Here is a 56,646-nt window from a genome sequence, read left to right as displayed (position 1 = left end):
CCCAGACCATCATCAGCGCCGCCGAAGACGAGCAGCAGTTGCGTAACGCCCTGCACACGCTGGCGCCTACCGACCGGTCGGCAATCGTGCTGCGCGACGCGGAAGGCTGGAGTATCCAGGACATCGCCGCGATCTTCGCGATCTCCACCGAGGCCGCGCACAAACGCATCCAGCGGGCCCGGCTGCGGCTTGCCGACGCCCTGCGTGAGGCCACCGGGCAGCCGGCGAGCCTCGCTCCCGAGTCCTGCACGCGGGCACGCGAACTGTGCTTGGGCTATCTCGATGGCGACCTTGGCGAAGGGCAGAAGGCCGAGGTCGAAGAGCATTTGAACAGGTGCGAGTACTGCCCGCCGCTGGTTCAAGCGCTGATGGGCCTCAGGCAGGCACTTTGGGCGAGACACGACGCCCGCCTCTCCCGTCTGCGGGACAGTCTCGCCGTCGTGCTCGCCTTCGAGTTCGTCCGCCGGACCGCCCGCCGCTACCGACGACGATAACCGCGGCGCCGAATTTTTCGGGCACCGGATCCGAGAGCAAAGTGCCACCCGGTGAGTACGGCAGTTGCACGGTGAGGTCTTGCGTCAGGTCGTGATCATAGTCGCCGTGTGACGGCGAATCCTCGACCGGATCGCCGCGCGTACCGAAAGCCCGTGAGCAGCGCCTGGCGGCCTCTGACAGTTCCGGACGGCCCCGGGGGCGCACCAAGAAAGCGCGACTGGTGTCCACATCCGCCGCCGGGCGGGTCTATCTGGATGTCCAGCAGCAGCGCCGATTGTGTCTATCCAACGAGAAGCGCAAGAGCACGTCGGCGAGGCGTGGTGTTCCCAGGAGGTAGCGCCCGCCGCCGGCGTCGACCCGGCCAAGAGTGAAGAGGTACATCCATGTCGATCCGAACACGACTCTTATCAGCAGCCGCTGCCACCGGCGTGATCTTCGCCGGGATCTCCGCGGCGGGCGTGGCAAGCGCGTACGCGGACGGTTTGCCTGGGGTTCCCTCGGCAGGGCTGCCGACGCCCAGCGCTGGCAGCCCGCTGCCCAACACGGGCGGTATCTACGTGCAGGCGCCAGGGTACTCGCAACTGAGTCCCCAGGCGGGGCAGGCACTGGATCAGAACGGGCCACGGCCTCCCGACGTGCGGGTTCCCGAACTTCCCGGCGACGGGATGTTCTGGCACACCTCGTACTGGATGAATATCGACCACCGGACGCACGACAGCATCGAGCACGCCGGAATGTTCTTCGTGCCGACCGATCGTTCGTCGGACTGGGACATGGTCATGACCGAACTCGACGCCGGTTCCACCGGCAGTCCGGTCATGCGGCTGTACATGTTCTGCAACATGGCAAAGTCGAATTCCACGTCGGAGAAGCTCGTTCCCTACACCGACAAGGATGGGACGCTCGCGTTCGATCAGAGCCTCACCGGTGGCGGTCAGTTCGCAACCGACTACATCAAATGGTTCCACCATTTCGCCTGGAACGCGCTCTGAGGCGAACGGTCACGACGCAATGCCGTTGGGCGAGCCGGGCGCCCACTCGCTCAACGGTTTTCTGTAAGAACCTGACGGATCGGTACGGGTACGCAGAAGGTGAGGAGGACGTATGCCCAGAATCTTGGGGCTTCGGCGCCGGTGGGCCGCCATTGTCGGGGCACTGGCACTCGCGGGTGCCGCAGCACTCGTCGGAAATTGGCAGTCATTCGGCGCGGACACGATTTCTGAGAGCATATCTTCGGTGAAAGCGAGCGACGGCTCCGTCTTCAGTGTCACCAACCACCTGGTGAACACGGACCTGTCGAGCCTCGGCATGCGTTCCTCTTCGGGATCGCTCGACACGTCGGGGAAACCGCATAAATGGATGGTTGTCTGGGCGGGCGATATGAATGCCGCCGACAACACGTCGCTGACCGACATCACGAACCCTCTGCACGTCGTCAAGACCGACGGCAGCATGACCCCCGGACCGGACTTCCTGGCCGTGGTCGACGCGGAACCGTCCTCCCCGACCTATGGGAAGATAGTCAACACCGCGACGATCGCGCCGCTGGTGGAGAACGAACCGCACCATATGCAGTACATCTGGCACGCGGGCAACACGATCTACGCCGGTGGCCTCTACTCCGCCGCGACTTATATGTTCGACGTGTCCAAGCTCCCCGCGCTGACCATGTCCGGTGTGTCGATCCCCGCCGACACGCCGTGCGGTTCGGTGCCCGACGCCTTCGCCGTGCTTCCGGACGGCACTGCTTATGGCACCTACATGGGCGGTCCCGTGCTACCAGGGCCGTGCCGTTACACCGACGGCCAGGTGCGTGTGGGTAACGGGTTCGGGGGCACCCCTGGCGAGGTCGTGCACTTCGCCCCGAACGGCAAGGTGCTGTCCGAGTCGCCGGCGACCCCGCCAACCGCGGAGGACCCGAGCCGATGCGCCAACATCCCCGCACTGCCGAACGCGACCTGCGCCAACGTGCACGGTATCCAGGTGCGCCAGGACCTTCACCGGATGGTCACCTCCGACTTCGCGGAGCCGCGTGACATCATCCTGGATCCGGTCAAGGCGCCGGACCCGAACCTCTACCGTCCTACGGTGCGATTCTGGGATACCTCCAACGAGAACGACCCGAAGATGATCGCATCGACCGTTCTCCCGAACGGCCCGCGGGGCAAGACCCCGGGCACGGACCCGCTCGCCCAGGAGAACAGGGCTGGTATGGAGCCCGCGCTGACGAACCTGCCGCAGAACAAGGGGGCATTCGCGGAAACCTTCTGCGGTGGTGCCCTCTTCTACACCCCGGATATCACGGCTGCGAACCCGGCGTGGCGGGAGGTGTTCGACGACGCCACGGCCGCCAGGAAGATCAACCCGAAGGCGGATCCGAACGTGGGCTGCGACGGCGGTAGCTGGGTCGCCGTCAGCCCCGACGACCACACCCTGTACCACGCCGTTATCGGACGTAACGCCAGCGGCACCGATCCTGGGATGACCAAGATGGTCTATTCCCTGGACATCAGCAAGCTGATCGCCAGCGGTGCCAACCCACAGTGCAACATCACCACGGTGCCGGAGTCCTACAACGGCGGGAGCCAGGCCGACTGCCCGACGGTCGCAAGCGTTCTCCCCGTCAACGATCCGACCACCGGCGGTCCGCACTTCGGCTCGTTCGACAACTGGGTGAAGGGGCCGGATGGCCGCTACCAGGAAACCACGAACTATCCCCACATGGCGTTCACGAACTACTTCGTGGCCCGCTACGGCATGGACGGAGACCATATGGTCTGCCAAACCAATGTCAATGACGGGAAACTGTCACTTGACACCACATTCCGCGACGAGAACACAGGACAACCGTGCGTCAGTTTCAACAGGACGAACTGGCCGCATGGTGCCTACGGGCCCGCCAAACCACACCTGGCCCTCTACGTAATTAACAACGGCTGAGGAAAAGGATGAGGATTCCGCCGCAGAGCGGCGGGTGGAGGGCCATCCCGACGGGGTGGCCCTCCACCCGTGCCGCCGTTCAACGCGCCTTTTTCGGCACCGTGCTCGCCGTAGGTGTCCTGACGCTCGGTGCGGCCCCGGCGTGGGCGCACGGGGACGACATGTCAGCAGCAGCAGCACCGGACTGGGTCGCGGTCGTGGTGCGCGACGTGGTCCTGGCCACCGCCGCGGTGATCGGCGGCGTCGCGCTGCTTCGGCCGTTGGTGGCCCGCTCCGGCTCCGTCCCGGCGGCGACGCGAGCGATCCGCGTACTCACCCGGACCGCCGCGTTCGTCGGCGGCACGACCTTGGTGCTTTTCGCGGTCACCGGTCACGCCGTGCTGTGGCTCGCCGTGCCGCAAGCGCTCTTCATGATCGGCGTGACATTCACGCTCGGCCGCCCGGCGCTCGCCGTGGCCAGCGGCCTGGTGCTGACTCTGCTCACCGCCTTCGACGCCGTGGTCGTTGCCGGGCACACCGGGTGGGACATCGCGGCAGGCACCGTACACACCGTGGCCGCCGCGGTGTGGCTGGGTGCCACCGCCACGGTGGCCACCGCGCGCCGCGGCACGCGCTACCCGACGCTACGACGGCTCGCCCCAGCAGCCGTCACCGGCGGCATCCTGATTGTGCTTACCGGTATCGCGCAAGCGTGGATGGACGGGCTTCGACCGGACGCTACGGCGTTTGGCAGCACGTTCGGGAAGGTCCTGCTGCTCAAGACGGCGCTGCTGGGCATCGCCGCGGTGATCGGAGTGCTGGCCCACCGCCGACGGTGGGCGCGGAGTGCCAGCAAGGTATCCGCCGTTGCGCTGGCAGGGGCGCTCGCCGCAGGTAGCACGTTGATCGCTATCTCGCCCCCGCCCGCGGCACCGGTGCCTGGCGTGCCCCTGCTGCGCTCGGTACCGGTGAGCGCGAGCCAGCAACTCCCCGTCCTCGTTGTGCCGCAGCGCCCCGGGTGGAACCTCGTCCACGTCGACTCCACCGATGTAGCGGTCGGCACGGACCGCGGCCATCTCACGCCGGTCGCCGCGCGGCCGGGCACCACCGGTGGGTGGGCCTTGGTCGAGCTACCCCCCGGGTCGAGCAAGATCTGGATACAGCACGGCGAGACGCCGACATCGCTGCACGTCGACACCGGGCACGGCCCCCCGGCCACCCCTGACATCGCCGGCCCTGACGGGCCCGAATGCGCCAGCGCGGCTCTCGGGGCTCTCGCCGCGGGAGCGGACACGCCCCTGGCCTCTTGCCCTGGCGACCGGCTCGCCAACCAGGACGCCCGCTCATTGGCGGCCGTCGTCGCCTTCATCGCTGACCGGGGTGGCCACACGATCACCCTCGTCGGTGACTCCTCACCGCGATCACTGGCTGCGACCGAGGTGGTGCGCGACGCGGCGGCTGCGCACCACCTGGCGATCGCACCGAGACCCCAGGCCGATAGCGCTCTGCTCGTCGTCTCCGGGTGGACCGAAGCGAACACCACATTGCTTGGCGTTCTCCACAGCCAGGTCCCCAGCCTTGGGGCCTACCTCGCGCCGTGGCTCGCCAACTCGCGCATGCTGGCCTACGGGTCTGGAGCTGTCGTGGCGCTCCGTTTCGATCCCCGCAGCCCACAGCCCCTGCAGTACGCCACGACGCTACGTCGCATCGCTGGCAACGACGAGAGCGCCAGCGCAGCCGGTTACCGGGGATGGCTCGTCGCGAAGGGAGCATCAGACACGGGACCTACCAGCCTGTACGCCGGTTCGCTGATCTCATGGCTGCCGGCGAATCTCGCGATGCCCATATCAGGAGGATGGATCGAAAACGGCATCATCGCCAAGATCACGCAGCCGCTGGACTGACTTGACTTTCGCGGTCGAACATCGCGTGCCACCGGGCAGGGTTCATGCTGCGGCCCGCGGCACCTGTCTTCCCCAGCTTCACCAAGATCACGAAGTCCGGCTGGAGTACTAGGAAGCGACCACATCTCACGGGTCGTGCACGTCCTCGGACAGGGCAGACAGCACGGCGTCCTGGTCACCGGCCCCGCTCGCCGACGAAATCGTAGGCGAGCTCGGCTTCGATCCACTCTGGATAGGCGTCGAAGCCGCGACTGGTGATAACCGAGGACCGGTCGAAGATCGGCCATTGCGGCGTGGGGCTCTTCGTGCGGTCGCAGGCGGACGGCGCTCGCTAGGTCGAGGGCGACGTCCTTCATCGTGTGCTGCAGCCCAACCGGAGCAAGCCACGGCGCCGGGGCAGCAATGTGAAGACTCGACCTTCTGTTTAGTCGCGCCTGCGGACCGGGTAGCACCGCCCTGAACCAAGACCGACGCCGGGACAGGAACGACCGCTCGAATCCAGCGGCACCAGCTAAACCATAACCGTCCGCAATGGCCTCGAACGGATGGAAACCGCCTGGTCAGAGGCTGCGATCAAGAGCGCGCCCGAAGGGATTCGAACCCCCAACCTTCTGATCCGTAGTTGCGACGACAGGGTGCTGATCGTTGGTTTCCTGGGGAAACGCTGGTATGACAGGCGGCTGACTGGCATATCCGGTTACCGCTGTGCGTCGTTTCGTGGATGAGAACGTGGATGAAGATCAACAGTCCGTCCGGATGTCGACGAGGTAACCTGCCCCGAATCACGTGTCCGCAGTGATGCGGCATGTTTGCAACTCGTCGCCTCTCACGTGCATGCCCCTGGGCGACGACGACCAGGATCCCCCGTCCAAGTTGGCCCGAATAGCGCGCGCCGTCGTCGACCTGCGACGCTGAGTGCTCCATGTGGGTGATCCAACCGGCGGGAAAGTCACGGATCGACGCCTTATGCGATCCTGTCGTTGTGAGTGTGACGGTCCTAGACCAGGAGATGTATACCGAGGCCGAGGCGGCCCGGCTGCTCGCGGTACCCCCAACCACGCTCAACTACTGGCTGGAAGGTGGCGAGCGCCGCGGCAAGCTGTACGAGCCCATCGTGCGCGAAGCCCGCAAGGGCGGCCACCCTCCGGTGACCTGGGCGGAGTTCGTCGAGTGCGCCTGGCTCCGTCAGTACCGCCGCAAACACCAAGTGCCGATGAAGGAGCTGCGTGCCTTCATCACGCAGCTGCGCGACAAGCTTGGGGTGCCGTACCCGCTCGCACATGCTCGGGCCTTCGCTTACGCGGGCAAGTTGCTTATTGTCGAAGCGCAAGAGGTTGCTGGTCTCGATCCCGAGTATTACCTGGTCGCGCCGGTCGGGGGGCAGATGCTGCTGACCCCGCCTGCTGAGGAGTATCACGAGCGGCTGCAGTACGAAGACGACATCGTCGCTGCTTGGCGACCGCACGACGACCCGAACTCCAGCGTTTTGATACGGCCGAATGTCCGTTTCGGACGGCCGTCCGTCGCGGGAATCAGCACCGACGTGCTGTGGGAGCAAGTCGACGCCGGTGCCTCGATCGACGAGGTCGCGATGGATTTCGGAATCACCCCCCGCGACGTTCGTTGGGCGGTCAGCTACGAGAGCGCCCGCGCCGCGTGAGTCCAGCAGCGAAGTCGGCAACGGTTCGCTTCTACATCGATGCTGACTTGCTCGGCTTGGCGCGGGTTCTGGTTCAACTTCGGAGCGACGTCACGTTCCCGGGGGATCCGGGAGGCGTCATATTCAAGAAGAAGAGGCCGCCATGCCCCATCCAGCCCGGTGCCCTTGATGTCGACTGGCTCCCCGAAACTGCGCGTCAGCGCTGGCTTGTCATCACGCGTGATCGCAATATTCAGCAGCACACGCGCGAAATCGCGGCTGTTCGTGAGCACGGCGCGCGCATGATCGCCTTGGCCGGTGCCGACGCGGTAACCAAGTTCGATCAACTTGAAGTCGTCATGTGCCGCTGGCGCGACATCCAGCGGCGCCTCGACGAGCCTGGCCCCTTCATCTACCAAGCAAGCCGCACACGCCTGACCCTGGTCAGCCTCGACGGGCCGTAGAGCGTCGCGTCCGTGTCATGTAGAGCGCCTGAGTTCCACGGCAGCAATGCCGGCTCGCCGCTGGGCGGCCGGGGGGCTGGGCGAGGGTGATCCCGGCGTTGCTGACCAGGGACAGGTCGAGCGTCCAATCTCGTGCCGAACGCCGCTCCCACACGTGGAAGGCTTTGCCGATGTGGGCCTGGGCTTGGTCCGCCGTCATGCCGGTGACCGCCCGCAAATGCGCGAAGGCTGCGTCGGCATTGCCCTTGACCTGGGCGTATCCGAAGTGCGTGGTGCGGTGACAGTCGCTGCAGAGGCAGATCAGCCGACGCAGCACCTGCATGCTGGTCGGCTCGTCGTAGCGCCACCGTTCGTGGGCTTCCAGCCAGCGTTGGGCGTCGCGGCCTTCCCCGCGGTTGCAGACCTCGCAGTGCTGCCCGGCACGCCGGACGAGCATGCGGCGCAGCCGCTCCCAGTCTCGTTGCGCGATGCAGTACCGGACGTTGGTGAACCAGCACGAACTCGGGACCAGGTCGACGAACAGACCGGAACCGAACGTGCGGTCTTCGCCGGGGAGAACGTCCGGGAGGTCCGGCCGGGCCGTCCACGGCTGCAGCGCCTGAATGTCCGGGCGCGGGGCGTACCACCGTTTCGCATCGGGGTCCCACCGCGCCCCGGCGGCTTTCGCCTGGTCTTTCTCGCTGTACGGAACGTCCAGCCAGATTCGTTGTGGCATCGTCCTCGGCTCCCCTCCGCCGACACATCATGTGGACTGGACCAAGCATCCCGGGCGCCACCGACAAAACCCGGCGCATCGACCTGCGGTTCACCTGAATGAACCAGACCTGACCACGGGCGCCTCGTGAACAGTCCGCCGATTCGCCCGAACACGTGTTCGCTGGTGGCCGAGCAGCACTGTAGGTAGCTTGGCGACTACGGTCGACGTTCGCGGAGGGGTCCCATGAACGACACGCTGTGGCAGTTGGAGCCGGCGACGGCCGCGAAACATCGGCTGTATAAGCGATATCTCGACGGCTACTGGGCCAAGATGTTGCAGCCGAACGGTGCTGGCAACAGCTGGCCAAAGGTCACTTATGTCGACGCATTCGCCGGCCCCGGCCGCTACCTCGGCGGCGAGGAAGGCTCGCCCGTCTTCGTCCTCCGCCGGCTCCTCGACCACACGGCGCGGGGCCGGATGGGGCTGCGGCCGAACCGGGTCCAGCTGGTCTTCATTGAGAAGCGCCGCGACCGCTACAAGCATCTGGTGAAGGAACTCGGAGCGAAGTTCGGCGACCTGTCGGCGCTGCCGGTACGCGTCGAGGTTGTTCACGGCGAGGCCGCGGCGGAGACCGCACGGGCTCTGGATCACCTCCAGGCATGGGGAAACCCGGTGCTGGCGATCTTCGACAGCTGGGGCAACGTCAACGTGCCCCTGACTCTGCTGGAACGGATCGCGGCCAACCGCGGCAGCGAAGCGATCGTGACGTTCGGACCGAACTGGTTCAACCGGCGCGAGGACCAAAACGCCGAGCAGCTCGACGACGTGTTCGGTGGACGCGAGTACTGGCAGCGAGCCGATCGGGAGAGCAGCACCGACGAACGTTGGCGCGCGTGGTTGTCGACATACCGCGATGCGCTCGGACGCGCCGGATTCGAGTTTCAACTGCAGTTCGAGGTGGTGCCGCACACCGGGCAACCGCTGTATCTCGTGCACGGCACCAAGCACGTCGCGGGTGTCGAGGTGATGAAGGATGCCATGTGGACGGTCGATCCCGAAGCCGGGACGCTTTTCCGTGACCCGCGCACACGCGGTGCCGAGAGTGTCGGACAGCTGGACCTTTTCGGCAGTGGAGGCGGCGTTCACCCCGAACTGCGCGAGCTGATCGTGCAACGGCTCGACGACGGGGCAATCACCGTCGAGCAGCTACGAGACTGGCTGGTGCGGGAGACTGCGCGCTGGTTGGGCAAGCATGCGAACGCGGCAGTAAAGACAATGTGCGACGAAGGTGCCGTGCACGTCGAGCCGACCGGGCAGATCAGCAAGCGATCGGTGATCAGGCTGCGTTGAGCGCCGCTGGGGTGGGCATCTCGTCCCATGTGCGGCCGTCCAGCTCTCGACCGCCGGCCTTCGGGGTACGTCCACCCCACTGCTTGAAGAAGAACGGCACATGAGCCTGCTGGCAGTTGTCGCGGATCTCCCGCGCCCAACGCGGATCCATCGGACGGCACCCCGGACCGGATTCGCCGCCGACGATGACCCAACCAATGCCGTCGAGACTCAGGTCAGTGAGCGGGCCGAGCAGAGGCTCGCAAGACAAGAATCGCACGGCAGCCGGAACCATCCGTAGATCGTCGACGCGGTAGCTCACCTGCTCGTTCTCGACCGACACGCCGAGCCATAGGTTGGCAGGCCAGTTCAACGACGGAGCAAGGCGCCGCACGCGACGTGACCGCTTGGTCAGCACCTGGTAGGTGTGCTGCGGTGTCGCCTCCATCACAGCGAAGACGCGCCGGATGAACTCGACGGGGACCTTCGCGTGGAACAAATCGCTCATTGAGTTGACGAACACGAGCCGCGGCTGCCGCCAACGGAACGGCTCGCCGAGCGCCCCCGCGTGCGTCGCGACCCCAAAGCCCGGCCCACTCGTGCGCAGATCACCATCCCGCTGGTACTTCGCCGAGCCCATCGCCTTGAGGCGCTTGGCCAGCGTCAACGCATAACAGTGATCGCATCCGGCCGAAACCCGATCGCACCCGGTCGTCGGGTTCCAGGTAGCTTCCGTCCATTCGATGGCTGATCCATCACTCATCGCTTGCCCCTCCTCCGGTTCGTCGCGGATCGGTTTCCGCTCCAGGTGGTGGGATTGCTGTACGCGGACGGCCAATACCCCGTGCACTCTAGCCGGGCCGGGGAAAGCGCCGGTCCTGCCATACCCACGCGTCGCAATCCGATGTCACTCGTTCGTCCGATTGGTCTACGCTTCCAGGAGGCGGGCCGGTCACGACCCGGCCCGCCCCTCGACCGCGCAATTCAGTTGCCGCAGGTGACACACACCCACTGCCCGTTGCGCTTGACCTTGTAGCAGCCCCAGGGGCAGGGCGCGCCCAGCAGGACAGCCAGGCGGATCAACATTGTCTTCATGGTGCTCACCTCCTTTCCGCCTGCACGGTGTCGCGTGGGATATCCAGGGACAGCTGGTCGCCGACGTCGTCGAGATAGGTCCATTCGATGCGGGTGACGATGTCGCTGGGCTGGATGTCCTGCGCGTCGATGAAGAACCGGCGCATGAATTCCTCGGTACTCATGCCCGGGAAGCCTTCGCGCGCGACCTCGGCGACGGTAATCGCGTCGAGGGGCTCCCGGCGGACGTCGAGCACTTCGACCTCGGCGACACGCACGAGCGGCTCACCCGGGCGTCGACCCATGACCTTGCGGCACAACGTGATCCGCTCGCCAGTCCGGAGGTAGGCCCACCCTTTGCGGCGGGTCACGGTCTTGATCCGCGAGCGCACCTCGCGCTCGGTGAACGCGACCGACATCAGACGTGGCATCACAACCCCAGCGCCGGGACGGCCGGGTCGAGCAGCTCACCGCTGATCGCCTCGACTAGGGCGGAGAGGAGGACTTCGGCGGCCGGTGGGGTGACGGCGTTGCCGTAGCCGCGCACCTGGTCGCGTTTGGAGCCCTTGACCTTGTAGCCCTCGGCGAAGCCCATCCCGGCGGCGATCTCGTGGGTAGCCAGCATCCGGAAGGTGCACTGCTCGACCACCGTCCGCCCGGTGGCCCATCCGACGAGGGATTGGTGGCCGGCGGTGGTGAGGGTGCGGACGGGTTCGGTGATCGGTGTGCACATCTGGCCGGGGTTGCCGCGCGCGGTGTTGTGCCGCACCAGCATGTGCTCCGCCCCGGCCGGTGGGCCTATGAGGGCGTAACGGTCGCGGGTGGTGAGCGTGCCGACAGGTTCGTCGACTGGACGCGCCGGGCCGTTGGAGTAGTACGCGAGCAGCATCGCCGCGGCCTCCGTGGTCGGGCCGACGAGCCCGTGGTGGTTGCCCTGCGCCGACACCGTCGGCAACGGCCCTCCCAGCGGGTAGGCGGCGGTCTTCGAGCCGCCCCCGCGTAGGAGCGAAATGAACGGCGGGACGACGAGCGCGGTCTCGCGGCGGCAGGTCTGGGTCCGTAACGGCTGCTCCACCGTCGTCGCGGTGTCGATCCTGGCGCGTTTGGCGACCGGTACGACCAGTGGCGGCGCCACCAGCCCGTCGGTCTCCCGCGTGGTGCGGGTCGGCAGCGGCGCATCCACCGGAATCGCCTCGCGTCGCCAGGTCCCGCCGGCCGGCGCCAGCAACGCCCGTCCGTGCCGCTCGAGCCCGGCCTCGATCCGCGCGAGGGTGGCCTCGGCGAGCGGATCGGGGCGGCCCTTGGCGTCGACCCGTTCCCCGATCTTCGCTCCGGGTGGCAGGCTCCAGTCCACCACGGTGGAGGCGGGCAACACCTCGGGCTCGACGAGCTGGTGGCGGCAGGCCCGGTTCGGGCAGCGGTAGACGTACTGCCCCGTCTTCGGCCCGTACTTGCCCATATCGACACCGGGTTTCTTGAACACCTGCAGCGCGTCCACCACCTCATCGCAGCTGTTGCACTGGGCCTTGGGGCGCAGCCACTTGTCCCAGTCCGGGTCGCGGCCCAGCTCCGCGAGCCAGAACGGCATGTAGAACCGGTCCCGCGACTGCGTCACCCTCCCGGTCACCGGTCCCGTGACGTGCATGGAGTTCAGGGCGACCAGGCGGGTGCGGTAGCCGTGCGATTCGATCTCCCGGCGCCACCGACCGAATTCGTCCCACTTGCGCACCTGCACCACGTTCTCCACCACACCGGCCAGCACCGGCTTTCCCTTGCGGCGCATCGCCTGCAGGTAGCGGGGGATCTCCTCCATCAGCGCCCGCGCCCGCGCGACGTTCGGGTCCGTCGCCACCGCACCGACCGCGGGGTTGAACAGCACGCCCTGCGTGGAGCGGTCGAAGTCGCGGCGCACGCCGCGCGCGTCGGTCCACGGTGGACACGACGGGGACGCCCAGAACAGATCCGCGCGCGGAAAGCTCGCGATGTCGGCCTTGGCGATGTCCCCGCAGTAGTGATCGGCGTCCGGGAAGTTCATCCCGTGCACCTCCACCGCCAGCGGGTTGTGGTTCGCCGCCAGCATCAGCTCCACCCCGGGCACCGCGGCCGCGCCCTGGGAACTGCCGCCGAACCCGGCGAACTCGTCATACAGGCTGTACATCACAGGCCACCCCGGTCCGCGTACCGGGCCGCCGCCAGCAGCGCGGCCGCCAGCGAGCGGCCCACGCGCGGGGACAGAAACGTCGACGCTTCCGTGAGGGGGGCACGGTCCTCCCGGACGTAGATCACGACATCCCCGCCGTCGGGCTGCGCGGCCACCGCGACCACGTCCCCGAAGGAGGTGAACTGCCACTCGGCGATCCCGTCGACCTCCAGGTGGGGGTGGGGCAGCCGCAACCGCGCGGTGTCACGACGCCGCGCGCTCACCGGTCCTCACTCCCCGGCATCCCGGCGACCGCGACGGTCAGGTAGATGCGGCCGAGCTGGGAGGCGCCGCGGTTGGGGTAGAAGCGGGACGATTCCTGTACGTCCAGCACCGCGCCGATCCGGTCCACGGCTGCGGCGACCTCGGTCTCGGTCCCTTCAACACGAATCCTCATTGGACAGATCTCCTCGTCCTTGTCTGTGTGGCTCGGGTCAGGAATCGATGTGGTTGGACAGCAGCGCGGGCAGGCATCCGCATTCGTCGTTGGTGTCGTGGTGGAATCCGATGCAGCGGTCGTCGGGGCAGCCGCAGGCGTCCCCGTACCACTTGCCGTCCGGGAAGTAGTTCAGTCGCGCCCATTGGGCCTGGCTGATCCCGGCCGCTCGCAGCTGCTCACGGGCCTCGCTGTTCAGTCGCATATCAGCTCCTTAAGTCAGGTGGTTGGTCAGTTCTCGATGCGGGAGGCGAGGAACGCGGCCGGGTCGTTGGCATTGAGCGCGAACGCGCGGTCGCCGGGGTCAAGGGAGGTCAGCACGTGCAGTGGGGTCTCACCGGTTTCCTGGCAGCGGCGATTCACCTTGTAGGCGAGTGCGCCGAGCGCGGCGGCCTTGGCGAACACGCTGACGGCGTCCGGGTACAGCTCGTGCAACGCGTCGGCAAACTGCGTGTCGAAGCTGCTGGTGTCGGCCGGCCAGCTTCCCCGCCACGCGGGCACCGGCGTCTCCGGCCCGGCGCCCTGGCCCGCCTCGGTGGCGGGGTGCCTGCCCTCGGCGGCCGCCTCTTCGTGCTGCTCGGCCTTCCCGGCGCGCGCGTTGTCGACGACGTCCTGCATCCAGTCGGTGTCCAGGCCGGTGACGATGAGCAGGTCGGTCAGCGCGTGGTCGCGCAGTTCGCTCAGCTGGTGCTCGACCTCGCGGATCGCAGCCAACAGCTCTTTCGCATCCGCCGGGCGCAACCGGCCGCACCGCGTGTAGTGGAAGGTGTCCTCGGTGGCTTCGAGGATCGCGGCGGCCAGGCGCGCGGCATCAGTCCTGGTGAGGCGGACCGGGTGCTGCCCCGGCCGGGTGGCTTTGTAGTTGGTGTCGATCTCGACCAGTTCCAGGCCACCGGCCGCGTCGGCGTACTCGTCGAGGTCAAGTTCGCCGGCCGCGCTCGCGGCCTCCTCGGCGGGAGAGTCGTACCCGGTCACCGCCTCAACGGTCACCGTGTTGGGCCAGTCGTCGAGGCTGTCGGGGTTGGCGGTCCAGCCTTCGAAGCTGGCGCGGAACGGCTCGAACGCCGGTGTGGTGTTGCAGGTCTGGCAGTACTCGACGTTGTGGGCGATGCACTTCATGGCATGTGTCCTTTGTGGTAAGTCGTGTTTGCGGTTCGCGGAGCGGGCTGGCGCGTACGCCCAGCAGTTGCAGCGCGGGTCCGGGTGGTTGGTGGCGTCGTGGTGGGTCCAGCACTCGCCAGCGTCGTGCGCGGTCTCTGGGTGTCCGCACTGGCAGATATCCGGCATCGCGAGCCTCCTAGTGGTCGACGTGGTCTTTTTGCTTCTCAGTCCGCGGCCCTTGGGCCAGTGGGCTGGCTCCCCTGCTTTTGGGGGGCCTGCCCGCGGGCGAGGGCGACCACGGCCCCGGAGGCTCACGGTCAGGGATCGCGCTTGCGCGACCGGCGGAGCCGGCTTGTCCTTGACCGTGAGGTGGGGCCGTGGTAACCGGACTCGTGTGCCGCAGTCGAGGTGAGTAGCTACGTTTGTCGCGTCAGGGAAAGCAGCGCCGGCCGAAGGACGGCACCTGTTCCCGCCCGTGGAGGGCGGTGGTATTTCGGGTGGTGCAGCCGTTCGGGCTGGTGTTTTTGTCGGACCCTGGTGTCACCATCAGGGGTATGGAGCTGACCGGACGCGATTTCGACCGCATCCCGAAGGGGAATGTGCGGGTGCCGGTGGTCGAGTTCGCGCGTCTGTGGCTCGCCGCCGAGCAGCGCTACGAGCAGGACAAGACGTGGGCGAGCTTCGGTGTGGTGCAGACCTGCCGGTGGTTGGCCGGCGCGACGGTTCGGCCGGAGTCCGGCCGGACCTACGTGGCTGAGGCGCCGGTGACCGGGCGCTTCGGTGTGGCGCACGAGGAGACGATCGAGGCTGAGTCGATCGCGGCGGAGGTGTTGTTGTTCCGTCGGCCGGTTGCGCCGTGGTTGGCGGAGCGCCCGGGGTGGCTGCTGGCGGTGGTGCAGACCCTGGGATGGGCGTGGCGGCGCAGCGGGCAGCCGCCGATCGACGTTGCTGCCCACGCCCAGGGCTGATCGGTTCATCGCGCCATCACCGCATCGTCTTCCGCCGCAGCGGCGTCGGTGTTGCGCCGGTACATTTCCGCCGCCTGGGCCTCCTCGGCGGCGTGCTGGTCTTCGACAGCTTGACGGGCCTCGATTTCGAGCAAGGCGCGCTGCGCCTGGATGAGGTTGTTCGCCGTTTCCTCGGCCGAGGACACCCGCACCTCCTCCGACTCGACGGCGGGTTCCTCGGCGGCTGCGGTGTCGCGGATGTCGGCGACCTCGGTCTCGACCACCTCCTCACTGGCGGCGTTGAGGGCGTTCTGCTGGTCGACGGTGGTGAGGTCGGCGTTGCGCTGTTCGGCGACGTCGGTGAGGTCGGCCTCGTCGGTGATGTCGCGGTGGACGTCTTCAGCGGCCATGTGCTCGCCGTGCGCGTCGAGCCATTCGGCTGCGGTCACGGGCTCCGGCTGGGTGGTGTCGACGTTGCGGGCGGCGAGTTCGAGGCGCGCCCGGTCGGCGGCGGCGCGGGTTTCGGCGGTGTGGGCGTACCACACCGCACGCGCCTCGTCGGCGGTGTCCAACTCGGCTGAACGCTGGGCGAGGACGCCAGCCAGCGCCTCGGCGTCGGCGGCCTCCTGCAGCAGTTTCTCCCGCTCGGCCTCGTCGGCCGCGGCGTCGGCTTCGGCGCGGCGCAGCGCGGCTTCGCGGCGGCGGGCGTCGCCCGCCTGGTGGGTACCGGCGAGTTCGTTGCCGACGAATGCCGGCCCCCACGTCTTCTCGCGCTCCCACGCGCGCATCCGCACGAGGAGTTGCCCGTCGCTCATTTCCAGCTCGTCACGCCCGGACTCGGGCCGCCCAAGTGCCCGCCAGGCGGAGCGCCACGAGGCGTAGGTTTCGACCTGCCCGGCCTTCGGGGCGGGGCCGAGCGCGGTTCCCGGGTCCTCGTGCCCGGTCAGCTCCCGGTGTGCCGCGACCGTGCCGGCCTGCTCGATCCAGCGGTGCCGCTCATCCGGGTCCTCGGGCACCGGGCCGAACGCCTCGACCGCCCACTGCTGCGGTTCGGCGGCCAGCTGCCGCCCCAGCTCGTGGCGGCGCTGGTCGGCGGTATCGGCGAGGGTCTGCAGGTAGGCGGCCCACTCGGGGTCGGCGACCTTGGGCAGCCAGTCGGTGTAGCTGTCGCCGACCGGGTCGAGGGTGACGGTGTCGGTGATGCGGTGGTGGATGACGTTGGTCAGCTGCCGCGCGCCGGACAGGCTCCGCCCGGTGACCGCGTCGTCGAGAACCCGCCGAGGGTCGTGCCCGGCGAGTTCCACGCGACGCAGTAGGCGCGCGAGCGTGGGGCCGCCGTCTTCGGCGGCGATCCGGGCGCGCTGGTTCTCCGTGAGGTGCCCGGCCTCGACCAGGTCGTCCAGCCACCGCGCGGTGCGGCCCGCGGTGGCCAGTTCGTTGGCGTCGGCGAGCAGTTCGGCCGGGGTGCGGATGGCGTCGGTTTCGGTGGTCGACTTGGTCGCTTCCGCCAGCGCCGAGCGTTGCGGCCCGGTGCCGTCGAACGCGCCGGCCAGCACCGCGGACGGGTTGCGTTTCACCGCCTCCAGCGCGGCACCGTCGGGCGCGTCGGCGGGGACGGCGAGGGTGGTGACGTGGGCGGTGTTGTTCTCCCGGCCGCGGGTGAGCCCGACGTAGAGCGCCTCCTGCGAGGTGGATTCGGTGATCACTGGGTGCGAGGTGTCCACCGTCAAACCTTGGGCACTGTGGACGGTGGAGGCGTAGCCGAGCACCACGTGTTCGCCGACATAGTCGGCGGGCAGCGTGATCCGTTCGCCGAGCACTTCCCCGATCCCGTCCTCGCGCCCGAGGACCGGGGCGACGACCATCCCGCCGTCGTCGCGGGTTTCCAGGACCCGGTATTGCTTGCGGTTGATCGGCACTTCCCGGTTGCCCTCGACACCGGCCAGGTCCCACCCGTTGAGGCGGGCCTGCACGAGGTCGCCGACTCCGGCGTAGGTGCCCTGCATCCCCAGCGGCACCCCGGTCTCGGCGACCTTGCCGAGCCGGACGAGTTCGCGGCGCAGCTCCGCCGACAGGTGCGCGGCCTGCTCGTTGGTGTCCACGATCAGCAGGGAGTGTTTCCCGTCCAGGGTGTCGGCCAGCCAGGCGCGGGCGGCGCTGGCTTCGGCCTGCTCGCGGGTGCCCGCGTCGAGCAGGCGGCCGTGTTTGTGGTAGTCGGCGAGTACGCTCTGGTCGCCGTCGCGCAGTCGTAGCGAGGCGGCGCGTTCCCAGTCGGCGGTGAAGCGGCGGACCTCGGTCAGCTCGTACGCGGCGCCGGCACCGGCGACCAGGTCCATGCCGCCACCGGCGCCGACGGCGGCCAACTGGCGGTGGTCGCCGGTGAGCAGGAGTTTCGCCCCGGCCTCGCGCACGTGGTGGTGGATGCGGGCGAGGTCGGCGGTGTTGGCCATCGCCGACTCGTCGACCACCACCAGATCGCCCGCGTTCAGCTTCCACGCAAGGTGTTCCGGGTGGGTCGATCCCTCGGCGAACTTGGCCTGCGCACCCAGCCAGCGCGTGATGTTGCGCGCCGTCAAGCCTTCGCCGGCCAGTACATCGGTGGCGACCTGGCTGGCGGCCAGGCCGACCACACGGCGGTGCTGGCCGTCCCACAATTCGGGGTCCTGCCACGCCTTCGCCAAAGCACCGACCACAAAGGACTTGCCCGTGCCAGCCGGGCCGACCAGCGATTCCACCGCCGCACCGGAGGACAGGACGCCGCGCACGGCGGCGGCCTGGTCCGCGCCGAGCACCACCCCGGCGTCGGCCAACGCCTCGACGAACCCGGCGGCGGCGGTGCCCTCCAGCGCAGGGGCGCCGCCGCGGGCGGTCGAGGTGACCAGGGCGCGTTCGGTGTGCACGTGGTCGGGGGTGGCGTAGAGGCGACCGCCGGGGGCCTCGTAGGCGGAGCGGCCGTTGGCCACCCGCAACCCCGTCGGGAGCTGCTGCTCGCCGGGTCGCTCGGCGTCCAGCGGCGTCGCCAGTTTGAGCCCTTCCGCGGTGAGCGTATCCAGCAGGCGCGCGACCTGGGCGCCGTCGAGGTCGCCGAGCTGGTCCGGCAGGGCATCACTGATCGCCCGGGTCAAATCCGGTGCGGTCCAGGCGGCTTTCCTCGACTGTACGTCCGCCAGGGCGGTGGCCAGCACCTCCGCCGGGTTCCACGCCGCCTGCTCGCGCGGCGTGCGGGCCAGGTGCAGCACGTCGCGCGCGACGCCGGCCAGCCCGTTGGCGACCTCCGCGCGCAGCTCCCGGTCCCACCGCTCCAGCCGGGCCTCGGTGGTCTCGCCATCGTGCGACTTGGCCTTGCGGGTGGCGAACGTGGCCTGCCGCTGCAACCGGTCCAGCTCCAGGCTGTTCGGCTCGCGGCCGAAGCGCGCCTCGAACGCCTCCACCAGGCTCGCGGTCTTGCGGGTGATCGCCCGACGCCGCGAGGAGAACAGGTCCATCACCTGCCGGTCGATCCCGACCACCTCGCGGGACTTCCCGTCCGGGCGCGCAGCGAACCGCACCCCCAGCGCGCGGGCGAGGTGTTCCTCGGTGGTGCGCTCCCCCACCGCGGCCGCGGCACCGCGGAACTTGTGCATCGCCCGGGAATCCAGCGTGCGCCACTGCCCGTCGACGCCCTGGACACGGTTGAGGATCGCGTTGTGGATGTGCAGCTGCGGGTCGTGGTTGCGCGAGTCGTGCTGAAAGAAGCTCGCCACGACAAGGTCATGGGCGTCGATGAACCGGCCCGCGGCGCCGCCGTGGTGTCCGACCCGGCTGTAACCGGCGTGCTCGGACAGGTAGTCCAGCGCCGCTCGGTTGCCGGCCCAGATCGCGTCCTCGACCGCGTCCCGGTGCGCCCGCCACGATGACGCGGCCGCGGCCGCGTCATCGTGCTGCCGCGCCAACTCCGCCAACTCCGACGGCTCGGCCCCGGTCGACGACGCCGTGGCCAGCGCCGCGGCGAACCGTTCAGCCATCCGTTCGGCCTTCACCTGCTGCGCCTCGAACGCCGTGTGCAACACGGTGACCGACTTCTGGACGCTGAACGTGGCGTCCAAAAACGACAGGTTCTGGCGGGCACGCTTGCCCGCGTCCAATCGCAGTTCCTCGCGGCGTTCCGCCGTCGCGTGCGGCTCGGCGTCCAACGCCGCCGCGTACAACTCGTCCTCCGTCGGATAGTTCCGACCCGTGTGCCCCAAAGTGGACGCCTCACCCCAGCGGGCTGGATCTTTGAACGCCTCGTCCCGCGGGTCGACGAACTGCTCGTAGACCGCGCGCATGTCCTGCTCGTCAACAAGCCCTGTCAGGCCGAGCGCGGCGGCGCCGCCGCCGTACCAGCGGCCCGGCGGCTCCCCCGCCGCGACGGCGTCGGTGTAGTAGTTCTCCCGCCCCTTCGCGACCTCCTCGGTCAGATACTTCACCGAGTAACCCCGTGCCAGCGACAGCATCTACAACCCCCTAACAAGATCAACAACCAGGATTTGAAGATCAACAACGGCAGCGCCGTTCCCGGGCGCCCGCCAGGGCGCACCGGCCCATCGGATCGTGATGCCTAGGTGTGCTTGTTCTCTTTGGCTTGGTGAGTCGTTGCTGGGTGAGGTGCTGTTGATGGTCTGGGACTTCTGAGTTGGCTTGCTGAGTGGTGGTGTCGTGGTGATCTTGTCGGTGGTCATGAGTTGGCCTTCGTGGTGCTGGCTTCGGTGATGAGGTGCAGTGCTGCTGGCTGTTCGCGGAGTTCCTGCAGGGCGGTTCCGGCGGTTCCACGCGAGACCTCGGCGAGCTGCATCAGCTGATCCACGGTCGGCAAGCTGCCGGAGCGCGCCGCATGTTTGCGGGCCTCACGCAGCGCCCGGTCACGCTTCGGCGACGCCGGGGAGGTGCCTGGACGCCGCGGACCGTCCGCGGGCGCGGCGCTGTCTGTCGGAGCGTTCGACTGGACGAGCGCAGGTAGCTCGGCTGTACGTTCAGCCGCCTCCGACGGGGCCGACGCATTCAACGCTCCCGACTGAACGGGGCGCGACTGAACGGGCGACGGCTGAACGGCTGGACGCTGAACACGCTCCGGCGCGACGGGCCGAGTGGACGGCGCCACGGGCTCGACCGCCGTCACGGCGCCGTCCACTGCGCCGTGTCCGGTCTGGTTCGGCCGGTGGTCGGTGGCGAGCATGAACAACAGGTGCGCCACGATCGCCGCCGCGATCGCGGGCCAGGCGCCCACACCGAAACGCAATACCTGCGGCACCGACTGCGCCGCACCACCGGCGGCGCCGATGCCTCCGGCGAGGAACACCGCCTGCGCCACGCCGGACAGGCCGGCGGCCAGGATCACCACCGACCACGCGTAGCGGCGCCCGGCGTCGTCGAGGCGTGAGGTCGCCGCATAGGCCACGATTGCGAGACCGTCAGTGATCAGCGGGTAAATCCACGCGATTCCAGCCGGCACGCCGGAGGCGGCGGCCACCTCGAACAGGCCGTGCGCCGTCGCCGCCGCGGCCCCAAGCGCGACCAGCACACCGGCCGCCAGCAGCACGGCCGACGACTTTCCGTGCCTGCTCATGCCCAACCCCTCCCCTCGCTCGTGTCCGACACCGCGGTGTGCACGGCGTCGTTGCCGGCCCAGCGGGCGCACCGCTCGGCCCGGTCCTGGTCCTCACGTGTAATGGCGGCCTGGTGCAGCGCCTGGTCAGCCTCGGCCACCGCCCGCGCCAGTGGCGCCTCATCCGGCTCCGCGAGCACCTCGTCGATCCGGTCCAGCACCGCGTCCGTGTCTTCGGCACTGGGCGCCTGGTCGTGCGATGTGGAGCGCGAACCGGGGCCGGCTGCGTCGGCCGTGCCGACGTACGGCTCGGTCCCGTCCTCGGCGCGGTCGTAGGCCAGCTGCTCGGCCTGGTCGTCCTCGGCGGTGAGCACGTCGGGCTCGTAGTCCTCGGGCACCGCGTACTCCCGGCGGTCGGGGAGGTTGCGGGCGATCCAGCTGCCCGGCTCCGGCTCCCGCTCGGGCACGCCCGGTGGGGCCGCGGTGCCGGTGGGTTCGTAGTAGTACAGCTCCCAGTCCGACACGTCCCCGGCGACGGTGAACACCGCGCCGGTGCGGCGGTTGCGGACCACGTCGCCCAGGTCGAAGCCGCTCGGTCCGCGGGGCGCGGTGTCGATGGTGCGGTCGCCGCGGGTCGGACCGACGTAAAGGGCTTCCTGCCCAGCCGACTCGGTCACCACTGCGGGCGAACAGTCGACTGTCTCCGCTTGTGCACGGTGGCCGGCATCGTCGTCCGCAGCACGCTCGTCTTCGGAGTGGTTCCGTCGCCGGTCCGCGTTGTTGATGTCCGGCTCGCTGACGACATCGGCGGCGAACGCGGTGCGCACCTGCTCGGCCTGTTCGGCGGTGATCCGCGGGGTCGCCTCGTCAGCCGCTTGCACGACGGCGGCGTGGCGGGCTTCGTCCGGCTCCATCCCGGCGCGAATGGCTTCGCGGTACAGGTGGACCGCGTGTTCAGCCAGAACCCAAGCACCCGGGTCGTGCGCCTCGACGACGGCGAGCATCGCGGCGTCCTCGCTGACGCCACCCGCAACCTGACTACGGAACCTCGCGACCGCGTCGTCGGCCGTGTCGTAGTTCCGCAACGCCTCCTCGGCGGGCATCAGCTCGGCCGGATCGATCGTCACCACCTCGACCCCGTCGAGGGCCTCGCGCACCTCGTCGACATTGCGCTCGTCGTTGCTCATCGCCGGCCACCCCCGTTACGACGGCGGGCGGTCTCGGCAGCGCGGGCCTCGGCGACCAGCTCCGCATCCGGTTCGGGTGCGATGTCGGTGCGGGCGGTGCCCCACCAGGCGGCGATCGGCGCCAACGCCAGCCCGGACGGGATCACCGGCCCCGGCAGGTACCGCTCCCCATCGGCCTGGTGTGCCTCCAGCGAGCAGTTCCCCGTCGCCGCCTTGATCCGCTTCACCACGCCGGGCCGGTAGCGGTCGTGCCAGTCCGCGGCACGGCCGACGGTGGCGTCCTTGTCGACGTAGGCCGCAACCCACGCCCGCATCAGGCACACCAGTTCCTCGACCACGTCCGGGTGCCACCACCAGCACTCCGGCACGGCCGTGGCACCGTCGGGGTAGCGCAGGAACACCCGAATCAGCCACACCGACAGCTCCGTCAACACCTCCTGCGCGGCGGCAACGGCGTCATCCTCGGGACCGTCGTCGAGATCCAGCCAGGACAACGGCCGGGTCTTGCTGCCCTGTTCCTGCGGGCCGGCCTGGTCAACGAGGGTCTTCACGACCTTCGCGAGCTTGGTCACCTGCGCGGGCAGAGGCGCGACCTGCTCGTGCAGCGCCCGCACCTGCTCCGGCAACGGGGACACCGCCTCCATCGCCATCCGCAGCGCCTCGACCTCGCGGGCCAGGCCCGCCACGGCCCGCATCGTCTCCTCCAGGCCGGTGCCGTTGGCGGGATTGTTCTCATCGTTGACGCCCATCAGGCCACCTCCACCAGGTCGAACAGGGTGTGCAACTCGCGCCAGGCGACGTGGTGCCGACCATCGGCGGTGCAGTAGCAGTCGGTTTCGTGCTCGGGCCGCCAGCAGCGGCCCAAGTGATCGCGCACCAGCGGCCGGTCCACCGGAACCGGGCAGGGGTCGCGGCCAGCCACACCCGCGGCGCTGCGGTGTTCACAGCGCCACCCCCGGGAAATCGGCGGTGTCGGACCAGTCCAGCTCGGCCGACTCCTGGCCCGGCCGCACCACCCGGTGCGTCGCGGCGATCAGCGTGTCGATGTCGTCGCGGCGGAACACCACCGTCCCCGTCCCGTCCGGTGTGGACAGTCCGAGCACGACCAGGTCCCCGCGGACCGAGACCCGGAGGTCGCCGACCCCGGCGTGGCCGTAGACCAGGGCGCTGGACAGCAGTTCCCGCGAGACTGTCCATTCCAGACCGGGCTGTACCGCGTCGAAACCGAGCACGATCGCGTACGGGTCCTTACGCCGGTACCTCGCGAACACCGTCCCGTGGCCGGACTCCAGCAGCGCGGACAGCTTCATCGTCATCGCGTTCATCACCGCTCCCCCTCGCCACGCTCGGCCTCGCGGATGGTGTCCAGCCGAATCACCTGAGCGGGCACAACCTGCTCGGTACGGTCCTGCGTCGGCACCGCGACACCGGCGGCGCGGCGCTTGTCCCTGCGGTCAGCAGCCCGGGCGGCGAACCACGCCTCAATCCGCTCGGCCACCGCGTCCGCACGCACCGCCCACTCGCCCCACCGTGCGATCCACCGCTCGGCCAACACCGCACGGCGTTCGGCACGGGCGGCGGCCTTGACGTCGCGCCGTTTCCACGCCATCTGCAACCGCCCCACCGACGCGGGCATCCCCCGGCGGACGATCACCGCGTGCATCGCGGGCAACTGCGAGATCTGCCCCGGCGAGAGCACCGGCACCTTCCGCAACGACCGGCCCGTCACGTTGCCGTCCGCGTCCTCGGTATCGACCAGCTCGTCACGATCAGCCGTGAGCATCGAATACGCGTTGAGGTCGTCCGGGTCCCGCGAACCGCCCAGGATCATCACCGTCGCCGAGTTCGTCATGATCGCCGCCGCGCCGGTGTCGCCCCACCGCTGCCGCAGCTGCGCCCGCGACTGCGCACCGATATGGATCGTGACGTTGCGGCCACCCATGTCCGCGGTCCAGTTGTGCAACGGAATCGGACAAATCAACGCGGCCTCGTCAAGGACCAGCGTCAACGCCGGGTCCAACCGGCCCCCCGGGCACTCCGCGGCCATCCGCCGCGCCTCCCGCGCAATGTGCGCGGTCAACGCCGCCACCAACGGCGCCGTGTGCCCCTCCTCCGCACCCAGCATGTAGACCGTCGCGTGCGAGCCGAGCAACTCGGCAACATCGAAAGACCCACCGGTCGCCGCCGCCGTGGCCGCCGGGTCCGTCAACCACCCCAGAGCGGGCATGATCGTCGTCGTGATCGAGGAGCGGGTCCGCTCGTTCGTCGTCAAAAACTGCTGCGCCGCCTGAACAAACGCCGGTTCGCTCGACCGCCGCAACAGGCGTAGCACCTCATCGGTCGCGGCCTCGGGGTCGGCGACCCAGGACTGCACGTCCCGCATCGACAACTCCCCCAACGCCGCGGCGTGCATCAGCGCCGCCAGCGCCTGACGAGCCAGGCTCACCCAGTGATCGCGCTCCGCGTCGCCACCCCCGGTCGGCAACAGGTCACCGGCGCGGTAGGTCGCCCTCACCGGCGAACTGCAGCCGGTCAACGGGTCGAAGCTGATCGTCGATTCCAGCCCGCCCAGCCCGGAGGGGTTGAACACATACAACGGGCCGCGCCCACGCCGTACCCCCGCCGTGAGGTCGATCAGGTCCGTGCGGGTGGAGGTGGCGATGACCGCGCCCGGCGCGTCCAAGATCCGGCCGGCCAGCTCGCCCGTCTTCCCGGTACGGGGGCCACCCACCCGCAAGGTGACGTCTTCTACCGGTGACCAGATCCCCTGCCCACCAACGAGGGCCAACCGGGTCGCGTACTCCGTCACCGGTGTCCGGCGACGCTGCCACCAGGACACATTCCGCAGGCTCGGCTTCACGGTCTTGGCCTTGCGGCGCATCGCCGACTTCGACGCCACCCGGAAGATCTGCCACCGCGAGGCCACCCCGTCATTGCGACGGGCGCGCCGCGACCATCGACCGATCAGGCCCCGCGAACCACCCCGACCGCGCAGACCCAGGGCGACCGCGAACAGCAGCACCGGACCACCGAAGACCAGGCCCCACAACCACACCCCGTAGCCCGGGGTCTCCACCGGTACCCAGCCCGCGAACCAGATCGACAGGCCCACCACCCCGGCCGAGACCGTGCCGAACCGGGCCACGTTGCCCTTCACCAGCTCCGCAAGGCCGAACACCGCCGCCGCGACACCCGCGACCACGAACCACGGCCAGATCACGGCCGCCTTCACGTGCCAGCCCGACAAAGCCGAACCAAGGAAGATCAATACCGTCGCCACCAACGTGGCACCGAATGTCCTCATCAGACCGCACCCCCAGCCGTACCGGCCCCGGCCGACTCGCCGAGCTGCCTCATTGGATCGGGCTCACCCCACGAGTCGAGGTCACGCCCGAACTCGCCCCTGGTCACGACGTGAAGGGCGTTGAGCGCGATCTCGACGCCGTCCTGCATGCCGAGCAAGTGCATGCGGCTCGGGTCGTAGTCGTCGGCTGCGGCGGCCTTGGCGTGGCAGTGGTTGCGGGAGTGCTCCAGCATTTCGACGGCACGCTCGAGCGCGCTACGCAGCTCGGCGGCAGGCATCCGCTTGGCGCTCATGCCGCGCCCCCAACCGCACCCGACCGCCAGGCGTCGGACCAGTCCGCGACGTCAACGCACCGGCCAGCTGCCAGGACTTCGGCAATAAGCCGCTCGACGACGACGCGCGGGACGACATAGCGCCCACCGATCTTGACAGCGGGAAACTTGCCACTGCGCAGGTGCCGATACATGGTCGACTGGTCCAGCCTCAGCAGCTCGGCAGTCTCAGCGACGTTGTAGAACGTCGGTGCCGAGGGCTGGCTGGGAGAGAAATTGCTGACGGTGTTCACGCGGCACCCCCAGCCATGTGGACCTCACCGGGGGTCTCGTCGGGCTGACCCGCACGCGTCGCGGCGGCCGCCTCACACGACGCGAGGTATTCCTCGATCGCGTCACCCGGAATCCGAACGGCACCCTTCCCCGTCCCGAGTCGGATGGCACGAAGCGAGCCGGACTCCACCGCGCGATAGATCGTCGCCACCGAGACGTCGAACGCCTCTGCCACGGTTCGAACCCGGTACAGCCGGGTACGCTCAACCTGCATCGATGCTCCCAAAGTTTCGATGTCCGCCCCGGCTGGTGTTGCAGCACCGGTCGGGGCTTTGCTGTAACTGCTGTACTCGCCGTACCTAGCTAACTGTACCTGCTGTATCTGCTGTGTCAATTGTATCGACGATTGAAGCTGCTGTATCTGGTGAACCAGCACGGATACGCTGAGGTCATGTCTTCCGAGCGCCTGGACCTCGACGACCCCCAGCGGCCGTTTGAACAGATCGCGGCGAAGCTTCGGGCTGCCATAGATACGGGCGAGTTGCAGCCCGGTCAGCAGCTCAAGTCCGTCCGCGCGCTCGCTGTGGAGTACGGCGTGTCCGGCGGCACCGTGCAACGCGCGCTGGGCGCTCTCCGCGATGAGGGGCTCGTGACCTCGTGGCAAGGGCGCGGTGCGTACGTCCGGCGGAAGCCGGCGGAAGCCGGCGGTAAGGACGCCCGTCCTAGCGGCCCGCGAGGCAACACACCGGACGCCGACCTTGACCAACTTCGGCGCACCGTGGAATCGCTGGCGTCGCGGGTCGAAGCCATCGAGCAGCAGCTCGGAAGTGAGGCGCCCTAGTGGCCGAGTTGCTGCACGAAACTCGTCAAGCCGTCGATCCAGTTGATCACCGACTTCACCCACATCGCCGCGTCCGCAGGGTGCTTCACAACCATCACCAACACCACGGCTGCCATCACTGTCCCAACGAGCTTCCGCAGCATCCCGCCACCCGGCTGAACCTTCGGAATTGTCTGCCTGGCCATCAATGCTCCCTTGCTGACTGATCTCACTGGCGTTGCTCATGACTCAAGAAAACCGCTGGTGGCAGGGGTGCAATAAGGTCGTGGCGAGTACCCACGCTGAGTAAACTGCTGAGTAACAAGTGCGCTCGTCGCAGCCGGAGGGGGACGATTGCAGTGACAAGGCAACGACCAGCAGACCACTTGACACCGGACGTCTTGGCCCGTCCCGAGTTCAGGCATGCGTGTGCACAACGGAACCTCGGCGACGTACTCCGTCTCGCGAAACGCTGGGGCGGCGTGGGCTTCACGGCGTCGCATCTGGCACGCCGGTGCGGACTCACCGTGTCGCGAGTACAGGACTACATCCACGGGCGAGTGCAGGCACAACGCGTCGAAATCTTCGAACGCGTCGCCGATGGCCTGCACATCCCCGGATCGATGTTCGATCTCGCGCCGCGGGCATGGGAACGACGGCTGGCCACCGTCGCGGAAGCTGCTGGCGCTGCCGACACGGAACCAGCGACCGGAAACGGAGATCCTTCGGTGTTGCGACGCGATTTCATGAAGCTTGGCGCCGGAATGGCGGCCACCACACTGGCCGCCGCACGAATGCCAGGGATGCCGTCACGTACCGCGGGAAACCGAATCGGCGCGAGCACCGTCGCCGAATTGAAGGACGACATCGTCCGCCTTCGTCGGCTCGACGACCATCTCGGCGGCGCCGATACGTTCAAGTACTACGAAGTAGAAGTGGAGAAGACGGCCGCGCTGATCCGCGAGGGCAGCTATTCGGGAGCAACACGACGTGACCTGCTGAACCTTTTCGCCGAGCAGGCGCAACAAGCTGGCTGGGCCGCTTTCGATGCCGGTTGGCAAGACAAGGCCAAGGAACTGTACGAGCGCAGCTTCGGCGCAGCCAAGGAGGCCAGTAACCCGGAGCTGGCAGGGAACGCGCTCGCGCTCCGCTCGTACCAGCTTCTCTCCGCCGGCACCGTCGCAACCGATTTGACCGACAAGTCGTGTGCCATCGCAGAAAAGAGTATCGAGCCCGCTGTGAAATCGCTCCTATTCCAGCGGGGCGCGTGGACGTACGCCATTGCTGGGCAAGCCGAGCGTGCCGCGCAAGCGCTCGGCAAAGCCGAAGAAGCGTTACAAAGCCCTGCCGGAACTGCACCCGACTGGGCAGCGTGGGCTCACAATTGGACCGAGTGGCAAATCATGGTGGGCCGCTGCTGGACCGAACTTCGGCGACCGCTCCGCGCGGTTCCAGCTCTTGAAAGCGCTATGGCCCAGTACGACGACAGCCATGCGCGGGACAAGGCGCTTTACCTCTCGTGGCTGGCGGACGCCTACCTCGACGCCGGGGAAATCGAGCCAGCAGCGACAGCGCTGGGCCGCGCCTTCGACCTGTCGGCGAACGTGGCTTCGAGCCGGCCGCAAGGGCGCCTCACAACAGTCCTCGACAGGTTCGAGGAACACAAGGCCGCGTCCGGCGTCGCTGACCTACTCGCGCGTCGTCCGCTCAACCCAGTCGAAATACGGAGCTAGACCGGCAGCGAACGGCACGGCCGTGATCTCCGGGTTCGTCCACTCGTGACGGTCGACCAGAAGCTTTTCAAGCTCCTTGTAGTGGTCATCGGTGGTCTTGAGGAGGACCTGCCACTCTTCGCCGGTGCCGAACTCGCCCAAATGCCAAAAGACGCTGGTGACCGGGCCGACTACCTGCGCGCCTGCCGCGAGCCGAGCCTCGACGGCGACCTTGGCGAGCTCGGTCGCGAATTCCTTCGTGGCCGCCGCTACCTGTACCTGCCACACCTGAGTCATGAGCCCGAGCGTACCGACCGCGCTGGGGCTCGTGGGCCTCCGCAACGGCGAAGCTAATTGCCGGTTCCCAGCTTGGGCATCCGGCTGGCGATCGTTGCTGCTGCAGCCTTGTCCGCCGCGCCGACCCAGGCGGCGTAATGCCTGAGGGTCGTTGTGCCGTCACCGTGACCGAGGCGACCGGCCACGGTTCGCAGGTCCACCCCAGCGGTGAGCAGCTCCGTCGCCGAGTAGTGGCGAAGCTCCTTGAGCTGTGTCTGAATACCCAGTTTGGTCACAAGGCGGCCGTATCGCCTCGTCAGCGAACTTGGGTCGCGCGGCTTGCTGAGATCTGGTTGCGCTGAGAAAAGCCAGGTCTTGCCGGTCAGTTCAAGACCGAGCAGCTGTAGGCGCCTGGCGGCCGTCTCCTTGTGTTGCCGCAAGAGCGTCACCGTTTCGGGGTCGAGGGAGACTCGGCGACCTTGATGTGTCTTGGTGTCCTTGAGAATCATGCCGTCCGGGCCGCGTACGTAGTTCTCGTCGAGCACCAGCACGTCGGCGTCGAGGTCGACGTCCTCCCACTGCAATGCGACGACCTCGCCGCGGCGGGCGCCGGTGACGGCGGACAGCCAGACGTACGTTCCCCACTCGCTGCTTGCCTCGTTGGCGGCCTCGACTATGCGCGCCATCTCCTCCGCCGTCGGAGGCTTCGGCTGTGGTCGGCGCTTCGCTGGGAGGCGCACCGCCGGCGCGGGGTTGTAGGCGATCCAGCCCCAGCGGACGGCGGCACTGAGCGCGCCGCTGATGATCGCGTGCACCTGGCGGACGGTAGAAGCCGAGTAGGGCTGACACTGGTGCCGTCCGCACTCGATCACCGTGCACCCCGCGGTCGTGCAGTCGTGGTCGCGGTAACCACCTGCGGGCGGCCGCCCCGGCGGGTAGCGGTGCTTCACCACCCGACACTCGTGCGGGCCATCGACGCGGTGCTCGATAAACGGCTTGCCGTTGCAGCGCAGTCGGCACCGTCGGAGATCGGCGTAGAAGCGCTCCAGGCGTTCGGACGCATCCCGCGTGAGCAACAGCAGGGGGACATCACCCAGGACGGGGCGGATGTGGTCCCGGATGATCCACTCGTAGTTCATCCGCGTCGTGACGTCCAGCTCGTGCTGGCCGAGCCACCGGTCCAGCAACGCGCCGAACGTCGACTTCGTCCGCGCGACCTTCAGCGAGTCGGCTTCGCCCTGCAGCCGCGTCAGGATCTTCTCGGCTTCCTTCTGGGCCGCTCGCTCCGACCGCTCGTTGCCCGGCTTCTCGATCCGCACTGACTCGACGAGCACCAGGCGCTCGCCCGTCGCCGGGTCTTTGCCGGCCGACACACGAATCTGGAGGGCGCCGCCGAGACGCCGGATACTGCCGCGCTTGCGGCCTCCCGAGGTGCTGTTCGGACTCCCCATGAGCAGCACGTTAGCAACAGCTGTGGATGGGGCTGTGGATAAAGATCAACTCCGGACACCGACGAAGGTCAACGCAAGGTCCGTGGAAATGAAGAAACCCCAGGTGAAGGGGGTTTCTTGCGTCTCAACCAGACGTGCGCCCGAAGGGATTCGAACCCCCAACCTTCTGATCCGTAGTCAGATGCTCTATCCGTTGAGCTACGGGCGCTTGTTCAGTTATCAACTTAGCATCCGGCGTACCGGCGCTGAGCGGAGGCTCCGGGATTTGAACCCGGGAGGGGGGGTTACCCCCAACCGCATTAGCAGTGCGGCGCCATAGACCAGACTAGGCGAAGCCTCCCGGATCAACGACCACTGCCCAGCAAGCGTACACAGCCCCGAAATCCCCCGGCAACGGGGCCCCTCACCGCTGCAGCATCCGCATCAGCCAGCGCGAACGCCCGCCGAGGCCCTCTGCCTCGAAGACCGCCACCCCGACCCGCGGCAGCTCCCGCACCCCGGGATACACCAGGAACCTCGGCACCCAGTTCGGCTGGAACTTGGCGTTGAACCGGTACAGCGTCTCGATCTGGATCCAGTGCGACGCCAGGCTCAGCACCTTCGCGGACACGCGCGCGACCGGGCCTGCCCCGATGCGCCGGCCCTCTTCCAGCAGCTTCCGGAACGCGGCGAAGTTCAGCGAGACGTATCTGACCTCGTGCTCCCGGGCCCGCACCAGCAGCTCCGAGATCATCAGCTCGTTGACCCCGTTGTCCGCGGCCCGGTCCCGCCTCATCACGTCCAGCGACAGCCCGTCCACCCCCCACGGCACGAACTGCAGCAAGCCCCTCGTCCGCCCGTCCTGCTCGGCCGTCACCAGCACCGAGCCCGGGCCCCCCATCCGTCCCAGCGCCATCGAGAAGCCCCGCTCGGTCGCGCTGCCGCGCCAGTTCGCCGCGAGCGCCTCCAGTTCGGCCAGCTCGCCCGCACGCAACTCCTCCGCCCGCCGCACGCGCACCTCGTACCCGGCCCGCTTGGTCCGCGACACCGCCTGCCGCACCCCGCGCATGGCCCGGCCGTCGAGGGTGAACGTGGACGTGTCCACGACCGCCTCGTCGCCGATTTCCAGGACGTCCAGGTCGTACCGCGCCCACACCGTCGCCCCCAGCTCCGAGCAGCCCATCGCCGCCGGGACCCAGCCGTGCCGCCGGCACACCTCGAGGAACTCCTCGATCGCGCCCGGCCAGGCTTCGCTGTCGCCCAGCGGGTCGGCCGAAGCGACTGCGGCGCCGACGATCACCCGGTAGGTCACCGCCGCCTTGCCGGTCTTCGAGAACACCACGAACTTGTCGTCGCGCAACGCGAAGTAGCCCAAGGAGTCCCGCTGGCCATGCTGATCCAGCAGCTCGCGCAGGTGCGCCCGCTCCTCGTCCGACAGGTGCGGCGCCGGCTCGGCCGATCGCAGCAGGAAGTACGCCGCGACCAGCACCGCACCGAGCCCGAACAGCAGACCGACCGCCGTGGTCAGATCGTCCAGCCACAGGACGTGGAACACCGCCGGACCGCTGATCCCGATCAGCGACAGCGCCGCGTCCGCGAGCCGGCTCCGCCAGTCCAGCGGCTCGAGGAAGCTGCGCGGCGCGAACGACAGCAGTGCGAAGTTGATCACCAGGCCGGCCAGCACGAGCTGCAGGAACACCCGCGCGGCGCGCCACCGGCCGGTCACCGGATCCGGCAGCGCGATGAAGTACCGCCGGTTCAACAACAACACCACCGCCAGCGCGACCGACACCAGCCCAGCCCCGAAGACGTGATTGAGCCCCAGGTGCGCGCACGCCAGCAGCACGCTCGCCGCGAGCGCCAGCTGCCAGGCCCGCCGCTTGCGCCGCCGCAACCCCGAGGCGAGCAGGATCAGCAGCACCCCCGTCACCAGCACGACGGCCGCGGCGGCTGTGGTCGCCTCCTGCGGCAGTTCGAGCCACTCCACGATCCGCCCGCGCATCCCCCGCCGCCCGGCCGGCAACACCACCGCCAGCACCGCGACGAACCCGACCACCCTCGTGGTCCAGGTGATCGCCGCCACCGACGCCGCCCCCGTAAGGCGCCACAGCGCGGGATGCGCTTCCCCGGTCAACGACCTCCCCACCAAGCCCGCTCCTTCTGCTTATCTCCCCCCGGCCAGCTCGATGAACGGCTGCAACGCCTCCGGGTTGGCCAGCGCGTCCCGGCTCACCGCCCGGTCCAGCGCCATCCCGGCCAGGATCTTCTTGACCGGGACCTCACACTTCTTACCGTTGAGCGTCCTCGGTACCGCAGCCACCTCGACGAACCGATCAGGCACGTGGCGCGGCGACAGCTCCGCCCGCAGCGCCTTGCGCAACTCCGGCTCGACACCGGCCAGGCTCGACCCGGGCGCCATCACCACGAAACACAGCAGCTCACCATCGGTATTCCCCGCACTCGTCGTATCGATCACCAACGAGTCGGAAATCTCGTCGAACCCTTCGACGACCCGGTAGAACTCGGCCGTGCCCATCCGGACGCCGCCCCGGTTGAGCGTCGAGTCGCTGCGCCCGTAGATCACCGCGGAGCCGCGCTCGGTGATCCGGATCCAGTCGCCGTGCCGCCAGATACCCGGGTAGTAGTCGAAGTACGCCTCCCGCAGGCGCGTGCCGTCCGGGTCGCTCCAGAAGAACACCGGCATCGACGGCATCGGCCGGGTGACGACGAGCTCACCGACCTCCTCGACGACCTCGTGCCCGTCGTCGTCGAACGACGCGACCGCCGCGCCGAGCGCCCGGCACGAGAGTTCCCCGAGCCAGACCGGCACGTCCGGGGCGGCGCCGACGAACGCGGCGCACAGGTCGGTGCCCCCGGAGACCGAGCAGATCTGCACGTCCTTGCCGATCTTGCCGGCGATCCACCGGAACCCTTCGACACTCAGCGGCGCACCCGTGGACCCGATCGCGCGCAGCGAAGACAGGTCATACGAGGCGGCGGGCTCCAGGCGCGCCTTGAGGCAGCCCTGGATGAACGGCGCGGACGTGCCGAAGTACGTGATCTTGACCTCATCGGCCAGCCGCCACAGCGTGCCGAGGTCCGGATGCCCGGGACTGCCGTCGAACAGCACGATCGTCGTGCCCACCAGCAGGCCGGCGATCAGGAAGTTCCACATCATCCAGCCGGTCGTGGTGAACCAGAAGAACCGGTCGCCCTGGCCGAGGTCCGCCTGCATCGCAAGCGCTTTCAGATGCTCGAGGACGATGCCGCCGTGCCCGTGGACGATGCCCTTCGGCAGGCCAGTGGTGCCCGACGAGTAGAGCACCCACAGCGGATGGTCAAACGGCACCGGCTCGAACGCGGGCGCGGCGCCGGCGTGTTTCGCCAGCAGCGCGTCCCAGTCGAACGTGCCGTCCAGCGTCCCGCCGCCGGCGTAGCCGACCAGCACGGTCGCGGCCACAGACGGGATCCCGTCGCGCAACTGGTTCACCGTCGGCCGCACGTCGAACGACCGTCCATTGTAGACGTACCCGTTGACGGCGATGAGCACTTTCGGCTCGATCTGGGCGAACCGGTCGGCCACCGCGCGGACCCCGAAATCCGGCGAACACGAGGACCAGACCGCCCCGAGGCTCGCCGTGGCGAGGAACGCGACGAGCGTCTGCGGGCAGTTCGGCGCGAGCGCGACGACGCGATCCCCTTTGCCCACACCGAGTTCGACGAGCGCGGCGCGCGCGGCGCCGACCTGGCTCCGCAGCTCGCCGTACGTCAGCGAAGCCTCGACGCCGTCCTCACGGCGGAAGATCACCGCCAGCTCGGCGTCCGCTTTCGACGCTCCCGCGACGCCGGGCGACAGCGCGTGCTCGGCGTAGTTCAGCGTGCTGCCCGGGAACCACTCGGCACCCGGCATTCTCTCGTCGGTGAGCACCGCCCCCGGTTGCTCATGCCACCGCACGCCGAGAAACTCGGCCAGCCCGCCCCAGAATCCGGCGAGATCGGTGACCGAGTACCGCCACAGCTCGTCGTAGCCGTCGAGGCGCACGCCGCTTCGCTCGCGCAACCACTCCCGGAACGCTTGGATCCTGCTCCCGGCGACCTGTTCCGGAGACGGCCGCCAGAGGACTTCGGGGATGTCAGCACCGTTGGTCACGAGCTGACTTTACGGTCAGCGCAGGTGCGCGTCGAACCAGCTCAAGGTGCGCTGCCAGGCTTCCACCGCGGCCTGCGGATCCGCGTCGAAGCGATGGTTCGCGCCCGGGTAGCGGACCACGTTGCTGACCGAGCCCGAGGCCGCCGCCGCTTCCCGCAGCTGCTCGACCTCCGACGCGCCCAGTTCGTCACCCGCGTCGCCGTAGATGCCGAGCCACGGGCTGGTCAGCTTGCCCGCGATCTCCAGCAGTGCGGGCAGTTCGCCGCCGTTCTGCCCGCCGACGCTGACCGCGGCGCCGAGCTTGCGGTTCGAAGCGACGACGAGCGCCGCCGTGCCGCCGAGGTCGAAGCCGACGACGCCGAGCAGATCCGCCTCGACCCCGTGCTCGACCAGCCAGGCCAGGGTGAGGTCCGTCGCCGCCAGCACGTCCTCGCGCGCCGGATCGCCCTTCAGATGCGGCGCCACCGCGAGCCAGCCCTCGGTGGCGAGACTCGCGACGAGCAGGCGCACACCGTCCGTGATGCCCTCGGCTTCGTGAAGCACGACGAGACCGCCTCGCACGACGTTCTCGGGTTCGGCATAGGTCAGCTCGATCGCGCGGCCATCTTCGCGCTCGTAGTGTTCGGTGTGCGTCTGCGTCATCTCACTACTCAACCACCTCGGAGTGAACAGAAGTCAACATGAACTCCCGCCGAGGCCACGGGTTACCGTGACAGCAGCAGCTTTTCGCCCAGAAGGAGCACAGTAATGCCCGTCCAGCCCCGCGTCGACCTCGAATCACTACCGGACTACGTCGCGGGAAGGACCGTGCCCGGCGCGATCAAGCTCTCCAGCAACGAGACCCCGGGCGGACCGCTGCCCAGCGTCGCGCGTGCGATCGCCGAGGCCACCACGGACCTCAACCGCTATCCGGACCCGACCGTCGGCAAGCTCGCGGCCCGCCTCGCGGACAAGCTGGACCTGCCGAAGGAGCAGATCGCCGTCGGCTGCGGTTCGGTCGCGCTGTGTCATCAGCTGATGCATGCGATGTGCGCGCCGGGGGACGACGTGGTGTTCGCGTGGCGGTCGTTCGAGACCTACCCGATCGCGGCCGGAATCGCGTGCGCGAACGCGATCCGGGTACCGCTGGACGCGACGCACACCCACGATCTGGACGCGATGGCCGAGGCGATCACCCCGCGCACGCGCGTTGTCATGGTGTGCAACCCGAACAATCCGACGGGCACCGCGAACCGGCGCGCGGAGCTCGACGCGTTCCTCGACAAGGTGCCTTCGGACGTGCTCGTCGTCCTGGACGAGGCCTACCGCGAGTTCGTCAGCGATCCGGAGGTGCCGGACGGGATCGAGTACGTCCGCACCCGGGACAACGTCGCGGTCCTGCGCACGTTCTCCAAGGCCTACGGGCTGGCCGGGCTGCGTGTCGGCTACTTCGCCGGGCCGAAGCAGGTCGCCGACGCGCTGCGGAAGGTGTACGTGCCCTTCAGCGTCAACTCGCTGGCGCAGATCGCCGCGATGGCCTGCCTCGACGCCGAGAGCGAGCTGCTCGCCCGCTGCGAAACCCTTGTGGCGGAGCGGGATCGCGTGCGGGCCGAACTGATCGACGCCGGTTACGACGTGCCCGACTCGCAGGCGAACTTCGTCTGGCTGCCGCTGGGCGACAAGGCGTTCGAGTTCTCCGAGCACACGCTGGCCAACAAGGTCGTGGTGCGTGCCTTCCAGCCGGACGGCGTGCGCGTCACGGTCAGCCACCCCGAGGAGAACGACCTGTTCCTGCACGCGGCCCGCAGCTACCGCAGGAGCAGCTGAACGATCGCGGCGATCCCGATCACCACGATCACGCCCCGCAGCACGGCGGGCGGCAGGCGCCGGCCGATCCTGGCGCCGAGCTGCCCGCCGAGCGTGGACCCGAGCGCGAGCAGGCCGACCACCGGCCAGCTGATCGGCGCGACGAACGCGTAGATCACCCCGGCGACGACGTTGACCACGGCCGCCAGCACGTTCTTGATGCCGTTGAGCCGCTGCATCGAATCGGTCAGCAGCATGCCCATGATCCCCATCAGCATGACGCCCTGCGCCGCGGTGAAGTACCCGCCGTAGACGCCGACGAGGAAGATCAGGCCCAGCAGCAGCGGGCCGCCGTGCCCGGCGATCGTGTCGGAGCGATCGCGCCGCTTGGCCACCCAGGACGACACCCACGGCTGGATGATCACCAGCACCACCGCGAGCCCGACGAGCACGGGCACGACCTTCTCGAACGCGTTGTGCGGCAAGAACAGCAGCAGGGCCGTGCCGCCGATGGCGCCGAGCAGGGACGGGACGGAGTACCGCGCCAGGCGGCGCGCCTGGCCCTTGAGCTCGTCCCGGTAGCCGACGGCGCCGCTGATGGTGCCCGGCGCGAGCCCGAGCGCGTTCGACGTCGTGGCCGTCACGGGCGGATAGCCGAGCGCGACCAGTACGGGGAACGTGACGAGCGTGCCGGAGCCGACGACCGTGTTGATCGTGCCCGCCCACATCCCGGCGAGCAGCACGACGAGCGCATGCCACCAGCTCATCGGGAGAACACGCAGAACTCGACCACCATCCCCCCATCGAACAGCACGTTTTGCTCGTAGACGCACCGGGTATGACCGATGCCATGCAGACCACGTCGTCACGGCAGGAGGACGAAGCGGTCCTCGGGCGCGCGTAGGAACCGGCGGCAGGCGGGAACCGCTCGATCGGGGCAAAATTGTGCGCAGCAGCATCCGAGCAACCACGGCGAGGTGAAAGTGGCAGACAGGCAGCCTCCGCCCCTGCGCACGACCAACGACATCGAGCTCCGGCTCGGCGCTGATCTGGCACAACTGCCGATCGTGCGGTCCGTGGTCGCGACCATCGCCACCCGGGCGGACTTCGACCTCGACGCCATCGCGGACCTCCGGCTGGCGGTCGACGAAGCGTGTTCGACGTTGATCACCAGGGCCGTTCCGGGAAGCACCATGCGGTGCCTGTTCACGGTGACCGGTGACGAGCTCAGGTTCACCGGGACGGTGCATTCGGCGAGCGCGGATTCGCCCAGCACGAAGTCGTTCGGCTGGCGCGTGCTCACCACGCTCACGGACTCGGTGGAAGCCCATGTGACCGGCGACGGGCAGCTCGGCCACCAGGTCGACATCGAGCTCGCCAAACGGCGTGTCGTGGTGGACGCGCCAGGGGCGGGCGCGTGACCGGCTCGCGAGCCGAGCCCACTTCGTCCAACGAATACGAGCACCTGGCTCCGCTCTTCGACGAGCTGGCCGCACTCGACGAAGACGATCCACGCCGGGCCGCGTTACGGGACGAACTGGTGACTGGGCATCTCCCGCTGGCCGAACACATCGCGCAACGTTTCTCGGGCCGGGGCGTCGCGAAGGAGGATCTGGTCCAGGTCGCCACGGTCGGGCTCATCAATGCCGTCGACCGGTTCGACCCCGGCCACGGCTCGGATTTCCTGTCCTATGCGGTACCGACGGTGATGGGCGAGGTCAGGCGGCATTTCCGGGACACCGGCTGGCTGGTCCGCGTACCGCGCCGGCTCAAGGAGCTGCACCTGTCGATCTCGACGGCGAACACCCGGCTCGCGCAGCGGCTCGGCCGGGCGCCGACGCCGAGCGAGATCGCCGCGCACCTGGACATCAGCCAGGACGACCTGCTCGCGGGGCTGGAAGCCGGTAACGCCTACCACTCGATGTCGCTGGACGAGGTCCTGTCCGGTGACATCGAGAACCTGGCACTCGGCGACACGCTCGGCGAGGAGGACACGGCGCTCGAAGGCGTCGAGAACCACGAGGCGCTGCTGCCGCTGATCCGAGAACTGCCGGAGCGGGAACGGAAGATCCTCGGGCTGCGGTTCGTGCACAACATGACCCAGACGCAGATCGCCGAACGCATCGGCGTGTCCCAGATGCATGTGTCACGGCTGCTCGCCAGAACCCTCGAACGGCTTCGCGAAGGCCTCACCGAGCAGGACGAGGTCTCGCCCTGACCGGGCGTTTCACCAGCGGGATCAGGGGTAACCGATGATCATGGAAGTCGAGCCCGGCTGGCGCGAGCCCACGCTCGCGACGCTGACGCAGCGCCACTTTTCCAGTGAGGGCTGGCTGTACGAGCGCAAGTTCGACGGGGTGCGCGCGATCTGCTCACGCGCGGGCGGCACGCCGACGCTGTGGTCCCGCAACCACCACATCGTCAACGACTCCTATCCCGAGATCGTCGAGGCGCTCGAGGAGTACGGCGGCACGCATTTCGTGGCCGACGGCGAGATCGTCGCGTTCGACGGGGCGCAGACCAGCTTCGCGAAGCTCCAGCGCCGCATCCACCTGACCGACCGCACGCGCATCGACGCGACCGGCGTGCGGGTCTACTACTACCTGTTCGACCTGCTCGTGTTCGGCCACACCGATGCCGGGCCGCTCCCGCTGCGGCAGCGGAAACAGTTGCTGCACAAGGCTTTTGACTGGGCCGACCCGCTGCGGTACTCGAGGCACCGCGACACCGAAGGCGAGCGGTACTTCCGGTACGCGTGCTCGCACGGCTGGGAGGGCGTGATCGCGAAACGGGCCGACGCCCCCTACCGGCCGGGCCGCACGCCGGACTGGCTGAAGTTCAAATGCGTCAAGGATCAGGAGTTCGTGGTCGGTGGGTACACCAGGCCCGGCGGTTCCCGCAGCGGTTTCGGCGCCCTCCTGGTGGGCTACTACGAAGACGGGAAGCTGCGCTACGCCGGCAAGGTCGGCACCGGCTACACCGAGGCGACGCTGCGCGAACTGTCCGGTGTGCTCGGCGAGCGGCGCCGTACCAGCTCGCCGTTCGCCGAGGCGGTACCGGAACGGGGGCCCACCTGGGTGGAGCCGGAGCTGGTCGTGGAGGTCCGGTTCTCCGACTGGACACCCGACGGGAGGCTCCGGCATCCACGGTTCACCGGCCTGCGCGACGACAAACGGGCCGGCGAGGTAACGCGGGAACAGTAGGAGGTCCGCGATGGCACGGGCGATCTGGCGCGGAACGATCAACTTCGGCCTCGTCACGGTGAGTGGGCGCCGGCGCGCTTCGTGAATACGATCACCGGGTGTGCAGATCCACCCGGTTCACGAGGTTTCGCATCGCGCTTCGCACCGCGTTGGGCTTCGTGACGCTCGGCGTCGGTTCGAGCGTATGCGGCGCGGCCGCGGTCGCGCTCCTGCTCGTCCTGCAGGGACTGCCCGAGGATCTGGGCTCCCGCAACCTGGTCTTCGTGCTCGTCGCCGCGACATACGTGGGTTTCGCGGTCATCGTCGGTTCACTGTGGACAGCGTTCCTGCACAAGCGGACCGCGGTCTGGTTCGCCGAAGGCCGCCGCCCCGACGACGCGGAGGCCGCGCGAGCGCTGCGCCTGCCCGCGCATATGGCGATGGTCAGCGGCATCCTGTGGCTCGCCGGCACACTGCTGCTGGGCGGGATCACGCCGGTCCTCGGCTCGTGGATGGACGCACTCGCGGTCACGCTCACCATCGGCGCGGGCGGGCTGCTGACCGTCGGGCTGATCCACCTGGCCGCGGAATGGGTCGGCCGCCCGATCCTGACCGCCGCGCTGGAGGTCGTCCCGCCCGAACGAGCCACGTCCGAGTCGGTGCGGTCCCGGCTCGTGCTGACCTGGGGCGTGGCGAGCGGGGTGCCGCTGCTGGGCGTGCTCATCGTGGCCGCGCCGCCGGATCTCGGGCACGCCGACGACAAGGCCAGCCTGATCATGCTGGCGATCGTCGGGCTGGTCTCCGGCGCGGTCGGCACCGGGCTGCTGGCGCGTGCGGTCGCGTCCCCGCTGAACCGGCTGCGGATCGCGCTCGACGAGGTCGCGCGCGGGCGGACCGACGTCGCGGTGCGGGTCGACGACACCAGCGAACTCGGTCAGCTGCAGGTTTCGGTGAACAGCATGGTCGCCGGCCTCAGGGAGCGGGACCGGATGCGCGATCTGTTCGGCCGCCACGTCGGCGACGACGTCGCGCGCCACGCGCTCGAGCACGGCGCCTCGCTTTCCGGTGACGTGCGCGCGGTGACGGCCCTGTTCGTCGACGTGGTGGACTCGACGGCGCTGGCGAGCCGGACCCCGCCGGAGGAGCTCGTGCGGAAGCTGAACCGGTTGTTCGCCAGCGTCGTCACGGCTGTCGACGCCCGGGGCGGTCTGGTGAACAAGTTCCAGGGTGACGCGGCGTTGTGCGTGTTCGGCGCGCCGACCGTGCTGGCCGACGCGGAGACGTCGGCCCTGTCTGCGGCCCGTGCGATCCGTGACGCCGTGCGCTCGGCGGGCGAGCTGGACCTGGGCATCGGCGTGGCGAGCGGGCTGGTGTTCGCGGGCCAGCTCGGCACGCGGAGCCGCCTGGAGTACACGGTGATCGGCGACGCGGTGAACGAGGCGGCACGGCTGACCGAGCACGCGAAGAAGGTGCCGGGCCGCGTCCTCGCCAGCGACGCGGTGCTGGTGGCCGGTTCCTCGGGCGAGCGCGAGCACTGGTCGCGGTACCGGAAGATCCGCCTGCGCGGCCGCGACGCCCCGACAGCCGCATGGACGGCTTAGCCAGGTTTGACGTCCGGCCAGGTCAGCAGGGTCGAACCCCAGGTGAGGCCCGCACCGAACGCGGTCAGCAGCACGCGGTGCCCCCGCTGGAGGCTCCCGTCCTCGCACGCGTCGGCGAGCGCGAGCGGGATCGAGGCGGCGCTCGTGTTGCCGACGCGCCCGATGTTCGCGACCACCCGGTCACCGGGCAGCCCGAGCTGCTTCGCGGTCGCCTGCAGGATGCGGATGTTCGCCTGGTGCCCGACGAACCGGTCGACGTCGGCGACGTCGAGTCCGGCCCGCTCCAGCACGGTCCGCGACGACTCGGCCATCCGCGCGCACGCGTGCCGGAAGATCGTCTGGCCGTGCATGGTCACGTAGTAGTCGTGCGGATCTGCCGACTCGCGCTGCTTCGCACCCCCGGCCGGCACGATCAGCAGATCGGCGAGCTCACCCTCGCTGTGCAGGTCGAACGGGCCGAGCGCGCCCGGCTCGTGCGTCTCGCCACGGCGCAGCACGACCGCGCCGGCGCCGTCGCCGAAGATCGGCATGGTGCCCCGGTCCGCCGGATCGCACAGGCGGCTGAACACGTCCGAGCCGATGACCAGCACCCGGTCCGCGGTCCCCGTCGCGATCAGCCCGGCGGCGGTCGCCAGCGCGTACACGAACCCGCTGCACACCGCGTTCACGTCGAAGGCCGCGATCCCGTGCAGGCCGAGCCCGGAGGCGACCTGCGGGGCGCTGGCCGGGCAGAGCTGGTCGGCTGTCGCGGTGGCCAGCACGAGCGCGTCCACGACGTCGGAACCGGCACTGCGCAAGGCATTGCCGCCCGCGTGCACGGCCATGTCCACTGTGGACGTATCGGCACCGGCGATGCGCCGCTCGCGGATACCGGTGCGTGTGCGGATCCACTCGTCGGAGGTGTCCAGCCGCTCCGAGAGCTCGTGGTTGTCCACCACTCGCGGCGGCAGCCAGGCACCAAGGCCGGCGAGAACCGCTGAGTGCCCCTTCTGCATGCCTCACTTCTAGGGCTTACCCCTGGGTAGACCGGCCAGTTGTGTTCCAGGTCACATTGAGGCCGCCCGAAAGGACTACGAGCTCGGAAAACCCGATCTTGCGCCGGGCAGAACTGTCGGTGCCTCGCCGTAGTCTCCGGTACGTGGAATCCCTGTCCCCACGGGCGCTCAACCGGGCGCTACTCGCCCGGCAGTTCCTGCTGCGCCGGGTGAAGCTTCCACCGCTTGAGGCCGTCCGGCGGCTGTGCGGGATGCAGGCGCAGGCGCCGTTCCCGCCGTACTTCGGGCTCTGGTCGCGGTTGCACGGCTTCGCCCCCGAGGATCTTTCGCGCCTCCTGCTGGACCGGACGGTGGTCCGCGTCGTGCTGATGCGCGGCACGGTGCATCTCGTGACGGCGGAGGACTGCCTGTTCCTGCGCCCGCTCGTGCAGCCGATTCTCGACCGCGACCTGCGCACCAACACGACGTATGCCCCCGCGCTGGCCGGCCTGGACCTGCCTGCGCTGGCGGAACACACCCGCGCGGTCCTCGCGGAGCGCGCTCGTACCGGCGCCGAACTCGGCGAACTGCTCGCGAAACGTCATCCCGGCCGGTCCCCGTCGGCGCTCGCGCACGCGGCACGCGGCCTCCTACCGCTCGTGCAGACTCCGCCACGAGCGGTGTGGGGCCACACCGGCAAACCGACCTACGCGACGGCCGAGCAGTGGCTCGGCCGCCCGCTCGACAAACGCGCGAACCTCGACGATCTGGTGCTCCGCTACCTGGCCGCCTTCGGTCCCGCGACGGTGCCGGACATCCAGGCGTGGAGCGGCCTGAGCCGGCTCGGCGAAGTAATAGACCGGTTACGCCCACGGCTGAAAACCTTCGCCGACGCAGGCGGCCGCGAACTGGTCGACCTGCCCGAGGCGCCGAGGCCGGATCCGGACACCCCGGCGCCGCCGCGGTTCGTCCCCGAGTTCGACAACTTGCTGCTCTCCCATGCCGATCGCACCCGCGTCCTGTCCGAGGAGGCGCGGAAGCGGGTGTTCGGCGTGCCCAACGGGGTGTTCCCCGGCACCGTGCTCGTCGACGGTTTCGTCCGTGGCACCTGGAGAATCACGAAGACGCGAGCGGCCGCGACGCTGGACATCGAGCCGTACCAACGGATCTCCAAAAAGGACAGCGCCGCGCTGGCGAGCGCCGGCGCGCGGTTGCTGCGCTTCGCCGCACCCGGCCGCACGCCGGACGTGCGCTGGCACGAGCCCCGGTAAATCGGAGTGCTGAACTGCGGTTCTTGGCTACCATGCGAAGGTGCCCGACGTCGAGCTGGACCCACTGGATCAAGCCATTCTGAGCAGGCTGCAGGTGGATTCACGCACCATCGCGGAATCCATCGGGGCCCAGGTCGGCCTCTCGGCCGCGGCGGTGCAGCGCCGGATCAAGCGGCTGCGGGAGACGGGCGTCATCACGCGCGAGGTCGCGGTGGTCGATCCGAGGGCGGTCGGCGCGGACATGACGTTCGTCGTGTCGGTCGAGATGGAACGCGAGCGGATCGAGGTGCTCGAGGCATTCCGCAAGCAGGTGCTGGCCGACCCGGCCGTGCAGCAGTGTTACTACGTGACGGGCTCGGCCGATTTCGTGCTGGTCGTCGTCTGCCGGGACATGACGGAGTTCGAGGCGCTCACCCGGCGGCTGTTCTTCGACAACGGCGAGGTGCGGCACTTCACAACAAGCGTGGTCATGGACCGGGTGAAGGTCGGGCTGACAGTTCCCCTGAACGGCGGCTGATCCGGCAAGCCCAGTTGTGTTACACGTTCTGGGGGATTGCACCGGATCGCGTGAAAGTCATTCACCGCGCATCATCATCGGCCCCCGATCCCATCTCCTGGCTGTCCGACCAGTTCGTGCTCCGGCACGAACCCACTGACCGCGAGGAGTGGACATGAACACCGAAGCCGCCAACCAGAGCCAGTTCGTCACCCTGAACGGCTCGAGTGCCCCTGTCCTGTCCCGACTGTCCTATGTGGCCACCGAGCCGTTCGCCGTGAACATCGCGTTCCGCACCGAGCGTGGCCGCTGGGTCGAGTGGACGTTCGCCCGCGACCTGCTGGTGGAGGGCCTTTCGGAGCCGGCCGGCTTCGGCGACGTCCGCGTCCGCCCTGATCTGGCGAACGACGAGGACCTGCTGATCCTCGAAATCGAGTCACCGGACGGTTACGCGCTGGTGGAAATCGAGCGGGAGGACGTCGAGCGCTTCCTCGACGCCACGGCGAAGGTGGTCCCGCTGGGCACCGAAAGCGAGCACTTCGACGTGGACGCCTTCATCGAAGAGATCACGAACGTCTGATTCACCGTGGAAATCGGCTCCGGTCGCTTCCCCGAACCGCCCTACTGCGCGGTGATCTTCACCTCCCGCCGGACCCAGGGCGACCGCGACTACACGGCGACGGCCGAGCGCATGATCGCGCTCGCCGCCGGCCAACCGGGCTTCCTCGGCGTCGACTCCGTGCGCGAGGGGTCGGAGCTGGGCATCACGGTTTCGTACTGGCGCGACGAAGACTCGATCGCGGCCTGGCGCCGCAACGCCGAGCACACTGAGGCCCGCGAGTCCGGCCGGCGAAGCTGGTACGAGGCGTTCGTGGTGCAGGTCGCCAAGGTCGAGCGGAGCTACGCGTTCCAGCGCCCGCCAGCGGCTCAGCGGCCGTAGCTCCGGTACTGATACGTGCCGTGGCCCTGCATGAGGGCCCGCGACCAGGGCACGACGAGTTGTTCGAGCTGGTCGCTCATCACCTGCATCGGATCCGGCGCCGCCGAGGTCGGCGCCGCGCTCCCCGTGTCGGACCGGGCGGCCGGAGTTTTTGTCTCGGGCCTGGCCTTCGTGGTTCGTTTCGCGGGAGTCACCGGCTTCGTACTGGGCGTCACCGGCGCCGCCGTCGGCGCGGGCGTCTCGGGCGCCGGCGCGACCCGCGCGGGCCGACTCGCTTCCGCGCCACCCTGTCCCTGATCGACGGCCGAGCCCACGGCCAGCACCGGATCGGGGCCCTGCTGGTGATGTCCCCACACCCCGCCGCCGATCCAGCCGACCGCCAGGAAGACGGCGGCGGCGCAGCTGAACAGGAGGTTCCGGCGCACGCGCCGGGCCGTCCGCACCCTCGGCTCCGTACTCGCGACGAGCATCGACGGCTCCGGTTCGCACGGCGCCGACAGGTCGAGTTCGACGGGGCTCTCCGGCTCGTCCGCGGCCGGCGGCGCGCTGGCCGCCACGATCCCTGTCCGGTCAGCCAACTGCACCGCCGTCACGATGTCACCCGACCTGCTGCGCAGGACCGTGCGCGCCATCAAAATCCTCCAGGACAAGCATTTGGCCGGCTTTTCACCACTCCGCCGAACTCCAGGCGGGGCCGAAGCTACCAGGACGATGTCTGGACAGATGCCGAAAGACTCTCACTTTCCCCGATCTAGCGAGATGATGACTCTATTGGGTGACGAACACAGTCCGGAGCACGCTCTGAGTAACCAACGGTTCGCCTGATCAGCGCTTCTGTTGGCTTCTGACTTATTCGCCTCGCTATTCAGCCAGCCATTAACGCTCGGCTTTCGCAGTTGTTGTCAGTCCTGCGGAGTCAGCAGGACGATCGGGATTACCCGATCGGTCTTTTGCGCGTACTCGTCATACAGCGGGAAGATGCGCGCCATCAGGGCCCAGAGGGGCTCGCGCTCGGCCGGGGACGCGGCACGGGCGCGGGCGGTGAACCGGCGGGTGCCGACCTGTACCCCGACGCTCGGTTCCGCCTCGAGGTTCTTGAACCACGCCGGATCCTCGTCGGCGCCGCCCTTGGAGGCCACGACGACGAAGTCGTCCCCAGAGGTGCCGTAGATCAGGCAGGTGCGACGTGGCTCGCCGGTCCTGCGTCCGGTCGTGGCGAGCACGAGTGTGTACACGCCGTTCGATTCGTGTCCCTCGGTTCCGCCCGAGGCCAGATACGTGCGGGTGTGTTCGGCGACCCAGTCCCACGTCGAGTCGGTGGCGCGGTCGAGATCATCGGCGACGGCCATGGCGGCGGTCCTTTCTGGTTCGGGTCGTATTTCGCTTCAGTCGAGCTTCTCGGCCAGCGCGACGATGATTCCTTCAGGTCCGCGGACGTAGCAGAGCCGATAGCTGTCCTCGTACTGCACCAGTTCGCCCATGAGTTCGGCGCCATGGGCGCGCAGCCGGGCGAGGACGTCCTCGATGTTCTCGACGGCGAACATGATGCGACGGATACCGAAGGCGTTGACCGGCGCATTCGGCTCACCGGCCGCGGCCACCGGCGCGTGGAACTTCATCAGCTCGAGTCGTCCGTGGCCGTCCGGGGTCCGCACCACAGCCATGTCGCACTGGACGCCCTCGAGCCCGACGAGCTTGTCCACCGATGGCCCCTCGACCCGTGCCTCGCCCTCGAGCTCCAAGCCGAACTCGCGGAAGAACGCGACGGCAGCCCCCAGGTCGTCGACGACGACGCCCACGTTGTCCATCCGGATCGTCATGATTACCTCCGTTTCGCGTGGCCCTCGTGGCCGCTCATGTCCCTGGGACGGAGCCGGCGCCGTGTTCTCGACACCGCCGCCTGACTTTTTCGATGCGCGGCGGTGCTCCGATCGTGACGGGCGGCGGGGTGCGGTCGTATCGCTCGATCTCGACCAGCACATGCTGTCCGGTGCAGCCCTGCGAGAGCCGTGATGCCGGGAGATCGGCGGTCAGCACGTTCGGGTTCCCGTGAATGCACAGGGAATCCACCGGATCGAACCACGCCCCGGTCGGCAGCTGGACGACCCCGGTGCGCAGCCGGGTGCTCAGCACGGCGCCCGCGAGACAGGCCCCGCGGTCGTTGAAGACACGCACCACGTCCCCGTCGGCGATCCCTCGCGCTCGCGCGTCTTCGGGGTGCAGCCGGATGGCCTCGCGGCCGGCCACCTTCCCGGCCTGGCTCACTGCGCCCCCGTCGAGTTGGCTGTGCAGCCGGGTTTCGGGCTGGTTCGCGATGAGCAGCAACGGAAATCGCTCGGCGCGCGGCCCGCCGAGCCATTCGGAAGGTTCGAGCCACGCCGGATGGCCGGGGCAGTCGGGATAGCCGAACGAACGCACCCGCCGTGACGTGATCTCGATCCGGCCGCTCGGCGTGGGCAGCGGATTCCGCACCGGATCGCTCCGGAAGTCCGCGAACAGGGTGCGGTACTCGTCCGCGCCGGGCAGCCGGAGTTCACCGGCGGTCCAGAAGTCTACAAAGGACGGAACGCTGATGCCCTTGTCCAGCAACCGCTTCCGCCACGACTCGTACAGGTGCGCCAGCCACGCGCGAGGTGACCGGCCCTCGGTGAACCGCTCCTCGATGCCCAGCCGCGCCGCGAGCCCGGCGAGGATCGCGTGATCGTCCCGGGCCTGCGCGAAGGGTTCGGCCACCTGGTGCATCGCCACGAGATGCGTATCCCGGCGGCCCGAGCCGAAGTCCTCCCGCTCGAGCGGCACGGTGGCCGGCAGGACGAAATCCGCCTGGCGGGCGCTCGCGGTCCAGTAGGGCTCCTGCACCACCACGGTGTCCGGCCGCGAGAACGCCGTACGCAGGCGGTTGAGGTCCTGGTGATGGTGGAACGGGTTACCGCCGGCCCAGTGCACGAGCCGGATGTCGGGATAGGTGCGGACGGTGCCGTCGTAGTCGTAGGAACCGCCGGGATCGAGCAGCATGTCGGCGATCCGGGCGACGGGGATGAACTCTTGCACCGGGTTGATGCCCTGGGACAGGTGCGGCCCGCGGAAGTCCGGGCCGATGTCCCCGGTGTCGCCCATCGAGCCGTAGCCGTGGCCGAAACCCCCACCGGGCAAGCCGATCTGGCCGAGCATCGCGGCGAGCGCGATCGCGGCCCAGACCGGCTGCTCGCCGTGTTCGATGCGCTGCAGCGACCAGGTGACCGTGATGAACGTTCGCGCCGCGGCCATGCGGCGTGCCAGCGCGACGATATCGGCGGCGGGCAGTTCGGTGATCGCGCTCGCCCATGCCGCGTCCTTCGGCACCCCGTCGCCGGCACCGAGGAGGTAGCGCTCGAACTCTTCGTAGCCGGTGCAGTAACGGTCGAGGAAAGCCCTGTCGTGCAAGCCTTCGGTGACGAGCGTGTGCGCGAGGGCGAGCAGCAGTGCGGTATCCGTCGCCGGGCGGATCGGATACCAGCGGGGGTGCACGGCCGCGGGAATGTCGGCCCGGAGCGGGCTCACGAGTGCGACGTCGACACCGCGTTCGCCCAGCCGCGCAAGGAATCCCGGCGTGTGATGCCGCGTCACCCCGCCCGGGGTGATGAACACGTTCTTCTCCGGCACACCGCCGAAGGCGACGAGCAGGTCCGTGTTCTCGACGATCGTCGGCCAGCTCGAACCGTTTCGGAGCACCTCCGCGGAACTGCCGACGACATGCGGGAGCACCACCGCGCTCGTGCCGTAGCTGTAGGTGTTGCGGGACGAGGTAAAACCGCCGAAGGCGTTGAGGAATCGGTGTAGCTGGCCCTGCGCGTGATGGAACCGGCCGGCGCTGGCCCAGCCGTAGGAACCGCCGAAGATCGCGTGGTTGCCGTGCTCGTCGCGGATGCGGCGGAACTCCGCGGCGAGCCGGTCCAGCGCCTCGTCCCAGCCGACTTCGACGAACTCCTCGTGGCCGCGAGCCGGATCGGGCCCCGGGCCACGCTCGAGCCAGCCGCGGCGGATCGCGGGCGCCGCGATCCGGGTCGGATGGCGAAGGCTGCCGGTCAGATTGCCGAGCAGCGGCGCCGGTGCCGGATCTTCCGGATGCGGCTCGACCCGCACCCGGCCATCCGCCTCCAGGCCGGCGGAAAAGGCGCCCCAGTGTGACGTGCTCGGCCGTAGGTTCACCCGTCCACACCTACCAGAACGGACCAACCGACACTGATGTCATGGACACCGACAGGACAGCGTTGACCGCGGCCGTCTTCGGCGGCCGGATGCCGACCCGGGCGGGCGATCTCGCGCTCGAATCGCACGGGATCTGCCCCGTTCCGGACGGTAACCGGTTCGGCAGGCCGATCCGGCTGCTTACGGTGTTCTTCGCGCCGAACCTCACCATGACCGCGGTGTTCTCGGGCACGCTCGCCGCCGGGCTCGGGCTCGGTTTCCCGGCCGGCCTGGCCGCGATGCTGCTCGGCACGGTCCTCGGCTCGATCCCCGTCGCCTACCTGGCGACCTGGGGTCCGCGCACCGGCACGGCCCAGCTTCCGCTCGCGCGGCTGCCGTTCCGGGGCACCGTGGTGCTGCCCGGCCTGGTGCAGTGGCTGAACTCGATCGCGTGGGACGCGCTCGTCGGCCTGTTCGGCGGCGACGCGCTGGCCCAGTTGCTCGGGATCCCGTTCTGGCTCGCCGTCGCGATCGTGCTGCTCCTGCAGTGCGCCGTCGGGGTGCTCGGCTACGAGGTGATCCACCGGGTGCAGGCGGTGATGACCGCGGTCACCGCGGTGTTCTTCGTCGTGCTGTCCGTCAAGCTGCTCAGCGGGCACGGCGTGGTGTCCGCCAACACCGTCTCCGGCGGCGACCTCGCCGGTGCGTTCGTGCTGTTCACCACGATCGCGCTGAGCCTGGCCATCTCGTGGGCGAGCTACGCCTCGGACTTCAGCCGGTACCTGCCCTCGACGACCTCGCGGCCGCGGGCGTTCGTCTACACCCTGCTGGGCGTCACGCTGTCCTTCGCCTGGGGCGAGGCGCTCGGTCTCGCGGCCGGCCAAACTCTCACCGACCAGACGACCGCGGGCATCAGCACCCTGCTGGGCGGGGGCGTGCTGGGGGCCGTCGCGTTGCTGGTGATCACGCTGACCGCGGTCTCGTCGAACGCGATGAACGACTACAGCGGCTCGCTCGCGCTGCAGACGGTCGGGGTGCGGCTGCGGCGGCCGGTGTCGGCGGTGGTCGTCACGGTGATCGCGTTCGCGCTGATCCTCTGGATGCACAGCGGCGACCTGGCCTCGAAGTTCGAGGACGTGCTGCTCGTGATCGGTTACTGGATCCCGCCGTTCGTCGGGGTCGTGGTGATCGACTGGTGGATCCGCACCCGGCGCGGGCGGCGGATCGACGTGCTGGCCGAGGCCGCCGCGCCCCAGGCCGGCTGGCCGGCCCTGGTGGCCTTCCTGATCGGCTGCGGCGCCGTCGTGCCGTTCATGAACACCAGCGCCTACACCGGACCCGTCGCGGCGGCCGCCCACGGCGCGGACCTGGCGTACTACGTCGGTCTCGTGGCGTCGGCCGCCGTGTACGCGACGCTCCGCGCGGTCACGGCTTCGCGCCGGTAGCGGCCGGGCGCTCGGGGTGGTTCGACCATTGGGACCATGAGCCCGGGTAAAGCGCGGCGTCGATCCCGGCGACCGCGAGCGCCGCGACCTCGTGGGCCGCGGTCACCCCGGACCCGCAGTAGACCCCGACCTGCCCGTCCGCGGCACCGAGAGCCTCGAAGCGGGCGGCCAACTCCTCCGGCGCGAGGAAGCGGCCGTCGGCCGCCAGGTTCTCCGCCGTGGGCGCGCTCACCGCGCCCGGAATGTGCCCGGCACGCGGATCGACCGGCTCCTGCTCGCCCCGGTATCGCTCGCCGGCGCGGGCGTCGAGCAGCGTCCCCGGGAAGCTGCCCGCTTCGTCCATGGTCAGGACCGGCATGGCACCGGGCTTGACCACGACGTCGCCCGGTTCCGGCGTCCGCCCGAACCCCGTCTCGGACGGGCGGTCACCCCACGCCGCGAGCCCGCCGTCGAGAAGCCGCACGTCGGCCACACCCGCCCAGCGCAGCAGCCACCACGCGCGGGCCGCGGCCAGGTTGCCCGTGTTGTCGTAGGCGACGACGCGGGAGCCCGCACGGATTCCCCACCGGCGGGCGGCCGCCTGCAGCGCGTCCGGATCGGGCAGCGGGTGGCGGCCTTCGGCCGGGACGGGCGGGGCGGCGAGTTCGGTGTCGAGATCGACGTACACGGCGCCCGGAAGATGGCCGTCCAGGAAATGCCGGTGCCCGTCCGGATCGCCCAGCGCCCAGCGGACGTCCAGCAACACCGGCGGCTCCGCGGATTCCAGTTGCCGCGCGAGTTCGCCGGCGGTGATCAGCACCGGCGGCACGATCGCCGGCAGTTCGTCGATGTTCGCGCTGCCCGGCGCTTCCTTCCGTTCGGCGGCCAGGCCCAGCCGGTGCTGGACCGCCTCGTTGAGCGGCGTCGGCACCCCGTGCAGGCGGCCGAGCAGCACGATCTCACCGTTGAGGAAGTCACCCTCGACCGAACCCGTTCCGCGGACGAGGCTCTGCCTGGTCGAGCTTCCGACGCGGGCATGGTCAGCCACCGGCACTGGCCTCGCGACCGATATGTCTATTTCGGATTCTTCGTGGAGGTTCGCGGCCGTCATGCCCGCCGCGTTGAACACCCGCAGCGCCTCGGCCCGCAACTCGTCGGCCACCTTCTTGTCCGGCCCGTACAGCGCGTCGACCGCGTTGGCGAGGTTGCCCAGCAGCTTGCCCGCCTTCCAGCGCGGCAGGTCCGACACGATCTGGACGGCGAACTCCGCCGCGCGGAAATCCTCCGCGATCGCCGCGAGGCGGGGATCGCGGCCGGCGGGATACTGCCCGAGCCAGAACACCCCCGGGTTCTCGGCTCCCTCCGCGCTCACCTCACCGGGGCGCAGGTAGGTCGCCGGCTGCCAGACCGCCGCGCCGAACACGGTCCGGAACCGGCGCAGCGCGGCACGCTCGTTCTCCAGGCCGTTCTGCAGGCTCACGATCGGCAGGTCCGCCGCGGCACTGTCGCCGGCAGGCCGCCACGACCACTCCCGCAGGACGTCTTCGGTGTCCTGGGTCTTGGTGGCCAGCACGAGCACGTCCTCGGCGGTCAACTCGACTTCGTGCGCGCCTTCCGCGACCGCGACTCGCACCATCCGCTCGCCGCCCGGCCGCAGATACCGCAGACCGTGCTCGCGAATCGCCGCGCCGTGTTCGCCGCGGGCGATGAGCACGGCCGGGATTCCGGCGAGATGCAGTTGCGCCGCCACGGTCGCGCCGATCGCTCCGGCGCCGATGATGATGTATCGCATACCCTCCATCCCACCACCTACCGCGGTGGCAGCCGCAACAAGATCGTGACCAGCGCATCTCAACCACGCGTAGCGCCACGACGTCTGTACCGATGTAACAGCGACACAAAACCCGGGGGGCCCACGTGCGCGTCAAGAAGATCTCGCTGGCATTGACCGCGGCTGCGGCCGCCGTCGTGGTGGCCGGTTGTGCCGGCGGCACGAAGACCGCGGCCGTGCAGCCGGCGGTGGCCAGCGCGCCGACCTCGAGCAGCCCGGCCGCGCCGACGACGACCACCACGAAGGCCCCGCCGCCGAGCACGAGCACCACGACCGCTCCGCCGAGCACGTCGACGGCGCCCAGGACCACCGCGCCGAAGACCACCGTCAAACCGGCCGCGAACCCGTCCGTCCCGTGCTCGATCACCGACGGCGCCTGCGTGGACATCTCGGCGAAGAAGGCATGGCTGCTCAGCGGCGGCAAGATCGTCTACGGCCCGGTCCCGGTCACCACCGGCCGGCGGGGACACGCGACCCCGACGGGCACCTTCCACGTGCTCTACAAGCAGCGAATGCACTACAGCAAGGAGTTCGACAACGCGCCGATGCCGTATTCGGTCTTCTTCTACCCCGGCGACGCCTTCCACACGGGCAGCCTCTCGGTCCCGTCGCACGGCTGTGTTCACCTCTCCAGCAGCGCGTCGCAGAAGTTCTTCGCCACCCTCAGCGTCGGTGACCCGGTTCAGGTCGTGCCCTGAGCCTGCGCCGGCTCCAGTTCCGCCCGTAGCTCGGCCAGCAGCTCACTGCGGTTGCCGGCGCCGAGCCGCTGGCGCATGCGGGCCATATGGTGCTCGACGGTCTTCGCGGAGATGAACAGCCGGTCCCCGATCTGCTTGTAGGTCAGCCCCGCCAGCACCAGTTCGGCGACCTGCCGTTCCCGGTCGCTCAGGCGCGCGGGCCCCGGGGTGACCGATGGCTCGCGCCCCTGCAGCACGCGCGCGCAGTCGAGCAGCGTCACCATCACCTTGCGGTCCGAGGTCCGGATCGCCGCCTGACCGGCCAGCCGGGCGCCGTCCCAGCACAGCCCGACGTCGTGCAGCCCGCGTGCGGCGGTTTCGACCGCGACCTTGTCGACCTCGCCGGCCAGCACGTTCAGCCAGCATTCGGCGCCCTGCGACATCGCCGCGAAGTACGCGCCCGAGTCCGCACCCGCCGCCAGCGCGCGAGCGTGCTCGGCCGCCTCGCCGGGCTGCTCGTCCAGGATCGCCGCGTGCAGACCGCTCCAGTGCAGGGTCGTCGCCCACAGCGGTGGGTCACCGAGCGCCGCGAGTAGCTGCCGCGCCTGCCGCAGGTGCGGCGCGAGCCGGTCCCGCTCGCCCAGCCGGGCCGCGGCGACCTCGAACTCGCCGAACGGCAGGAAGGTGAACAGGTCCACCGGATGCCGGATGACGGCTTCCCTCGCCTGCCCCCAGATCCGGCGCAGCGCCGTGAGGTCACTGGCCCGCCGCGCCAGGCCGACCCGCAGGCCGACCGCGAACAACCAGTCGCGCGGCGAAAGATCGTCCCCGGCCGCCGTCAGGCGGGACGCGGCCAGCTCCTCGTCCCCGCGCACCATCGCGATCCACGCCAGCAGCAACCGGTGCCGGGCCACCAGCGAACCGGTCTCGATCGCCCGCGCCAGCAACGGTTCGGCGATCGCCGGCTCCCCGCTGTGCAGCGCGACGATCGCGCCGAGCGCGGCCGGGCTGTCGGGCAGCAGCAGCCGCGCCGACACCGGTTCCAGCATCTCCGCGGAGCGGACCAGCGTGGACAGCGCGACCGCGGGCTGCCCGGTCACCGACTCCACGACGCCCCGCGCCGCGCCGGAAACCGCGCCGGACAGCAGCGTCGGCGGCCCGTCGCCCCCGCATCTCTCCAGCGCCTGCCGGGCTTCGGCGACCCGGCCGGTGCCGGCCAGCGCGATCGCCGCGAAGCACCGCGCCACACCGGTATCGGCCCACTGGAACAGTTCCGCGCTGCGCGCGAGCTGGCCCCGGTGCGCCAGCGCCGTCCCGGCCACTCGCGCGCCCTCGGCCCGATCCGGCGCGCTCTCGCTCCCGATCACCCCGTCCGCGAGCCGCAGCGCGCCGTCGAAGTCACCGGCCCGCGCGACAGCCTCGGCCCAGCGGGCACCGACCTTGCGGCCGGCCCTGGCCGCGGCCTCGTACAGGCGGGCGGCGAGCGCGGGTTCGGCCTCGCGCGCGGCGGCCTCGAAGGCGGCACCGATGCCCGCTCCGGTCAGCCCGGCCCCCAGCAGCGGTTTCACCAGTCCCAGCACCGGGCCGCCGCGTTCGAGTTGCTGTTCCACGAGCTGCCGCCGCAGCGCGATCTGCCGGTCGCGGGGTATCAGCTCGCGCAGGGCACGGGCGGCGATCGGCAGGAGGGTGCCGTCGGGGCTGAGCAGGCCGGTCGCGTACGCGGCCTCCACCGAGCCGCCCGCGAGATCGAGCCCGGCCCCGGCCTCCGCCGCCAAGAGGAACCGCACCACGTCCTCACCGGCGTGGTCGAGTTCGTGCCGCACGAGGTTCAGCTCGGCCGCCGCGCGCACCAGGCCCGGCACCCCGCCGGTCTGCGCGTGCACGAACTCGGCCAGCTCCGGTGACCCGGTCGCTTCGAGGAACTTCGCGGTCTTCGCCACGTCGAACGGGCGCAGCACGATCTGCCCGCGCAGCCGCGCGAGCACCTGGTTCAGCGCGGCGCGGCGCGGATGCGGCCGGGTCGCGATCACGATCCCTGCTTGCTCGTCGTCGAGATAGCGCAGCAGGTCGGTCAGTTCGGCGTCGCCGAGCAGGTGCGCGTCGTCGACCAGGCGGGCGTCCGCGCCGGCCAACTGCTCGAGCACGGTTGTCTTGCCGTGCCCGCCGGGCGCGACGATCGCCAGCCGGACCGGCGAGAGCTCGCGCGACACGACGGCCGAGCAGACCCGTTCGGTGGGCTCGTCCAGCAGGATCACTCGTCGTCCTCGTTTCGGGAACGCCGCGACGGTACGAACCGGCGCCGCGGCGGTTCGAGCGGGGTGAGCACGACCGGCGGTCGTTGGGGTGCGGGTTCGGGATCGTAGACCTCGTCCGGGTCGAGGTCGGGATAACCCGTGACTCTGGGCACCAGCGCCGTCGACTCCCGGGGCGCCGGTGCGGGCGGGCGCGCGGCCAGCGCGGCCCCGCGGCAGGCGGCGGTGGCCGGGTCCGGGTCGAGGACGACCCGGCAGTCCAGCGCTTCCCCGGCAAGCCTGGCGACCAGCGGGATCCGGGCCGCGCCACCGGCCAGCAGGAGGGTGGACACGTCCTCGAACCGGCTCAGCGGCGCCAGCGAAACGGTCAGCCACGGCTCGACCAGCCGCTCGAACTCGGTCCGGGTCACCCGCCCCGGCACGTCGACCTCCCGCGCGGTGGAGAGCAGTTCCTTGGTCTGGGTGCACACCTCGCGCAGCTCCGCCGGCTCCCCGCCGAACCGCGCCGCGACGTGTTCGGCGAGCACGTCGTCCAGTCGCGGCGCGAACTGCTCGTCGTGCGCGAGGAGTTCGAAGGTGGCCGGGCCACGCCGCAGCAGCGCGATGTCGACGTGCTCACCGCCGAGGCGGCACACCGCGAGCCGGCTGCCGGTCTCGACGCGTTCACGGACCACCATGCTTTCGGCCGCCGCGACCGTGTTCGGCAACAGCAGGGCACCGGGCATACCCGCTTCGTGCAACGCGTCGTGCAGCAGTGAGCGCCGGAAGCCGGTCCAGCCCGGCGGATGCGTCAGCGCGATGCGGTCCGCTTCGCCACCTTCGGACTCGGCGACCTGGTCGGCCACCCAGCCGGCGACCACCGCCGTCAGCGACTCGGGCCGGTAGAGCTCGTCGCCCAGCATCAGCGGGACGTCGTCGCCCACCTGGCGCGCGAAGCCGCGCGCGATCCGCTCCGGTTCGGCGAGCGCGCGACGCCGGGCGTCCGGACCTGCGATTACGGTGGCGTCCGGGGCGACATGCAGGACCGACTCGAGCGCGCACACCACCTCGGGTTCGCTCCAGAACTCCCCCGCGCGGCGGCAGACGGCGGCCTTGATCCGGGTGCCGCCGATGTCGATACCGAGGACGTAACGCATCCGAGTGCTTCCTCCTAGGAGACGTCCTTTCGTACCAAAGGCTGCGGTTGGGGTCACATCCCCTAACCCCCTAATGGCCCCGCACCCCGATTCGGGGACCCGGACCGGGCCCGATCCCCGATGGCAGGGGCGGCGGGAATGCCTAGGTTTGGCGGAGTTGCCCGGCCGGATCGGGTGATCACCTCATGACAAACTCCTAGATTGCGGAGACTTCGTTGTCCCTCCCCGCCCAGACGCTGCACGACTTCGTGCTGAACCTGCTGACCGACGACGCCGCCCGGTCGGCCTTCGCCGCCGACCCGACCGCCGCGCTCGCGAACGCCGGGTTGAGTGACGTGACCCCTCAGGACATCCAGGACGTGGCCCCGCTCGTGGCCGACTACGCGCCGGCGCCCGCCGCGGACGCGCTCGAGTCCGTCATGTCGTCGCTGCCCGCCGGTGCCGCTCAGGGCGGCCTGCAGGGCGCGATCGCCCAGCTGGCCGCCGTCGCCGACGCCGCGCACTCGCTGCCGGTGTCCCTGCCCGGCACGAGCGCCGCCGAGCGCTCGCTGCCGCTCGACACCTCCGGCCTGCCGGTCGCGACCCCAGACCTCAGCGGCCTGCCGGTCGCGACCCCGGATCTCGGTGACCTGCCCGCCTCGGTGCCGTCGCTCAGCGACCTGCCCACCGGCGGCCTCCCCATCGCCACCCCCGACCTCGGCGGCCTCCCCGTCGGCGG

At 69.5% G+C, this 56,646-nt stretch carries 55 protein-coding genes and 2 tRNA genes (1 of these 57 only partly in view); 22 read left to right on the top strand and 35 right to left on the bottom strand.

Annotated features, from left to right (window positions below; genetic code table 11):
* The 6 genes from FG385_RS29960 to FG385_RS29935 form a co-directional block, all read left to right on the top strand.
* On the top strand, positions 1-494 hold the 3' portion of the coding sequence (locus FG385_RS29960) for a sigma-70 family RNA polymerase sigma factor (RefSeq protein WP_139100161.1). Its footprint begins 322 nt before the window's first position; 494 of the gene's 816 nt are visible here — the last part of the coding sequence; the start codon falls outside the window, past its left edge; it ends in the stop codon at positions 492-494.
* Positions 495-878: 384 nt separating this feature from the next.
* Positions 879-1,487, top strand: coding sequence for a hypothetical protein (locus FG385_RS29955; protein WP_139100160.1), 609 nt, complete (start codon positions 879-881; stop codon positions 1,485-1,487).
* Positions 1,488-1,731: 244 nt separating this feature from the next.
* Entirely contained in the window at positions 1,732-3,435 is a 1,704-nt protein-coding gene (locus FG385_RS29950; RefSeq protein ID WP_235022875.1) for a selenium-binding family protein, read from the top strand.
* A gap of 161 nt (positions 3,436-3,596) precedes the next feature.
* Positions 3,597-5,318: a hypothetical protein gene (locus FG385_RS29945; protein WP_139100158.1), complete on the top strand. Its 1,722-nt coding sequence runs from the start codon at positions 3,597-3,599 to the stop codon at positions 5,316-5,318.
* A gap of 982 nt (positions 5,319-6,300) precedes the next feature.
* Positions 6,301-6,978, top strand: coding sequence for a DUF433 domain-containing protein (locus FG385_RS29940; protein WP_160148920.1), 678 nt, complete (start codon positions 6,301-6,303; stop codon positions 6,976-6,978).
* Entirely contained in the window at positions 6,975-7,421 is a 447-nt protein-coding gene (locus tag FG385_RS29935) for a PIN-like domain-containing protein (protein WP_139100156.1), read from the top strand. The genes FG385_RS29940 and FG385_RS29935 overlap by 4 nt, the downstream gene beginning before the upstream one ends.
* Here FG385_RS29935 and FG385_RS29930 read toward each other — a convergent pair.
* A complete protein-coding gene (locus tag FG385_RS29930; protein WP_200834730.1) occupies positions 7,402-8,136 on the bottom strand; it encodes a DUF5710 domain-containing protein in 735 nt (244 codons plus the stop codon). The genes FG385_RS29935 and FG385_RS29930 overlap by 20 nt on opposite strands.
* A 225-nt stretch (positions 8,137-8,361) precedes the next feature.
* Here FG385_RS29930 and FG385_RS29925 point away from each other — a divergent pair, with 225 nt between their 5' ends.
* Entirely contained in the window at positions 8,362-9,468 is a 1,107-nt protein-coding gene (locus FG385_RS29925; protein WP_139100155.1) for a three-Cys-motif partner protein TcmP, read from the top strand.
* Here FG385_RS29925 and FG385_RS29920 read toward each other — a convergent pair.
* The 7 genes from FG385_RS29920 to FG385_RS29895 all read right to left on the bottom strand — a co-directional run bounded on the left by FG385_RS29920 (position 9,455) and on the right by FG385_RS29895 (position 14,276).
* Complete coding sequence (locus FG385_RS29920; protein ID WP_139100154.1) at positions 9,455-10,210, bottom strand: DUF5131 family protein; 756 nt, start codon at positions 10,208-10,210, stop codon at positions 9,455-9,457. The genes FG385_RS29925 and FG385_RS29920 overlap by 14 nt on opposite strands.
* A 337-nt stretch (positions 10,211-10,547) precedes the next feature.
* The gene (locus tag FG385_RS34540; protein ID WP_200834729.1) at positions 10,548-10,952 is read right to left on the bottom strand and encodes an ASCH domain-containing protein; all 405 of its coding nucleotides are present in this window, start codon (positions 10,950-10,952) and stop codon (positions 10,548-10,550) included.
* Positions 10,952-12,679, bottom strand: a complete 1,728-nt coding sequence (locus tag FG385_RS29910; protein ID WP_235022874.1) for a DNA cytosine methyltransferase — start codon at positions 12,677-12,679, stop codon at positions 10,952-10,954. The genes FG385_RS34540 and FG385_RS29910 overlap by 1 nt, the downstream gene beginning before the upstream one ends.
* Positions 12,679-12,945 (bottom strand): hypothetical protein, encoded by a 267-nt coding sequence (locus FG385_RS29905; protein WP_139100152.1) that lies wholly within the window; start codon positions 12,943-12,945, stop codon positions 12,679-12,681. Before FG385_RS29905 ends, FG385_RS29910 begins: the two co-directional genes overlap by 1 nt.
* The gene (locus tag FG385_RS34535; RefSeq protein WP_200834728.1) at positions 12,942-13,118 is read right to left on the bottom strand and encodes a hypothetical protein; all 177 of its coding nucleotides are present in this window, start codon (positions 13,116-13,118) and stop codon (positions 12,942-12,944) included. The genes FG385_RS29905 and FG385_RS34535 overlap by 4 nt, the downstream gene beginning before the upstream one ends.
* 37 nt (positions 13,119-13,155) lie before the next feature.
* The gene (locus FG385_RS29900; RefSeq protein ID WP_139100151.1) at positions 13,156-13,362 is read right to left on the bottom strand and encodes a helix-turn-helix domain-containing protein; all 207 of its coding nucleotides are present in this window, start codon (positions 13,360-13,362) and stop codon (positions 13,156-13,158) included.
* Between the two features lie 26 nt (positions 13,363-13,388).
* Positions 13,389-14,276, bottom strand: coding sequence for a hypothetical protein (locus FG385_RS29895; protein ID WP_139100150.1), 888 nt, complete (start codon positions 14,274-14,276; stop codon positions 13,389-13,391).
* Positions 14,277-14,812: 536 nt separating this feature from the next.
* On the opposite strand from FG385_RS29895, the gene FG385_RS29890 reads away from it, so the two are divergent.
* The gene (locus FG385_RS29890) at positions 14,813-15,226 is read left to right on the top strand and encodes a hypothetical protein (protein WP_139100149.1); all 414 of its coding nucleotides are present in this window, start codon (positions 14,813-14,815) and stop codon (positions 15,224-15,226) included.
* 5 nt (positions 15,227-15,231) lie between these two features.
* On the opposite strand, the gene mobF is transcribed toward FG385_RS29890, so the two are convergent.
* The 10 genes from mobF to FG385_RS35125 form a co-directional block, all read right to left on the bottom strand.
* Positions 15,232-19,680, bottom strand: a complete 4,449-nt coding sequence (gene mobF, locus FG385_RS29885; protein ID WP_139100148.1) for a MobF family relaxase — start codon at positions 19,678-19,680, stop codon at positions 15,232-15,234.
* A 221-nt stretch (positions 19,681-19,901) separates the two neighbouring features.
* Positions 19,902-20,789, bottom strand: coding sequence for a hypothetical protein (locus FG385_RS29880; protein WP_139100147.1), 888 nt, complete (start codon positions 20,787-20,789; stop codon positions 19,902-19,904).
* Complete coding sequence (locus FG385_RS29875; protein WP_139100146.1) at positions 20,786-21,955, bottom strand: prolipoprotein diacylglyceryl transferase; 1,170 nt, start codon at positions 21,953-21,955, stop codon at positions 20,786-20,788. The genes FG385_RS29880 and FG385_RS29875 overlap by 4 nt, the downstream gene beginning before the upstream one ends.
* Positions 21,952-22,704 carry a hypothetical protein gene (locus FG385_RS29870; RefSeq protein ID WP_139100145.1) on the bottom strand — a complete coding sequence of 251 codons (753 nt, stop codon included), beginning with the start codon at positions 22,702-22,704 and terminating at the stop codon, positions 21,952-21,954. Before FG385_RS29870 ends, FG385_RS29875 begins: the two co-directional genes overlap by 4 nt.
* A complete protein-coding gene (locus tag FG385_RS35360) occupies positions 22,704-22,832 on the bottom strand; it encodes a hypothetical protein (RefSeq protein WP_268815956.1) in 129 nt (42 codons plus the stop codon). The genes FG385_RS29870 and FG385_RS35360 overlap by 1 nt, the downstream gene beginning before the upstream one ends.
* Before the next feature lie 64 nt (positions 22,833-22,896).
* On the bottom strand, positions 22,897-23,280 hold the full coding sequence (locus FG385_RS29860) for an SsgA family sporulation/cell division regulator (protein WP_139100144.1): 384 nt from the start codon (positions 23,278-23,280) through the stop codon (positions 22,897-22,899).
* Positions 23,280-25,259: a type IV secretory system conjugative DNA transfer family protein gene (locus tag FG385_RS29855; protein ID WP_139100143.1), complete on the bottom strand. Its 1,980-nt coding sequence runs from the start codon at positions 25,257-25,259 to the stop codon at positions 23,280-23,282. The genes FG385_RS29860 and FG385_RS29855 overlap by 1 nt, the downstream gene beginning before the upstream one ends.
* Complete coding sequence (locus FG385_RS29850; RefSeq protein WP_139100142.1) at positions 25,259-25,552, bottom strand: hypothetical protein; 294 nt, start codon at positions 25,550-25,552, stop codon at positions 25,259-25,261. Before FG385_RS29850 ends, FG385_RS29855 begins: the two co-directional genes overlap by 1 nt.
* On the bottom strand, positions 25,549-25,824 hold the full coding sequence (locus FG385_RS29845) for a helix-turn-helix domain-containing protein (RefSeq protein WP_139100141.1): 276 nt from the start codon (positions 25,822-25,824) through the stop codon (positions 25,549-25,551). Before FG385_RS29845 ends, FG385_RS29850 begins: the two co-directional genes overlap by 4 nt.
* Positions 25,821-26,240, bottom strand: a complete 420-nt coding sequence (locus tag FG385_RS35125) for a helix-turn-helix transcriptional regulator (RefSeq protein WP_235022873.1) — start codon at positions 26,238-26,240, stop codon at positions 25,821-25,823. The genes FG385_RS29845 and FG385_RS35125 overlap by 4 nt, the downstream gene beginning before the upstream one ends.
* A gap of 15 nt (positions 26,241-26,255) precedes the next feature.
* Here FG385_RS35125 and FG385_RS29835 point away from each other — a divergent pair, with 15 nt between their 5' ends.
* A complete protein-coding gene (locus FG385_RS29835) occupies positions 26,256-26,645 on the top strand; it encodes a GntR family transcriptional regulator (protein ID WP_139100140.1) in 390 nt (129 codons plus the stop codon).
* Here the strand turns inward: FG385_RS29835 and FG385_RS29830 are convergent.
* On the bottom strand, positions 26,642-26,830 hold the full coding sequence (locus tag FG385_RS29830; RefSeq protein ID WP_139100139.1) for a hypothetical protein: 189 nt from the start codon (positions 26,828-26,830) through the stop codon (positions 26,642-26,644). The genes FG385_RS29835 and FG385_RS29830 overlap by 4 nt on opposite strands.
* 276 nt (positions 26,831-27,106) lie before the next feature.
* Between FG385_RS29830 and FG385_RS29825 the strand changes: the two genes are divergently transcribed.
* Positions 27,107-28,357: a tetratricopeptide repeat protein gene (locus tag FG385_RS29825; RefSeq protein WP_139100138.1), complete on the top strand. Its 1,251-nt coding sequence runs from the start codon at positions 27,107-27,109 to the stop codon at positions 28,355-28,357.
* Here the strand turns inward: FG385_RS29825 and cutA are convergent.
* The 7 genes from cutA to FG385_RS29790 all read right to left on the bottom strand — a co-directional run bounded on the left by cutA (position 28,313) and on the right by FG385_RS29790 (position 34,834).
* Complete coding sequence (gene cutA, locus FG385_RS29820) at positions 28,313-28,633, bottom strand: divalent-cation tolerance protein CutA (protein WP_139100137.1); 321 nt, start codon at positions 28,631-28,633, stop codon at positions 28,313-28,315. The genes FG385_RS29825 and cutA overlap by 45 nt on opposite strands.
* 53 nt (positions 28,634-28,686) lie before the next feature.
* The gene (locus tag FG385_RS29815; protein WP_139100136.1) at positions 28,687-30,063 is read right to left on the bottom strand and encodes a site-specific integrase; all 1,377 of its coding nucleotides are present in this window, start codon (positions 30,061-30,063) and stop codon (positions 28,687-28,689) included.
* Positions 30,064-30,198: 135 nt separating this feature from the next.
* Positions 30,199-30,271, bottom strand: a tRNA-Arg gene (locus FG385_RS29810).
* Positions 30,272-30,313: 42 nt separating this feature from the next.
* Positions 30,314-30,403 (bottom strand) — tRNA-Ser (locus FG385_RS29805).
* A gap of 63 nt (positions 30,404-30,466) precedes the next feature.
* Positions 30,467-32,176: a phosphatidylglycerol lysyltransferase domain-containing protein gene (locus FG385_RS29800; protein ID WP_139100165.1), complete on the bottom strand. Its 1,710-nt coding sequence runs from the start codon at positions 32,174-32,176 to the stop codon at positions 30,467-30,469.
* 30 nt (positions 32,177-32,206) lie between these two features.
* A complete protein-coding gene (locus FG385_RS29795; protein ID WP_139100135.1) occupies positions 32,207-34,192 on the bottom strand; it encodes an acetoacetate--CoA ligase in 1,986 nt (661 codons plus the stop codon).
* Positions 34,193-34,207: 15 nt separating this feature from the next.
* Entirely contained in the window at positions 34,208-34,834 is a 627-nt protein-coding gene (locus FG385_RS29790; protein WP_139100134.1) for a dienelactone hydrolase family protein, read from the bottom strand.
* A gap of 105 nt (positions 34,835-34,939) precedes the next feature.
* Between FG385_RS29790 and hisC the strand changes: the two genes are divergently transcribed.
* Positions 34,940-35,998: a histidinol-phosphate transaminase gene (gene hisC, locus FG385_RS29785; RefSeq protein ID WP_139100133.1), complete on the top strand. Its 1,059-nt coding sequence runs from the start codon at positions 34,940-34,942 to the stop codon at positions 35,996-35,998.
* Here the strand turns inward: hisC and FG385_RS29780 are convergent.
* On the bottom strand, positions 35,980-36,744 hold the full coding sequence (locus FG385_RS29780; RefSeq protein ID WP_139100132.1) for a sulfite exporter TauE/SafE family protein: 765 nt from the start codon (positions 36,742-36,744) through the stop codon (positions 35,980-35,982). The genes hisC and FG385_RS29780 overlap by 19 nt on opposite strands.
* A gap of 216 nt (positions 36,745-36,960) precedes the next feature.
* Here FG385_RS29780 and FG385_RS29775 point away from each other — a divergent pair, with 216 nt between their 5' ends.
* The 4 genes from FG385_RS29775 (at position 36,961) to FG385_RS29760 (ending at position 40,760) form a co-directional block, all read left to right on the top strand.
* Positions 36,961-37,398: an ATP-binding protein gene (locus FG385_RS29775; RefSeq protein ID WP_235022871.1), complete on the top strand. Its 438-nt coding sequence runs from the start codon at positions 36,961-36,963 to the stop codon at positions 37,396-37,398.
* Positions 37,395-38,195 (top strand): SigB/SigF/SigG family RNA polymerase sigma factor, encoded by an 801-nt coding sequence (locus tag FG385_RS29770; protein ID WP_139100130.1) that lies wholly within the window; start codon positions 37,395-37,397, stop codon positions 38,193-38,195. Before FG385_RS29775 ends, FG385_RS29770 begins: the two co-directional genes overlap by 4 nt.
* Before the next feature lie 40 nt (positions 38,196-38,235).
* A complete protein-coding gene (gene ligD, locus FG385_RS29765) occupies positions 38,236-39,180 on the top strand; it encodes a non-homologous end-joining DNA ligase (protein ID WP_139100129.1) in 945 nt (314 codons plus the stop codon).
* Between the two features lie 98 nt (positions 39,181-39,278).
* Positions 39,279-40,760: an adenylate/guanylate cyclase domain-containing protein gene (locus tag FG385_RS29760; protein WP_139100128.1), complete on the top strand. Its 1,482-nt coding sequence runs from the start codon at positions 39,279-39,281 to the stop codon at positions 40,758-40,760.
* On the opposite strand, the gene FG385_RS29755 is transcribed toward FG385_RS29760, so the two are convergent.
* The gene (locus FG385_RS29755) at positions 40,757-41,755 is read right to left on the bottom strand and encodes a beta-ketoacyl-ACP synthase III (protein ID WP_139100127.1); all 999 of its coding nucleotides are present in this window, start codon (positions 41,753-41,755) and stop codon (positions 40,757-40,759) included. The genes FG385_RS29760 and FG385_RS29755 overlap by 4 nt on opposite strands.
* 143 nt (positions 41,756-41,898) lie before the next feature.
* Between FG385_RS29755 and FG385_RS29750 the strand changes: the two genes are divergently transcribed.
* From FG385_RS29750 to FG385_RS29735, 4 genes are all read left to right on the top strand, one after another.
* On the top strand, positions 41,899-43,005 hold the full coding sequence (locus FG385_RS29750) for a winged helix DNA-binding domain-containing protein (RefSeq protein WP_139100126.1): 1,107 nt from the start codon (positions 41,899-41,901) through the stop codon (positions 43,003-43,005).
* 40 nt (positions 43,006-43,045) lie between these two features.
* Positions 43,046-43,522, top strand: coding sequence for an Lrp/AsnC family transcriptional regulator (locus tag FG385_RS29745; protein WP_139100125.1), 477 nt, complete (start codon positions 43,046-43,048; stop codon positions 43,520-43,522).
* A gap of 154 nt (positions 43,523-43,676) precedes the next feature.
* Positions 43,677-44,081, top strand: a complete 405-nt coding sequence (locus FG385_RS29740; protein ID WP_139100124.1) for an SsgA family sporulation/cell division regulator — start codon at positions 43,677-43,679, stop codon at positions 44,079-44,081.
* 6 nt (positions 44,082-44,087) lie between these two features.
* A complete protein-coding gene (locus tag FG385_RS29735) occupies positions 44,088-44,441 on the top strand; it encodes an antibiotic biosynthesis monooxygenase family protein (RefSeq protein WP_235022870.1) in 354 nt (117 codons plus the stop codon).
* On the opposite strand, the gene FG385_RS29730 is transcribed toward FG385_RS29735, so the two are convergent.
* The 4 genes from FG385_RS29730 to FG385_RS29715 all read right to left on the bottom strand — a co-directional run bounded on the left by FG385_RS29730 (position 44,429) and on the right by FG385_RS29715 (position 48,629).
* Complete coding sequence (locus tag FG385_RS29730; RefSeq protein WP_139100123.1) at positions 44,429-45,073, bottom strand: hypothetical protein; 645 nt, start codon at positions 45,071-45,073, stop codon at positions 44,429-44,431. The genes FG385_RS29735 and FG385_RS29730 overlap by 13 nt on opposite strands.
* Before the next feature lie 270 nt (positions 45,074-45,343).
* Positions 45,344-45,790 (bottom strand): nitroreductase family deazaflavin-dependent oxidoreductase, encoded by a 447-nt coding sequence (locus FG385_RS29725; protein ID WP_139100122.1) that lies wholly within the window; start codon positions 45,788-45,790, stop codon positions 45,344-45,346.
* A gap of 36 nt (positions 45,791-45,826) precedes the next feature.
* Positions 45,827-46,261, bottom strand: a complete 435-nt coding sequence (locus FG385_RS29720; protein WP_139100121.1) for a VOC family protein — start codon at positions 46,259-46,261, stop codon at positions 45,827-45,829.
* 34 nt (positions 46,262-46,295) lie between these two features.
* Complete coding sequence (locus tag FG385_RS29715; protein ID WP_139100120.1) at positions 46,296-48,629, bottom strand: molybdopterin-dependent oxidoreductase; 2,334 nt, start codon at positions 48,627-48,629, stop codon at positions 46,296-46,298.
* A gap of 41 nt (positions 48,630-48,670) precedes the next feature.
* Between FG385_RS29715 and FG385_RS29710 the strand changes: the two genes are divergently transcribed.
* Entirely contained in the window at positions 48,671-50,053 is a 1,383-nt protein-coding gene (locus FG385_RS29710) for a purine-cytosine permease family protein (RefSeq protein ID WP_200834727.1), read from the top strand.
* Here the strand turns inward: FG385_RS29710 and FG385_RS35490 are convergent.
* A complete protein-coding gene (locus FG385_RS35490; protein WP_139100119.1) occupies positions 50,034-51,824 on the bottom strand; it encodes a rhodanese-like domain-containing protein in 1,791 nt (596 codons plus the stop codon). The genes FG385_RS29710 and FG385_RS35490 overlap by 20 nt on opposite strands.
* Positions 51,825-51,949: 125 nt before the next feature.
* On the opposite strand from FG385_RS35490, the gene FG385_RS29700 reads away from it, so the two are divergent.
* Positions 51,950-52,561: a L,D-transpeptidase gene (locus FG385_RS29700; protein WP_139100118.1), complete on the top strand. Its 612-nt coding sequence runs from the start codon at positions 51,950-51,952 to the stop codon at positions 52,559-52,561.
* On the opposite strand, the gene FG385_RS29695 is transcribed toward FG385_RS29700, so the two are convergent.
* Positions 52,546-54,795, bottom strand: coding sequence for a LuxR C-terminal-related transcriptional regulator (locus FG385_RS29695; RefSeq protein WP_139100117.1), 2,250 nt, complete (start codon positions 54,793-54,795; stop codon positions 52,546-52,548). The genes FG385_RS29700 and FG385_RS29695 overlap by 16 nt on opposite strands.
* Positions 54,792-55,928, bottom strand: coding sequence for an Hsp70 family protein (locus FG385_RS29690; protein WP_139100116.1), 1,137 nt, complete (start codon positions 55,926-55,928; stop codon positions 54,792-54,794). The genes FG385_RS29695 and FG385_RS29690 overlap by 4 nt, the downstream gene beginning before the upstream one ends.
* 215 nt (positions 55,929-56,143) lie before the next feature.
* On the opposite strand from FG385_RS29690, the gene FG385_RS29685 reads away from it, so the two are divergent.
* On the top strand, positions 56,144-56,646 hold a 503-nt coding region (locus tag FG385_RS29685), incomplete at its 3' end, for an IniB N-terminal domain-containing protein (protein WP_200834726.1).

The organism is Amycolatopsis alkalitolerans (genome assembly GCF_006152065.1).
GTDB lineage: Bacteria > Actinomycetota > Actinomycetes > Mycobacteriales > Pseudonocardiaceae > Amycolatopsis_E > Amycolatopsis_E alkalitolerans.
The sequence above is the reverse complement of the archived record's forward strand: the minus strand, read 5'-3'. Positions and strand labels throughout refer to the sequence as shown.

What these genes read in the sequence shown, in the direction of transcription:
- FG385_RS29955 (WP_139100160.1), top strand. Translation starts at nt 879, where the DNA reads ATGTCGATCCGAACACGACTCTTATCAGCAGCCGCTGCCACCGGCGTG.
- FG385_RS29945 (WP_139100158.1), top strand. Translation starts at nt 3,597, where the DNA reads ATGTCAGCAGCAGCAGCACCGGACTGGGTCGCGGTCGTGGTGCGCGAC.
- FG385_RS29930 (WP_200834730.1), bottom strand. Translation starts at nt 8,136, where the DNA reads ATGCCACAACGAATCTGGCTGGACGTTCCGTACAGCGAGAAAGACCAG.
- FG385_RS29925 (WP_139100155.1), top strand. Translation starts at nt 8,362, where the DNA reads ATGAACGACACGCTGTGGCAGTTGGAGCCGGCGACGGCCGCGAAACAT.
- FG385_RS29920 (WP_139100154.1), bottom strand. Translation starts at nt 10,210, where the DNA reads ATGAGTGATGGATCAGCCATCGAATGGACGGAAGCTACCTGGAACCCG.
- FG385_RS34540 (WP_200834729.1), bottom strand. Translation starts at nt 10,952, where the DNA reads ATGCCACGTCTGATGTCGGTCGCGTTCACCGAGCGCGAGGTGCGCTCG.
- FG385_RS29910 (WP_235022874.1), bottom strand. Translation starts at nt 12,679, where the DNA reads ATGTACAGCCTGTATGACGAGTTCGCCGGGTTCGGCGGCAGTTCCCAG.
- FG385_RS34535 (WP_200834728.1), bottom strand. Translation starts at nt 13,118, where the DNA reads ATGAGGATTCGTGTTGAAGGGACCGAGACCGAGGTCGCCGCAGCCGTG.
- FG385_RS29900 (WP_139100151.1), bottom strand. Translation starts at nt 13,362, where the DNA reads ATGCGACTGAACAGCGAGGCCCGTGAGCAGCTGCGAGCGGCCGGGATC.
- FG385_RS29895 (WP_139100150.1), bottom strand. Translation starts at nt 14,276, where the DNA reads ATGAAGTGCATCGCCCACAACGTCGAGTACTGCCAGACCTGCAACACC.
- FG385_RS29890 (WP_139100149.1), top strand. Translation starts at nt 14,813, where the DNA reads ATGGAGCTGACCGGACGCGATTTCGACCGCATCCCGAAGGGGAATGTG.
- mobF (WP_139100148.1), bottom strand. Translation starts at nt 19,680, where the DNA reads ATGCTGTCGCTGGCACGGGGTTACTCGGTGAAGTATCTGACCGAGGAG.
- FG385_RS29880 (WP_139100147.1), bottom strand. Translation starts at nt 20,789, where the DNA reads ATGAGCAGGCACGGAAAGTCGTCGGCCGTGCTGCTGGCGGCCGGTGTG.
- FG385_RS29875 (WP_139100146.1), bottom strand. Translation starts at nt 21,955, where the DNA reads ATGAGCAACGACGAGCGCAATGTCGACGAGGTGCGCGAGGCCCTCGAC.
- FG385_RS29870 (WP_139100145.1), bottom strand. Translation starts at nt 22,704, where the DNA reads ATGGGCGTCAACGATGAGAACAATCCCGCCAACGGCACCGGCCTGGAG.
- FG385_RS29860 (WP_139100144.1), bottom strand. Translation starts at nt 23,280, where the DNA reads ATGAACGCGATGACGATGAAGCTGTCCGCGCTGCTGGAGTCCGGCCAC.
- FG385_RS29855 (WP_139100143.1), bottom strand. Translation starts at nt 25,259, where the DNA reads ATGAGGACATTCGGTGCCACGTTGGTGGCGACGGTATTGATCTTCCTT.
- FG385_RS29850 (WP_139100142.1), bottom strand. Translation starts at nt 25,552, where the DNA reads ATGAGCGCCAAGCGGATGCCTGCCGCCGAGCTGCGTAGCGCGCTCGAG.
- FG385_RS29835 (WP_139100140.1), top strand. Translation starts at nt 26,256, where the DNA reads ATGTCTTCCGAGCGCCTGGACCTCGACGACCCCCAGCGGCCGTTTGAA.
- FG385_RS29830 (WP_139100139.1), bottom strand. Translation starts at nt 26,830, where the DNA reads ATGGCCAGGCAGACAATTCCGAAGGTTCAGCCGGGTGGCGGGATGCTG.
- cutA (WP_139100137.1), bottom strand. Translation starts at nt 28,633, where the DNA reads ATGACTCAGGTGTGGCAGGTACAGGTAGCGGCGGCCACGAAGGAATTC.
- FG385_RS29815 (WP_139100136.1), bottom strand. Translation starts at nt 30,063, where the DNA reads ATGGGGAGTCCGAACAGCACCTCGGGAGGCCGCAAGCGCGGCAGTATC.
- FG385_RS29790 (WP_139100134.1), bottom strand. Translation starts at nt 34,834, where the DNA reads ATGACGCAGACGCACACCGAACACTACGAGCGCGAAGATGGCCGCGCG.
- hisC (WP_139100133.1), top strand. Translation starts at nt 34,940, where the DNA reads ATGCCCGTCCAGCCCCGCGTCGACCTCGAATCACTACCGGACTACGTC.
- FG385_RS29780 (WP_139100132.1), bottom strand. Translation starts at nt 36,744, where the DNA reads ATGAGCTGGTGGCATGCGCTCGTCGTGCTGCTCGCCGGGATGTGGGCG.
- ligD (WP_139100129.1), top strand. Translation starts at nt 38,236, where the DNA reads ATGGAAGTCGAGCCCGGCTGGCGCGAGCCCACGCTCGCGACGCTGACG.
- FG385_RS29755 (WP_139100127.1), bottom strand. Translation starts at nt 41,755, where the DNA reads ATGCAGAAGGGGCACTCAGCGGTTCTCGCCGGCCTTGGTGCCTGGCTG.
- FG385_RS29740 (WP_139100124.1), top strand. Translation starts at nt 43,677, where the DNA reads ATGAACACCGAAGCCGCCAACCAGAGCCAGTTCGTCACCCTGAACGGC.
- FG385_RS29730 (WP_139100123.1), bottom strand. Translation starts at nt 45,073, where the DNA reads ATGGCGCGCACGGTCCTGCGCAGCAGGTCGGGTGACATCGTGACGGCG.
- FG385_RS29725 (WP_139100122.1), bottom strand. Translation starts at nt 45,790, where the DNA reads ATGGCCGTCGCCGATGATCTCGACCGCGCCACCGACTCGACGTGGGAC.
- FG385_RS29720 (WP_139100121.1), bottom strand. Translation starts at nt 46,261, where the DNA reads ATGACGATCCGGATGGACAACGTGGGCGTCGTCGTCGACGACCTGGGG.
- FG385_RS29710 (WP_200834727.1), top strand. Translation starts at nt 48,671, where the DNA reads ATGGACACCGACAGGACAGCGTTGACCGCGGCCGTCTTCGGCGGCCGG.
- FG385_RS35490 (WP_139100119.1), bottom strand. Translation starts at nt 51,824, where the DNA reads ATGCGATACATCATCATCGGCGCCGGAGCGATCGGCGCGACCGTGGCG.
- FG385_RS29690 (WP_139100116.1), bottom strand. Translation starts at nt 55,928, where the DNA reads ATGCGTTACGTCCTCGGTATCGACATCGGCGGCACCCGGATCAAGGCC.